Annotated in this window: 40 protein-coding genes and 1 pseudogene; 20 read left to right on the top strand and 21 right to left on the bottom strand. The window is 70.2% G+C overall.

The window, feature by feature from the left end; translation table 11 throughout:
- Window positions 1-152 precede the first annotated feature (152 nt).
- Both G5C60_RS25105 and G5C60_RS25110 read right to left on the bottom strand, forming a co-directional pair.
- Complete coding sequence (locus G5C60_RS25105) at window positions 153-1,409, bottom strand: LmeA family phospholipid-binding protein (protein ID WP_165263101.1); 1,257 nt, start codon at window positions 1,407-1,409, stop codon at window positions 153-155.
- 72 nt (window positions 1,410-1,481) lie between these two features.
- Window positions 1,482-3,296, bottom strand: coding sequence for a bifunctional metallophosphatase/5'-nucleotidase (locus tag G5C60_RS25110; protein ID WP_165263103.1), 1,815 nt, complete (start codon window positions 3,294-3,296; stop codon window positions 1,482-1,484).
- A gap of 270 nt (window positions 3,297-3,566) precedes the next feature.
- Here G5C60_RS25110 and mshD point away from each other — a divergent pair, with 270 nt between their 5' ends.
- A complete protein-coding gene (gene mshD / locus G5C60_RS25115) occupies window positions 3,567-4,493 on the top strand; it encodes a mycothiol synthase (RefSeq protein ID WP_165263105.1) in 927 nt (308 codons plus the stop codon).
- 70 nt (window positions 4,494-4,563) lie between these two features.
- On the opposite strand, the gene G5C60_RS25120 is transcribed toward mshD, so the two are convergent.
- The 9 genes from G5C60_RS25120 to G5C60_RS25160 all read right to left on the bottom strand — a co-directional run bounded on the left by G5C60_RS25120 (window position 4,564) and on the right by G5C60_RS25160 (window position 13,285).
- Window positions 4,564-7,011, bottom strand: a complete 2,448-nt coding sequence (locus G5C60_RS25120) for an FtsX-like permease family protein (RefSeq protein ID WP_165263107.1) — start codon at window positions 7,009-7,011, stop codon at window positions 4,564-4,566.
- Window positions 7,008-7,736, bottom strand: a complete 729-nt coding sequence (locus tag G5C60_RS25125; RefSeq protein WP_165263109.1) for an ABC transporter ATP-binding protein — start codon at window positions 7,734-7,736, stop codon at window positions 7,008-7,010. Before G5C60_RS25125 ends, G5C60_RS25120 begins: the two co-directional genes overlap by 4 nt.
- The gene (locus tag G5C60_RS25130; protein ID WP_165263111.1) at window positions 7,733-8,308 is read right to left on the bottom strand and encodes a PadR family transcriptional regulator; all 576 of its coding nucleotides are present in this window, start codon (window positions 8,306-8,308) and stop codon (window positions 7,733-7,735) included. The genes G5C60_RS25125 and G5C60_RS25130 overlap by 4 nt, the downstream gene beginning before the upstream one ends.
- A gap of 114 nt (window positions 8,309-8,422) precedes the next feature.
- Window positions 8,423-9,112: an ABC transporter gene (locus tag G5C60_RS25135; RefSeq protein ID WP_165263113.1), complete on the bottom strand. Its 690-nt coding sequence runs from the start codon at window positions 9,110-9,112 to the stop codon at window positions 8,423-8,425.
- 26 nt (window positions 9,113-9,138) lie between these two features.
- Entirely contained in the window at window positions 9,139-10,683 is a 1,545-nt protein-coding gene (locus G5C60_RS25140) for an ABC transporter permease (protein WP_165263115.1), read from the bottom strand.
- On the bottom strand, window positions 10,680-11,603 hold the full coding sequence (locus G5C60_RS25145; RefSeq protein ID WP_241267048.1) for an ABC transporter ATP-binding protein: 924 nt from the start codon (window positions 11,601-11,603) through the stop codon (window positions 10,680-10,682). Before G5C60_RS25145 ends, G5C60_RS25140 begins: the two co-directional genes overlap by 4 nt.
- Before the next feature lie 70 nt (window positions 11,604-11,673).
- Window positions 11,674-11,844, bottom strand: coding sequence for a hypothetical protein (locus tag G5C60_RS25150; RefSeq protein WP_165263117.1), 171 nt, complete (start codon window positions 11,842-11,844; stop codon window positions 11,674-11,676).
- Window positions 11,844-12,737: a zf-HC2 domain-containing protein gene (locus G5C60_RS25155; protein ID WP_241267049.1), complete on the bottom strand. Its 894-nt coding sequence runs from the start codon at window positions 12,735-12,737 to the stop codon at window positions 11,844-11,846. The genes G5C60_RS25150 and G5C60_RS25155 overlap by 1 nt, the downstream gene beginning before the upstream one ends.
- Complete coding sequence (locus tag G5C60_RS25160; RefSeq protein ID WP_165263119.1) at window positions 12,734-13,285, bottom strand: sigma-70 family RNA polymerase sigma factor; 552 nt, start codon at window positions 13,283-13,285, stop codon at window positions 12,734-12,736. The genes G5C60_RS25155 and G5C60_RS25160 overlap by 4 nt, the downstream gene beginning before the upstream one ends.
- A gap of 122 nt (window positions 13,286-13,407) precedes the next feature.
- On the opposite strand from G5C60_RS25160, the gene G5C60_RS25165 reads away from it, so the two are divergent.
- The 6 genes from G5C60_RS25165 (at window position 13,408) to G5C60_RS25190 (ending at window position 19,728) form a co-directional block, all read left to right on the top strand.
- The gene (locus G5C60_RS25165; protein ID WP_165263121.1) at window positions 13,408-13,812 is read left to right on the top strand and encodes a GntR family transcriptional regulator; all 405 of its coding nucleotides are present in this window, start codon (window positions 13,408-13,410) and stop codon (window positions 13,810-13,812) included.
- Window positions 13,809-14,726, top strand: coding sequence for an ABC transporter ATP-binding protein (locus G5C60_RS25170; protein ID WP_165263123.1), 918 nt, complete (start codon window positions 13,809-13,811; stop codon window positions 14,724-14,726). Before G5C60_RS25165 ends, G5C60_RS25170 begins: the two co-directional genes overlap by 4 nt.
- The gene (locus G5C60_RS25175; protein ID WP_165263125.1) at window positions 14,723-15,703 is read left to right on the top strand and encodes a hypothetical protein; all 981 of its coding nucleotides are present in this window, start codon (window positions 14,723-14,725) and stop codon (window positions 15,701-15,703) included. Before G5C60_RS25170 ends, G5C60_RS25175 begins: the two co-directional genes overlap by 4 nt.
- A 299-nt stretch (window positions 15,704-16,002) precedes the next feature.
- On the top strand, window positions 16,003-18,228 hold the full coding sequence (locus G5C60_RS25180; RefSeq protein WP_165263127.1) for an RNA degradosome polyphosphate kinase: 2,226 nt from the start codon (window positions 16,003-16,005) through the stop codon (window positions 18,226-18,228).
- Entirely contained in the window at window positions 18,209-19,279 is a 1,071-nt protein-coding gene (locus tag G5C60_RS25185) for a CHAD domain-containing protein (RefSeq protein ID WP_165263129.1), read from the top strand. The genes G5C60_RS25180 and G5C60_RS25185 overlap by 20 nt, the downstream gene beginning before the upstream one ends.
- Before the next feature lie 14 nt (window positions 19,280-19,293).
- Window positions 19,294-19,728 carry an NUDIX domain-containing protein gene (locus tag G5C60_RS25190; protein WP_165263131.1) on the top strand — a complete coding sequence of 145 codons (435 nt, stop codon included), beginning with the start codon at window positions 19,294-19,296 and terminating at the stop codon, window positions 19,726-19,728.
- A gap of 152 nt (window positions 19,729-19,880) precedes the next feature.
- On the opposite strand, the gene G5C60_RS54245 is transcribed toward G5C60_RS25190, so the two are convergent.
- Complete coding sequence (locus G5C60_RS54245) at window positions 19,881-20,081, bottom strand: hypothetical protein (protein ID WP_241267050.1); 201 nt, start codon at window positions 20,079-20,081, stop codon at window positions 19,881-19,883.
- A 92-nt stretch (window positions 20,082-20,173) separates the two neighbouring features.
- Between G5C60_RS54245 and G5C60_RS25195 the strand changes: the two genes are divergently transcribed.
- Both G5C60_RS25195 and G5C60_RS25200 read left to right on the top strand, forming a co-directional pair.
- Window positions 20,174-21,013, top strand: coding sequence for an SCO4651 family lipoprotein (locus G5C60_RS25195; protein WP_165263133.1), 840 nt, complete (start codon window positions 20,174-20,176; stop codon window positions 21,011-21,013).
- Window positions 21,014-21,134: 121 nt separating this feature from the next.
- Complete coding sequence (locus G5C60_RS25200) at window positions 21,135-21,320, top strand: hypothetical protein (RefSeq protein ID WP_165263135.1); 186 nt, start codon at window positions 21,135-21,137, stop codon at window positions 21,318-21,320.
- 350 nt (window positions 21,321-21,670) lie between these two features.
- Here the strand turns inward: G5C60_RS25200 and G5C60_RS25205 are convergent, their stop codons facing one another.
- Window positions 21,671-22,027 carry a metal-sensitive transcriptional regulator gene (locus tag G5C60_RS25205; protein ID WP_165263137.1) on the bottom strand — a complete coding sequence of 119 codons (357 nt, stop codon included), beginning with the start codon at window positions 22,025-22,027 and terminating at the stop codon, window positions 21,671-21,673.
- A gap of 248 nt (window positions 22,028-22,275) precedes the next feature.
- Here G5C60_RS25205 and G5C60_RS25210 point away from each other — a divergent pair, with 248 nt between their 5' ends.
- Window positions 22,276-22,896: a DUF47 family protein gene (locus G5C60_RS25210; protein WP_165263139.1), complete on the top strand. Its 621-nt coding sequence runs from the start codon at window positions 22,276-22,278 to the stop codon at window positions 22,894-22,896.
- Window positions 22,897-22,903: 7 nt separating this feature from the next.
- On the top strand, window positions 22,904-23,902 hold the full coding sequence (locus G5C60_RS25215; RefSeq protein ID WP_165263141.1) for an inorganic phosphate transporter: 999 nt from the start codon (window positions 22,904-22,906) through the stop codon (window positions 23,900-23,902).
- 178 nt (window positions 23,903-24,080) lie between these two features.
- On the opposite strand, the gene pstB is transcribed toward G5C60_RS25215, so the two are convergent.
- From pstB to pstS, 4 genes are all read right to left on the bottom strand, one after another.
- The gene (gene pstB / locus G5C60_RS25220) at window positions 24,081-24,857 is read right to left on the bottom strand and encodes a phosphate ABC transporter ATP-binding protein PstB (RefSeq protein ID WP_165263143.1); all 777 of its coding nucleotides are present in this window, start codon (window positions 24,855-24,857) and stop codon (window positions 24,081-24,083) included.
- A gap of 50 nt (window positions 24,858-24,907) precedes the next feature.
- Window positions 24,908-25,963 carry a phosphate ABC transporter permease PstA gene (pstA, locus tag G5C60_RS25225; RefSeq protein WP_165263145.1) on the bottom strand — a complete coding sequence of 352 codons (1,056 nt, stop codon included), beginning with the start codon at window positions 25,961-25,963 and terminating at the stop codon, window positions 24,908-24,910.
- Window positions 25,960-26,964 (bottom strand): phosphate ABC transporter permease subunit PstC, encoded by a 1,005-nt coding sequence (gene pstC, locus G5C60_RS25230; protein WP_165263147.1) that lies wholly within the window; start codon window positions 26,962-26,964, stop codon window positions 25,960-25,962. Before pstC ends, pstA begins: the two co-directional genes overlap by 4 nt.
- A gap of 105 nt (window positions 26,965-27,069) precedes the next feature.
- Window positions 27,070-28,197: a phosphate ABC transporter substrate-binding protein PstS gene (gene pstS / locus G5C60_RS25235; RefSeq protein WP_165263149.1), complete on the bottom strand. Its 1,128-nt coding sequence runs from the start codon at window positions 28,195-28,197 to the stop codon at window positions 27,070-27,072.
- 461 nt (window positions 28,198-28,658) lie between these two features.
- On the opposite strand from pstS, the gene G5C60_RS25240 reads away from it, so the two are divergent.
- On the top strand, window positions 28,659-30,212 hold the full coding sequence (locus tag G5C60_RS25240) for an FAD-binding oxidoreductase (protein WP_165263151.1): 1,554 nt from the start codon (window positions 28,659-28,661) through the stop codon (window positions 30,210-30,212).
- 111 nt (window positions 30,213-30,323) lie between these two features.
- Here G5C60_RS25240 and G5C60_RS25245 read toward each other — a convergent pair whose 3' ends face one another.
- The gene (locus G5C60_RS25245; RefSeq protein WP_165263153.1) at window positions 30,324-31,049 is read right to left on the bottom strand and encodes a phosphatase PAP2 family protein; all 726 of its coding nucleotides are present in this window, start codon (window positions 31,047-31,049) and stop codon (window positions 30,324-30,326) included.
- Window positions 31,050-31,263: 214 nt separating this feature from the next.
- The gene (locus tag G5C60_RS25250) at window positions 31,264-32,265 is read right to left on the bottom strand and encodes an NlpC/P60 family protein (RefSeq protein ID WP_165263156.1); all 1,002 of its coding nucleotides are present in this window, start codon (window positions 32,263-32,265) and stop codon (window positions 31,264-31,266) included.
- 225 nt (window positions 32,266-32,490) lie between these two features.
- Here G5C60_RS25250 and G5C60_RS25255 point away from each other — a divergent pair, with 225 nt between their 5' ends.
- On the top strand, window positions 32,491-32,766 hold the full coding sequence (locus G5C60_RS25255; RefSeq protein WP_165263158.1) for a DUF397 domain-containing protein: 276 nt from the start codon (window positions 32,491-32,493) through the stop codon (window positions 32,764-32,766).
- A 75-nt stretch (window positions 32,767-32,841) separates the two neighbouring features.
- Here the strand turns inward: G5C60_RS25255 and G5C60_RS25260 are convergent, their stop codons facing one another.
- Both G5C60_RS25260 and G5C60_RS25265 read right to left on the bottom strand, forming a co-directional pair.
- The gene (locus G5C60_RS25260) at window positions 32,842-33,492 is read right to left on the bottom strand and encodes an SRPBCC family protein (protein ID WP_165263160.1); all 651 of its coding nucleotides are present in this window, start codon (window positions 33,490-33,492) and stop codon (window positions 32,842-32,844) included.
- Complete coding sequence (locus tag G5C60_RS25265; RefSeq protein WP_165263162.1) at window positions 33,489-33,878, bottom strand: ArsR/SmtB family transcription factor; 390 nt, start codon at window positions 33,876-33,878, stop codon at window positions 33,489-33,491. The genes G5C60_RS25260 and G5C60_RS25265 overlap by 4 nt, the downstream gene beginning before the upstream one ends.
- Window positions 33,879-34,003: 125 nt before the next feature.
- Between G5C60_RS25265 and G5C60_RS25270 the strand changes: the two genes are divergently transcribed.
- From G5C60_RS25270 to G5C60_RS52280, 7 genes and pseudogenes are all read left to right on the top strand, one after another.
- Window positions 34,004-34,795, top strand: a complete 792-nt coding sequence (locus G5C60_RS25270) for an SGNH/GDSL hydrolase family protein (protein WP_165263174.1) — start codon at window positions 34,004-34,006, stop codon at window positions 34,793-34,795.
- 446 nt (window positions 34,796-35,241) lie between these two features.
- Entirely contained in the window at window positions 35,242-35,550 is a 309-nt protein-coding gene (locus tag G5C60_RS25275; RefSeq protein WP_165263176.1) for a hypothetical protein, read from the top strand.
- A gap of 190 nt (window positions 35,551-35,740) precedes the next feature.
- Window positions 35,741-36,580, top strand: coding sequence for a DUF8175 domain-containg protein (locus G5C60_RS25280; protein WP_165263164.1), 840 nt, complete (start codon window positions 35,741-35,743; stop codon window positions 36,578-36,580).
- The gene (locus G5C60_RS25285; RefSeq protein ID WP_165263166.1) at window positions 36,570-37,904 is read left to right on the top strand and encodes a hypothetical protein; all 1,335 of its coding nucleotides are present in this window, start codon (window positions 36,570-36,572) and stop codon (window positions 37,902-37,904) included. The genes G5C60_RS25280 and G5C60_RS25285 overlap by 11 nt, the downstream gene beginning before the upstream one ends.
- Window positions 37,905-37,927: 23 nt before the next feature.
- Window positions 37,928-39,469, top strand: coding sequence for an SCO6880 family protein (locus tag G5C60_RS25290; protein WP_420907407.1), 1,542 nt, complete (start codon window positions 37,928-37,930; stop codon window positions 39,467-39,469).
- A gap of 6 nt (window positions 39,470-39,475) precedes the next feature.
- Window positions 39,476-40,900 carry an ATP-binding protein gene (locus G5C60_RS25295; protein ID WP_165263170.1) on the top strand — a complete coding sequence of 475 codons (1,425 nt, stop codon included), beginning with the start codon at window positions 39,476-39,478 and terminating at the stop codon, window positions 40,898-40,900.
- 30 nt (window positions 40,901-40,930) lie between these two features.
- Window positions 40,931-41,950: pseudogene (locus G5C60_RS52280) on the top strand (hypothetical protein); the annotation flags it as partial.

Genomic DNA, 41,950 nt, shown 5'->3' on the forward strand with positions numbered 1-41,950 from the left:
CCTCCGCCCGGGCCGGGCGGAGGCACGCCGCTGTGGTGGAGATGCGGTTTGAAGCTGCGGGTTCGTCGTGGCTGGTCGCGCAGTTCCCCGCGCCCCTAAGGGGCCTGCGGCCCCCTCGGGGCGCGTAGCCACCGGGCTTCGGCAAGTCCCCCTCAGCCTCCGATCGACAACCCCTCCCCCGTCACCCGCACCCTGATCCCGTCCTTCTGTACGCGTACGTCCTGCAGTCGTACGTCCCCGTCCGCCGGCTTCGGGAGGCGGAAGCCGAGGGAGAGGCGGTCGACGAGGACCGGGCGGGTGAGTTGGGTGAGGCCGTCGAGGAGGGCCGGGTCGAAGCCGAGGCGCTTCAGGAGCTCGGGGTTGTCCACCGCCACGTCGATGAGGTTGAGGTCCATGGCCTGGCGGGCGAAGTCCGCGGAACCGGTGAGTTCGGCGAGCTTGGTGTCGTCGTTGAGCGCCTCCTGGACCGCCGCGTCCGGTACGCCGAGGCGCTGGACGATCGCGGGGACGGACAGCAGTGCCTTCGCCTTCTTGGTCTCCTTGGCCAGACGCTCGGCGGACTCGGGGGTCAGGTGCAGCCCCTCCGAAGCGCGGCTGCCGGGACGGTAGGTGGCCAGGTCGCCGATGTCCAGGCGCATTCCGCCGATCTCCGTCGAGATCCCGCGGTCCCCGTCACGCTGGATCCGCGCGTCGGCGCGCAGCTTCAGATCGTGCCCGGCGACGGGCAGCGTGCCGCGCGCCCGCACCTCGTCGCTGCCATGACCGGTGAACGTGACCTGGGAGGCGCCGAGTTCACGGTTCAGGTCCGCGAAGGAGAGCAGCACCTCGCCCTGTAACCGGGGAATGCTCGCGCCGCGTACGGACGTGGGGCCGCCCTCGATCCGTACGCCCGTGGCCGTCGCCGACACCTTCGCCAGGGAGACCCGGTCCGCCGCCACGTCCGGCACGGTCACCTTCACGGTGTCGACGCGGCTGTCGGCGAGCTGGGTGAGGAAGGGGAAGCCGCCGATCTCGACCTCGGGCGCGGCGCTCAGATCCAGCTGGTCCTTGAGCTTGTCGGCCGCCGCGTGCTCGGCGTAGAGGAGGGCCCAGCGGTCGGCCAGGGTCAGGAACGCGGCGAGGACGACGATCCCGATCACGGCCTTCAAGGCAAGTGGCAGGCCCGCGAAGCGGTTTCGGCGGCGCCGGGTGCGGGCGCCCCGGCGGTGGTTGGGCGGAGCCCACTCCCCGCCGGCCTCGTCGGAATCCGCGTACTCGTCGTGCTCGTCGTACTCCTTGTTCTCCTCGTGGTTCTCCTCGTGCAGGAACTCCTCCAGCGGCCCGTCGTCCAGGGCGCCGAGCTCGTCGTACGGGTTCGTATAGGGAGGCGTCGCTGCGGGATGCGTCTCTGTGGGGTGGGGGGTACGCATCGGCTCATCTCACCATGCGTACCGACCCCACCCGCAAGCTGTACTGCTAGTAAGGGAGATTCCTCACGGTCGTCACTGCACGACCGTGATCCGGTCCGCCGCCGGCGGCGCAATCGGGTCCGTGGCCGAGGAGTTGGCCGTCAGGTACTTCTCGAAGGCTGCCAGGTCATCGCCGCCGACGAGGTCGTTCGTACCCTGCCCCAGCGTGGTGAAGCCGTCGCCGCCGCCCGCGAGGAAGCTGTTCATCGCGACGCGGTAGGTGGCGGCCGGGTCGATGGCGGTGCCGTTCAGCTCGACCGAGCCGGCCACGACACGGTCCGCGCCCGTCTTCGTCAGGTCCAGGGTGTACGTCAGACCCGACGACACCTGGAGGACCTTCGGCGAGGCCGCGTTGGTGCCGCTGACCTGCTCCTGGAGCACCTTGATGAGCTGGGCGCCCGTGAAGTCCTGCAGATTCACCGTGTTGGCGAACGGCTGCACCGCGAAGCCCTCGGCGTACGTGACGACCCCGTCGCCCTCGCTGCCCTTCGCCGCGTACGTCAGACCCGTACGGATGCCGCCCGGGTTCATCAGCGCGAGATCGGTCTCGGGGTCGAGCTCCTTGCCGTACGCGAGCTGCGCGTCCGCGATCAGGTCACCGAGCGGCGACTCGGAGCCGGTGGCGGGGACGTCGGCCGAGATGTAGCCGATGGGCTTGTTGCCGATCGGAGCCGCGAGGGTGTTCCACTTGCTGATCAGCTCGGTCATGTCGGCGGCCTTGGGGACATCCCGGGTGACCACGTGGTTCGCGGAGTCGACGGCCGTACGCGCGATGTCGCCGGTCCAGCGGTCGTACGTCAGCGTCGTGTCGGTGTAGAGGCGGCCGAAGGACGCGGCCGAGGTGACCGTGCGCGGCTTGCCCGACGGGTCGTTGATCGTGCAGGCGTACGCGGTGTGCGTGTGGCCGGTGACCAGGGCGTCGACCTTCGGCGTGATGTTCTTGGCGATGTCCACGATCGGACCGGAGATGCCGTCGCCCGCGCCCGGGGAGTCGCAGTCGTAGTTGTACGCCGTGGAGGCCGGGAAGCCGCCCTCGTGGATCAGCGCGACGACCGACTTGACGCCCTGCTTCTCCAGCAGCTTGGCGTACTTGTTGATCGTCTCGACCTCGTCCTTGAACTTCAGGCCCTTGACGCCCTCGGCGGAGACGATGCCCGGGGTGTCCTCCAGGGTCACGCCGATGAAGCCGACCTTGACGCCGTTCTGCTTCCACACCCAGTAGGGCTTGAGGATCGGCTTGTTGGACTTCTCGTCGAGGACGTTCGCGGCGAGGTAGGGGAAGTTGGCGCCCTCGAAGGTCTCGCCGTCGTTGTAGCAGCCGTCGGTGGGGTGGCAGCCGCCGTTCTGAAGACGGGCCAGTTCCTTGGCGCCCTCGTCGAACTCGTGGTTGCCGACGCTCGTCACGTCGAGGTCCAGCTTGTTCAGCGCCTCGATGGTGGGCTCGTCGTGGAAGAGCCCGGAGATCAGCGGGGAGGCGCCGACCATGTCGCCGCCGGCCGCGGTGATGGAGTACTTGTTGCCCGTACGGGCCTGCCGCAGATGCGTCGCAAGGTACTCGACACCGCCCGCGTTGATCGTCTCCGTCGTCCCGTCCTCGTGCACCTCGGTGACGCGGCCGGAGGAACCGGACGGCGGCTCCAGGTTGCCGTGCAGGTCGTTGAAGGACAGCAGCTGCACGTCCTGATAGCGGCTCGGCTTCTGGTAACCGGACGTCGTCCCGCTCTTCGTCTCGCCCGCCGCCGCCGGCAGCGCGGCGGCCAGCGCGCCGACGGTGGCGAGACCGGCGGCGGCCGCGAGGAGGCGCTGGGTCCGGCGTCTGCGGCGGTACGGCTGGGGTGTGACTGACATGTGCCCCCCTGTGGGTCGGCTGAGATCTGGGCCCCGTCGCGCCGCAGCCTAGAGTCAACGCGCGTAGCGCGAACAGAGGTTCAGGGTTACGGACTGGTTGCCGTTGGGGGCAATTCGCCATGAAGGGGGCGGCTTGCTACGCCACGGTTCCTGAGGGCCCCGAAGGGGGCGCGGGGAACTACGCGACCAGCCACGACGCACCCGCAGCTTCGGACCGCACGCCCAGCGGAGCTCTTCGCCATGAACGGGACAGCCCTTACTCTCGTAATCATGACGCGCGACGACACCGCCCCACCCCTCCCCACCCGCACCCTCGACATCGTCTCCGAGCTGCGCCCCGAGCAGACCGACTCCGTGCTCGCGCTCCTCGCGGAGGCAGCCCGCGCCGACGGTCGGCAGGCGGTGTCCGAGCAGGGGCGGCTGCAGTTGCGCGGGGGCCCGCGAGTGGGCGTACGGCATCTGCTGCTGACGGTCCAGGGGCAGCTCGTCGGATACGCGCAGCTGGAGGACACCGATCCCGTCGAGGCACCGGCCGCCGAACTGGTCGTACATCCGGGCCATCGCGGGCACGGCCACGGTCGGGCACTCGGCAGCGCGCTGCTCGCGGAGTCCGGCAAGCGGCTGCGGGTCTGGGCACACGGCGGCCACTCCGCCGCGCGGCATCTCGCGCAGGTCCTCGGGCTCACCCTGTTCCGCGAACTGCGCCAGATGCGGCGGCCGTTGACCGACTTCGCCCCGCCCGCGCCGGCGCTCCCCGAGGGCGTCAGCGTCCGCACCTTCGTGCCCGGCGAGGACGACGCGGCCTGGCTCGCCGTGAACGCCGAGGCCTTCGCCCACCACCCCGAACAGGGCGCCCTCACCCAACGCGACCTCGACGACCGCAAGGCCCAGCCGTGGTTCGACCCGGCCGGCTTCTTCCTCGCCTTCCGCGACGACGAACTGATCGGCTTCCACTGGACGAAGGTGCACGCGGAGGAGGGCCTCGGCGAGGTGTACGTCCTGGGCGTACGCCCCGGCGCCCAGGGCGGCGGCCTCGGCAAGGCACTCACCACGATCGGCCTGCGCCACCTGGCGGCCCAGGCCGTGCCGACGGCGATGCTGTACGTCGACGCGGACAACACGGCGGCGGTGACGGTGTATGAGCGGCTGGGCTTCGTGACGTACGAAACGGACCTGATGTACCGCACGGAGTCCTGACCGAACCGACCGCACGCAGTCCTGACCGGACCGACCGCACGGAATCTGACCGCCTGCCCACGGCGGTGAGTCACTCCAGCCGCCGGCGCGTCATCGACCCTGGTTCGCGGCCCGACACCGACCACGCTGTGGCCGCGGCGGCGATGGGAAGGCCGATCAGCGTGAGCGCGAGCGGCACATAGGGGACGTGGCCGAGCCGACTGAGATCATCTGCGAAGGCGGCGAGCAGGATGGCGTACGCCCCGGCCGTCCCGAGCAGAACGCCGGCCAGGGCCAGGAACCCGGCGGTGGCGGCGGTCAGCCCGCGACGGATGGTGGTCGTCGCACCGGTTGCGGTGAGGGTGCGCAGCTCGTCGGCGGCTTCGCCGCGGATGGTGCCGACGGTCATGGCCAGCACCCCGAGCGCCAGCAGGGCGCCTCCGGCCACGGACGCCCAGCGCAGCGTGGCGAGCCCGTCCTGCTGGTCGCGTACCTCGTTGACGAGGCCGTTCTCGATCGCCAGTTCACGGGCGGCGGTGAGCTGCGTCTTGGTGAGGTCGTGAGGTGCCTGGACGAACCAGCCGGCGGTGATCGTGCTCCACCCGTAGCGCCCCAGCGCCGCAGGGGTGAGGAACGCGTCGGGTACGGAGGTATAGGCCGAGCCCCGGTAGTGCTCGGTGCGGGCCACGAGATCGCGCCGCACGGTGTTGAGGAGATCCAGCCGTCCGGCCGCCGGGGTGAACAGGGTTGTGTCGGCGTCCGCCGGCGTGAGCTCGAAGCCGAACCGCCGCGCCGCCTCGGGCGTCGCGACGTAGGCCGCCGAACTGTTCCAGGTGTGCGGCCCGGACTGACGCCCGACTTCCACGGTGGGCTGCCCCGCTGCCGCCTCCGAGTCACCGGCCCCTGTCTGCGGCGACTTCGGGTCGTAGGCCATGACGAGCGGGGTCGCCGAGCCGCCCAGGGCAGCGGTGTACTGGTCGATGGCGCGCTGCACACGCCCCAACTCGGCGGTGCTGAGGCGTGGGACGACGGGCTCGTCCGAGCCGATGCGGACGAGCAGCTGGCTGCCGGCCAGATTGCCCCGCTCGGCCGACACCTGGCTGGCGGCGGCCAGTACGGACACCGCGACCGGGATGCCGATGGCCAGGGTGATCGCGGCGAGCGCGGCACCCGAACGGGCCTGGTAGCGGCCGAGACCGCGCAGCGCCAGCCGGGGGGTGAAGGGCAGCCGGACGGCCGTCGCGGCCAGCAGCCGGACCAGCAACGGGCTGAGCAGCAGCAGCCCCCCCACCACCGCGATGATGCCCAGGCAGATCAGCAGCGCGTTGCTCTGGTGCGCCGCGGCCAGCGAGCCGAGGCCCGCGGCCAGCAGCGCGGCCGCCGCCCACACCGACTGCCGGGCGCGCACCGGCCGGGGCGTACGCGCGGACAGTGCCTGGGCCGCGGGGATCCGGGCAAGCGCCCGGGCAGGCCACCAGGCGGCGGCCGTCGGCGCGAGGACGGCGATGAGAGCCAGCAGGACAACGAGCGTCCAGGGCAGGGCAAGCCGGTCAATGCGGTGGCCGACGGCCTGCTCCATGTGCGGGGCAAGCGGTAGCCAGGCCGCCACCCCGACGAGGGAGCCGACAGCCACGGCACACACCCCGGTCAGCGCACCGTGCGCGAGCAGCACGAGCCGCACGTGCCGGGCGGTGGCACCGATCGAGGCGAGGATCCCCAGCTGCCGCAGCCGGCGCTGCGCCAGGACCGCGAACCCGGCGGCGGCGACCAGCGACACGAGCAGCAGTACAACTGTCGCCAGCGCGAACACCGCGGCGACAGGTGCCCCGTTGAAGGTCCGGTGTTCCTGGACGAACTTGGGGCTGTTGTCGGACTTCCGGTAGTCGGCGAAGACGTCGGCCGGGACGTCTGCCAGCACCACAGCTGTCGTCGCCGCGCGGCCCGCGACCCGATCCTCCGCGGCGGCGGCCAGCGCGAAGATCTCGCCCAGCTTCTGCGGGTTCTCCACCAGGCCGACGACTTCGAGTCGCTGTCCATCGAGCGTGACGTCCGCCCCCGGCCGGGTATGGAAGAGCTCGGCAGCGGACCTGGTGAGGGCGATCTCCGTGCCGTCGCTCGGGTACCGCCCGCCGATCAGACGCAGCATCGGCGTCCCGTAGCGGCCGTGCGGGTCCTGGGCGCGGAGATCGAGGGGCCGTACGGAACCGGGGATGGTGACCTCCCGGTGGCCGATGACCTCGATCGGCTCGAGCTTGCCGCGAGCGGCGGCGATCTGGCCCTGCAGCCGGCTCGTGTCCTCCAGACGTACGCGCTGCTGCGCCGAGCCGAAGGTGCCGGCTGCGGACTCCGGATAGGCGTTCGCGGCGGCGAGGCCGCAGACGGCTGCTGCGACGGCGAAGCCCACGAGGGACACCAGCAGGATCTGCTGTCGCCACTCGCGACGCAGCAGCCGCCAGGCCCAGCGCACCACCGCAAGACGGGCGGGCAGCCCGCCGCCCGGCGGACGGTTCGGGGCGGGTGCGAGGGTCGCGGCGCTCACCGGCCCGGCTCCCCGCCGGTCAGCAGACTCTCAGGACCTTCGGTCGGCGTACTCGTATCGATGACGACGCCGTCCCGTACGAACACCACCCGGTCTGCCCAGGCCGCGAGTTGGGAGTCATGGGTGACCAGCACCGCAGCGGCGCCGTCGCGGCACGCGGACCGGATGAGGCGCATGACGCTCTCGCCGGTGTCGGAGTCGAGGGCGCCGGTGGGCTCGTCGGCGAGCAGCAGCCGCCGGTCGCCGACCAGGGCGCGGGCGATGGCGACGCGCTGCCGCATGCCGCCGGAGAGCTCGTCGGGAAAGCTGCCGGCCCGGTCGGTGAGCCCCAGCTCCGCGAGGGCGCGCATGCCTTCGTGGCGGGCTTGCCTGGCCTTCATGCCGTCGAGTTCCAACGGCATGGTGATGTTCTCGACGGCGGTGAGCCCGGCGAGCAGGTTGAAGTCCTGGAAGACATAACCGAGATGGCGGCGACGCAGCCGGGCCCGGTCGTTGGAACTGAGGTCGGACAGCGCCGTCCCCTCGATGACGACCTCTCCGCTGGTGGGCTCCTCGAGGCTGCCGGCGATGGTGAGCAGGGTTGACTTGCCGGAGCCGCTGGGGCCCATGACGGCGACGAGTTCGCCGGGGGCCACGCTCAGATCGACGTTGTCGAGCGCCTGCACGGCGGCGGTCCCCGTGCCGTAGGTCTTGGAGACCTTACGGATGTCGAGCACGGCGCTCATCGGAGGGCCTCCCGGGGCGGAGGCCGAAGGGTCTCGTCGGCGAGGCGCAGTTCGTCGAGGCTGTGGTGCTTGAGGCGCCCCTCCGCGGCGTCGAGCCACCGGACGACGGACTCGAGCCGGAAGAGCTGGGCGTCGGCGACCAGCAGCAGCGACAAGTCCTGCGGGGCGTCTTCCTTGAGCCGGGTGTACTGGCGCATCTGCGCGACGGTGTGCCGCCGATGGGCCTGGAGGATCTCCGGCACGTCCACGCCGGGCAGCCGCAGCGCGACCAGCACCTTGATCACAAGCTCGTCCCGCGGCGGCGCGTCGGCCCCAGGGGGTGTACGCAGCCAGGTGTCGAGCTCCTGGCTGCCCGGCGGGGTGATCTGGTACTTCTTCTGCGGCCCTTCGGAGGTGTCGGCGGGGTCGGACTCCGCCAGCCCGTCCCGCTCGAGCCGCTGCATGGTCGTGTACACCTGGCCGGTGTTGAGGGGCCAGACGTCCCCGGTCCGGTCCTCGAACTCCTGCCGCAGCTGAAGCCCGTACTTGGGGCCTTCACTGAGCAGGGCCAACAGGGCGTGCCGCACGCTCATGGAACCTCCAAAAAGAGGACTGTCTACTGAGTAGACTACTCAGTAGACAGTACGGCGCGGGGGGATGGATGGCCAGTGCCCGGGGACTACCAGTGCCCGGGGACTAACGGGGGACTAACCGGACCGGGTCCTCGCGGGCGTCAGCCCGCGCAGCCTCCGCGCCCGTACGGGTTCCGTGCAGGCCCCCGCCCCCACCAGGGCCGCGACGGCCAGGAGCCCCGCCCACCGTTCGTGGGCGCTGTTCCAGCGCGGGTCGTCCGGGGTCACGAAGAGCGCCCACTCGTCGGGCAGCAGCAGGGCCGCGACGAGGGCGGTGAGCAGCAGTCCGGCCGACACCGCGGCTCCCTGCCGCGTCGCGTCGGTGCACCGCACGGCCATGGTCGCCGCGGCGAGCGCGAACACGGCGGTGGCGGTCGCCTCCAGGGTGACGGCGCCGACCGGGGGCCGCGCCTCCTGCGGTACGAGGAGCAGCGCGGCCGTCCAGCACAGCGCGGCGAACGGGGCCACGAGGACCACCCGCAGTCCGGCGCGCACCGGGCGCCGGGTCGGCACGACCGACGTGGTGTGCCGGGCCGGGTCGTCCAGCAGGAACGCCAGACCGAGAGCGAAGGCGAGCGCGGCACCCCGCAGCAGGTGGAGGGAGAGCAACGGGTCGGGTTCGCCGGACAGCATCCGCGGAGTGCCGGCCAACAGGAGCCCCAGGGCGCCACCGGCCGTGAGCGCGCCCCACGGGAGCGTGCGCCACACCGGCGGAACGAGGGCGACGGGGGGAAGGAGGGCCCGCCCGCCCGCGGCTGCTCCCACTCCTCGTACTCCTGCTCCTCGTACTCCTACTCCTCGCACGAGCCACCGTCCGCTTCCGCCCCGGCCGCTCCCTTGTCCGCGGCCGGCACATCCAGCAGCTCCGCCACCCGTGCCGTCGACGTCTTCGGGGACGTGAGTTCCGTCCAGTGGGCCTTCACCTTGGCGATGACGCCGTAGCGGGGCTTCTGGAGCAATTCCCGTACGATCCTGGTCTGTTCGGCACTCATGGACAGGGGTTCCGTGGGCGCCAGCACAGTGGCGGAGCCGGAGACGCTGTCGCCGAGGCGGACGTTGCGGAACGCGGTCATCGGGTCGGGATCCGCGCCCAGCGCCAGCCACATGACCGTCACCATGCGGGCGTCGCACAGGACACTGCCGGCCTTCTCGTCGCCCGCCACCAGCACGGACGCGACGCCGACCGCGAACTCGGGGACCCGGTTGCCGCCCCAGTCCGTGCCCACGGTGACCTGTCCGCGTGTGGCGGACGGGGGGAGCGTGGAGTCGGTCTCCGGCCCGTAGCGGGCCTCGATGCGCTGCCGTACGGTCAGCCGCTCACCCCCGGCGGCACCGCCCGCGAGGTTCTGGACGCGGTCGGCCACCGCGGCCCAGTCGGCGGTGCGGCCCGTCCACTCGGGGAAGGCGCAGTACGTCGACCTGTCGTGCCTGACGCACGTCTGGACCTTCTCCGGGCTGACCGACGCCCGTTCGCGGGCCGCGGTCGTCGCGGACGGAGTGCCCCCGGACTGGGCGACCGCACCCAGCAGCGTCAGGGCGAGCGCCCCGCCGAGAACCGTCCCGACGACAGCCGTACGCCTGCCGCTGACCAGCACCGCGAGGACGGCCGCGGACAGGCCGAGCCCGACGAGATACACGACGTGCCAGAAGGCGGGGCGGCCCAGCAGGTCGGAGGGGAACGGAGTGGCGTCGGTCTGGGTGACGACCGGGGCCAGCCAGGTCGCCCAGCCGCCCCCGGACGCCGTCGGCACGACGACCTGGGTGAAGAGCAGGAGGACCATGATGACCGCTGCGGCGAAGGAGGAGCGGACCAGGCGGGCGAGCAGTACGCCGGACACGCCGAACAGCAGGACCGTCAGCGGCCCCACGGCCAGTTCGGCGGGCGAACCGTGCCCCACCGCGCCGGGCTTGAGCGCCGCCCAGGTGAACTGGGCGACGACACACACCGCGGTGAACAGGACCGCCGGGATCAGGGACAGCAGATGGGCGAGCGTGCGTCGCCACGGCTCGACGACCAGCACGTCGAAGTGGCGGTCCGTGTCACGCCGGTGGGAGCGCAGGACGGCACGGTTGACGCACAGCAGGACCGCGACGCCCACCAGCATCGGGAGGGACTGCGTGGCCCGGTCGACGTTCTGCAGCACCGGGTAGTCGTCCCCGCCCGATGTGGACTGCCACACGATCCAGCCGACGTACAGGATCGCGACGCCGACGAAGGAGGTGTTCAGGCGCAGCTCGCGCGCCTCGAACCGGGCGAGGGCGAACACGGCCGCCCAGGGGCGTGGCGGGTGCGCCGGCTCGACGGCCCGGGTGGGTGTCTCGAGTACGGTGCTCATGCCGCCGCCACCTCCGCGCCCGCCGCACCGTCCGTGCCCTCGCCGCCCTCGCCACTCGCACCGCTCTCGCCGTCGAGGGTGAGCAAGTAGCCGTCCTCCAGGGTGGGTTCGACGAGTTCGGCGCCCTGGGGCGGGTCACCGACGTTGCGGAAGGAGCCCGTGCCGGTACGCCAGCCGGCCCGCGCGGCGGGGTCACGTTCCGTGCTGCTCCACACCCGGCCCGCCGCCCGAGCGGTCAGCTCGGCCGGGGTGCCGTCGAAGCGGACGCGGCCCCGGGCCATCACGATCACGCGGTGGCAGAGCATCGCGACGTCCTCGGTCTGGTGGGTGGACAGGAGCACCGTCCGCCCCTCCCCCGCCTGCGCGATCAACTCCCGGAACCGCATGCGCTGTTCGGGGTCGAGACCGACGGTCGGTTCGTCGAGGACCAGGAAGCCGGGGTCGCCGACGAGCGCGGCGGCCAGCGCGACCCGCTGGCGCATGCCGCCGGAGAGCTTCTTGATGCGCTTGTTCCGTACGTCGGACAGGTCGACGGCCTCCAGCACGCGCCGTACCTCCCGGTGCCGGGCACCGCGGTCCCACAGCTCCTTGAGAATCGCCACGTAGTCGACGAACTCGAAGGCCGAGAAATCCGGGTGGAAACCCGGCGTCTGCGGCAGATACCCGAGCGCACGCCGGACGTCCAGCCGCCCGGCCGTCGTCCCCGGGTCGTGCCCGAGCACCGTGAAGGCGCCCCGGTCGGGCGGCACGGCGGTGGCCAGCACCCGCAACAGGGTCGTCTTTCCGGCCCCGTTGGGGCCCAGCAGTCCGGTCACGCCCTCCGTCAGCCGCAGGGAGACGTCGTCGAGGGCGGCGGTACCTCCGTAGCGGAGGGTCAGCCCGGCGGCGGAGACCGTGGGGGCCGTACGTGGGGCGGTCATGCGGGACTCCCGTGGAAGAGGACGAAGACGATCGGAACGAAGGAGAAGAGCGCGAAGAGGACGTACTCCCTCACCCGTCGCTCCCGTCGCTGCCGGAGGATCCCCGGCTCCTGCTGGATCCCTTGACGAAGAGGGCGACGAGATGGAGCAGCCAGACGACGATCGAGGCGGCCCCGAGCGCCCCGGCTTTGAGCAGCACGACCCACCTGCGGGAAGAAGAGTTCGAAGCAGCAGTGGACATCACGCAATACCTCCGTCTGTGAAGCCCCCGAACGGCACATGCGCGGACGAGGAGTCGAATCGGTCTCGTACGAGATAGAGCAGCCCGGCGGCGAGGACGGCGACCGCGGCGGCGACGCCCTGCCCGGCCGCCGTGAACGGCGCGAGCGTCGCGTCGGGCGCGGTCGTCGCGTGCGTCACCAGCAGCAGCGTGATCCAGGTCCCGCCGACCAGGGCGGGCGCGAGGACGGGGCCGAGGCGGGCCGTCAGCGCGAGCCCCGTCGCGGTGAGGGCGAGCGCGGGCAGCAGCCAGGTCAGCGCGCGCAGCCCGTACGCGGGCAGGGCGAGGGTCGCGAGCCCGTTGAGGAGGAGCCCGACGCTCAGCACGGCGACCGTACGGATCATCAGCAGCCGGAATCCGTGCAGCGGCGAGACGACGGCCATCTCGTACGTCGGGTCGAGCGAGGGCCCGTACGACAGGGCGACCCCCGCGAGCGGGAGCAGCGGCGCGAGCGCCAGGAACAGCGTCGGCGAGGAGCCGGACTGTGCCGAGTAGGCCGCTCCGACCGTCATCAGGAGCACCGCGGCGATCGCCAGCAGCCAGGAGCGGCGCAGCACGGGCGTGGCCGTCAGCAGCCGGGCCGTGTGGTCGGCGACACCGATCCGCGTCAGCAGCGACTCCACCAGGCCCGGCCGCGGCGCGTCCAGCTCGGCATCTAGCCGCTCCCACCCCGCGTCAAGGGCCACCGGATCGACGACGTCGGCCAGCGCCGCCCGGCACCGCGCGCATGCGGCGAGGTGCGTGTCGGCGGACCAGAGCCGGGGCGCGGTCAGCTCGCCCCGCGCGTACGCCCGGAGGTCGTCCTCCGGCACATGCCAGGTCGTATCCGTGCCGCTCATGTCCGTGCCGCTCATGCCAGCGCCTCCCGCAACTGCTTCCGGGCCCTGAGGGCCCGTGTCTTGACCGTGCCGGGCGGAATGCCGAGCAGGACGGCCGCTTCCCGGGTGGTGAGCCCGTCGATGACCGTCGCCTGGAGGACCGCGCGGAGCTCGGGCGAGAGCCGGGTCAGAGCCCCGGCGAGGTCCCCGTGCTCGACTCCCGCGAGCACGCGTTCCTCCGCCGAGGCCTCGTCCCGGTGCCGCAGCCGCGCGAGCGTCTGCCGCAGCCGGCCACGCGCCCCGTCGCCGCGCAGGGCGTCGATGAGCCGGCGCGAGCCGATCCGCCACAGCCAGCCCGCGGCATCTCCGGCGGGGCCCTCCTCGCGGTAGCGGGCGCTGCCCCGCCACACCGCGAGAAACGTCTCCTGTACGACGTCGTCCACGATCCCGGCGTCGGCGCAGCGGCCGCGCAGCCGCGCGGTCAGCCAGGGCGCGTACCGCCGGTACAGCTCTTCGAAGGCACGCCGGTCCCCGTCCGCCGCGATGGCCCGCAGCAGCTCCCCGTCGCTTCTCGTTTCCCTCACGCCCCTTCATCGGACGAGCCCTGCCGATCGGTTCACGGGATCGGGCTTTATTCGGCGCTTGACTTCTCAGGCAGTTTTACACCACCCTTTCACTACTCAATTAGTGAAAGGGTGGTTGCCCAGTGGTCGAATACCGCATCGACCGGCGCAGCGGCGTCGCCACCTACGTGCAGATCGTCCAGCAGACCAAGCACGCACTCCGTCTGGGCCTGCTCGAACCGGGCGACAAGCTCCCCACGGCCCGCGAGGTCGTGGAAGCCACCGCGATCAATCCGAACACCGTCCTGAAGGCCTACCGCGAGCTGGAGCGCGAAGGGCTGGTCGAGGCCAGACGCGGCCTCGGCACCTTCGTGCAGCGCTCGCTGAGCACCACTGGGGCCGACTCCCCCCTCCGGGCCGAGCTGACCGAGTGGGCATCTCGTGCCCGCGCGGCGGGCCTCGGCCGGGAGGACGTGGCCGCGCTCTTCACCTCCGTACTCGACGACCAGTTCGAGCTCGACGAACACTCCAAGGGGGACCAAGAATGACCGACACCGCCATCGAGGCGGCCGGGCTCGGCATGCGGTACGGGCGCAAAAAGGGGAACGTCCTCGCGGACTGCTCCTTCCGGCTCCCGCAGGGCCGGATCTGCGCACTCGTCGGCCCGAACGGCGCCGGCAAGTCCACCCTCCTCGACATCGCCACGGGACTGCTCCGGCCCACTGCGGGCACGGTCACGGTCCTGGGCGGTACGCCCGCCGCCGCCCGCTCCCGCGTCGCCTACGTCGCCCAGGACAAGCCCCTGCACCCGCAGCTCACCATCGCCGCCACACTCCGGCTCGGCGCCGAGTTCAACAGCGGCGGACGCTGGAACCAGGAGGCCGCCGAGCGGATCGCGTACGGCACCGGCGGCCTGGAGCCGAAGGCCAGGGTCCGCTCGCTCTCCGGCGGCCAGCGCACCCGCGTCGCCCTCGCCCTCGCCCTCGGCAAGCGGCCCGAACTGCTGCTCCTGGACGAGCCGATGGCCGACCTCGACCCGCTCGCCCGGCACCAGCTCACCGGCGCCCTGATGGCGGAGGCCCTGGAGAACGGCACCACCATCGTGATGTCGTCCCACGTCGTCGCCGAGCTGGAGGGCTCCTGCGACTACCTGCTGCTGCTCCAGGACGGCCGCGTACGCCTCGGCGGCGAGAGCGACGACCTGCTCTCCGCGCACGCCCTGCTCACGGGCACGGCCGCCGACTTCGCCCCGCACACGGTGATCGAACGACGCGCCACCGGACGCGGCCACACCGCGCTGGTACGCCCCGAGGGCCCGACCGATCCGGCCTGGCAGCGCGACCAGCCCACCCTGGAGGAACTGATCCTCGCCCACCTGCGCAGCCCCGAGGCACCGGCGCTGCTGACCCCGGCCGCCACCGCCACCGCCGCGGGCACCGACCGTCAGGAGGCGGCCGTATGAGCACCCTGACCGTCAAAGGCGCTGTCAAGGGCCTCCCGTGGACCGTGCTGCGCCTTCACCGGACGGCGCTGATCACCTGGGGCGCCGGGCTGTTCGCCGTCGCGGTGGCCCTGGTCTGGATGTACGCCATCGGGGACGAGGCCCGCTTCGGGGCGGACGGCTGCTCGATGCCGCCGGACACGGGGCTGCCGTCCTGCCTGGATGTGGCCGCGAGGACCGCCGACTGGAACTTCAGCGAGACCTACAGCAATGTCATCGGCCTCGTCAGCACCGCCGTGTCGTACCTGATGTTCCCGGTCGCCGCCTGGGCGGGCGGCGCGCTGATCGGACGCGAGCTGGAGAACGGCACCGCACGGCTGGCCTGGACGCAGTCCGTCACGCCCGTGCGCTGGCTCGCCGCCAAGCTCGCCGTACCGGCGCTGCTGCTGACCGCCGGCACCACCGCGGCGGTGCTGCTGAACGTCTGGGCCCGGCAGGACAACAATCCCAACCTGGTCGGCGACTGGTACACCCCGGACGTCTTCGTCTCCACCGGCCCGACAGCCGTCACCTACGCTCTGGCGGGCCTGGCCCTCGGCGCGCTCGCCGGACTGCTCACCCGCCGGGCCCTGCCCGCCGCAGGCTTCGGCTTCGCCGCCACGCTGGGCCTCTACAACGTCCTGCAGCGCTACCGCGAAGACCTGTGGCCCACCGTGACCAGGACGGGCAAACCCTACGAGCTGCCGCGCTCCGCCTTCCAGGTGGAGGACGGGGCACGGCTCACCTCCGGCGCCAGGACCAACAGCCAGCCCTGCGGCGAGTCGATGTCGCCCGGCTCCGACTGCGTTCCGGACGCCGACTTCGCCGGGTACTACTCCACCTACCACCCCAAGTCCCACTTCTGGCCGCTCCAGTTCGTCGACGCCGGCATCGCGCTGGCCGTCGCCGCCCTCGCCACCGCCGCCGCCTTCTGGCTCCTCCGCCGCCGGGCCGCCTGATCCCACCCGCCACTCCTGGCCGGGTACGCCCCTTGCGGGGGGTAGGGCGTACCCGGCTCCCGGGCGTGTAGACGCCCGGGAGCCGCCCCCCGGCATCCCGCACGTCATGTCGCCGTAACCATCGATTCAGACGGGCTTGCGACGCTCGGCGAATGAACCCCTCCGTACCCGAGCCTTCGCCTCCACCGGAGAACGAGCCCTCGCCCGTGCAGGAGAACAGGAGCCTCCAGTTCGTCGCCGCGCTGCCGCCCGCTCCTTCTGACGCGCCGGTTTCCGTTCCGGCGCGGAACAATGGGTTCATGACCCAGCACGACATCCAGGTCCAGCACGCTCAGCCGTCCGTCGGCTCCATCGCCGCGCACCGCCCGCACACCGTGGCGGCCGTGGTGTCCGACCTGGAGCCGGACATCGACGCCGACCTCGACGCGTACGAGGAGACCGACGGCGTCCAGCTCCCACAGAACCGTTTCCTGGACCGGGAGCGCAGCTGGCTCGCGTTCAACGAGCGCGTCCTGGAACTCGCCGAGGACCCGAGCACACCCCTCCTGGAGCGGGCGAACTTCCTCGCGATCTTCGCCAGCAACCTGGACGAGTTCTTCATGGTCCGCGTGGCCGGCCTGAAGCGCCGTATCGCGACCGGCGTCGCGACCCGCTCGGCCTCCGGTCTGCAGCCGCAGCAAGTGCTGGAGATGATCTGGGCCCGCTCCCGCGAGCTCATGGCCCGGCACGCCGCCTGCTACCAGGAGGACGTGGCTCCGGCGCTCGCGGAGGAGGGCATCCACCTGGTCCGCTGGAACGAGCTGACGGAGAAGGAGCAGGCCCGCCTCTTCACGCTCTTCCGGCACCAGATCTTCCCGGTCCTGACGCCTCTCGCGGTCGACCCGGCGCACCCCTTCCCGTACATCTCGGGCCTGTCCCTGAACCTCGCGGTCGTGGTCCGCAACCCGATCTCCGGCCACCGCCACTTCGCCCGCGTCAAGGTCCCGCCGCTGCTGTCCCGCTTCCTGGAGGCCTCCCCCGGCCGCTACGTCCCGCTGGAGGACGTGATCTCGGCCCCGGCCCACCTGGAGGAGCTCTTCCCGGGCATGGAGGTCCTGGAGCACCACATGTTCCGGGTCACCCGCAACGAGGACCTGGAGGTCGAGGAGGACGACGCCGAGAACCTGCTCCAGGCCCTGGAGAAGGAGCTCATGCGGCGCCGCTTCGGACCGCCGGTGCGCCTGGAGGTCGAGGAGTCCATCGACCCGTACGTCCTCAACCTCCTCAGGCGCGAGCTGAAGGTCTCCGAGGCCGAGGTGTACCCGCTGCCGGGCCCCCTGGACCTCACCGGCCTCTTCGGCATCAGCCGCCTCGACCGGCCCGAGCTGAAGTTCCCGAAGTTCGTCGCGGGCACCCACCGCGACCTCGCCGAGGTCGAGTCGGCGTCGGCGCCCGACATCTTCGCCGCCCTGCGGGAGCACGATGTCCTGCTGCACCACCCGTACGACTCCTTCTCCACCTCCGTGCAGGCCTTCCTGGAGCAGGCGGCGATGGACCCGGACGTCCTCGCCATCAAGCAGACCCTGTACCGGACGTCGGGCGACTCGCCGATAGTCGACGCTCTCATCGACGCCGCCGAGTCCGGCAAGCAGGTTCTCGTCCTCGTCGAGATCAAGGCGCGCTTCGACGAGCAGGCCAACATCAAGTGGGCCCGCAAGCTGGAGGAGGCGGGCTGCCACGTCGTGTACGGCCTCGTCGGCCTCAAGACGCACTGCAAGCTGTCCCTCGTGGTCCGCCAGGAAGGCGAGACGCTCGCCCGGTACTCCCATGTGGGCACGGGCAACTACCACCCGAAGACGGCCCGCCTGTACGAGGACCTCGGCCTGCTGACGGCCGATCCCCAGGTCGGCGCGGACCTCTCCGACCTCTTCAACCGGCTCTCCGGCTACTCCCGCCGCGAGACGTACCGCCGCCTCCTGGTCGCCCCCAAGTCCCTGCGCGACGGACTGATCGCACGGATCAACAAGGAGGCGCAGCACCACCGCGCCGGACGTCCCGCGCACGTCCGCATCAAGGTCAACTCGATGGTGGACGAGGCGATCATCGACGCCCTCTACCGCGCCTCCCAGGCGGGCGTGCCGGTGGACGTGTGGGTGCGCGGCATCTGCGCGGTACGCCCGGGCGTGCCGGGTCTGTCGGAGAACATACGGGTACGTTCCGTTCTCGGCCGCTTCCTCGAACACTCCCGTGTCTTCGCCTTCGGCAACGGCGGCGAGCCCGAGGTGTGGTTCGGCAGCGCCGACATGATGCACCGCAACCTCGACCGCCGGATAGAGGCCCTGGTCCGGGTCAAGGACCCGGCGCACCGGGCGACCCTCAACCGGCTCCTCGAGACCGGCATGTCCGACACGACCTCCTCCTGGCACCTCGGCTCCGACGGCGAGTGGACCCGCCACGCGACCGACGGCGACGGCCAGCCGCTGCGCAACGTCCAGGAGACGCTCATAGACGCCCGGAGGCGCCGGCGTGGCACAGCAACACCTTGACCCTGCGGACCCCAAAGCCGGGCCCGTGGCCGGCGACTCCCTGGCGGCCTACCTCCAGACCCAGGCCACGGAGTTCCTCCGCGCGCTGCGGCAGCACCGCGAGACCGGCGGCGCGACGTCGAACGGCACGGAGGACACCGTCGACGCGGCCCGCGCGCTGCGCCGCTCGGCCCGCCGCATCAGCGGCACACTCCACACGTTCCGGCCCCTCCTCGACACGGACTGGTCGGAGGGCATGCGCCCCGAACTGGCCTGGCTGTCGGGCACGTTGGCCCGGGAACACGCGTACGCGGCACGCCTGGAACGGCTGATGGGGGCACTGCACCGGCTGTCGGGCTCGTCGGCGTTTCCCGCACAGGGGTCCGCGGCTGTGGGCACGGCGGCAACCGGGGCCTCCGGCCCGCCCAAAGGACCCACGCCGGAAAAGAGCAACCTCACCGTAGGCGCCGCCAAAGCAGGCGCCCTCCTGGAACGCCAGCTCACCCTCGCCCGCACCCGGTCGCACTCGGCGGCGCTCCAGGCACTGGGCTCCTCCCGCTTCCACGCGGTCGCGGACAGCGTCGCCGTCCTGGCCAGCGAGGTCCCGCTGACCCAGGCCGCCACGACCGCCGACCTCAAACCGCTGGCGGCCGCCGCGGAGGACCGCCTCACCGACGCCATCTCCGGACTGCCCCTGGTCAGCGCGGGCCACCCGTACAACGCGGAGGCCCTCGTCCACGGCCTCTCCGCGGACACGGCCCCGCAGCCCCAGGACGCCCCCTGGCACCAGGTCCGCCTCCTGCTGCGCCTGCACCGCTACGCCCGGGAGGTCCTGTACGGCGCCGACGCCCCCGTCGACGTATGCATGCTGAGCGCGGGTCAGGCCCTGGACCGGCACCGCGACGCGGCGGAGGCGGCGTCGGCGGCGGCCTCGGCGGCCCGTACCCCGCGGATCGCCCCGGCGACGGCGTACGCGCTCGGGGTGCTCCACGCGGACCAGCGACACGAAGTGGAAGCGGCCCGGTTCGCGTTCCAGCGGGCCTGGTCGAGGGAGACAGTCGGCACGCCGTGACTGATGGAGGCCCTGTGCACGACACGACGAACGGCAACCTCGTGCTCGCGGCGGGCTGCGTCCTGTGGCGCCGCTCGCCCGTCGCCGGCGAACTGGAGATCTGCCTGGTCCACAGGCCGAAGTACGACGACTGGTCGCATCCGAAGGGCAAGTTGAAGCGCGGCGAGGACCCGCTCGCGGGCGCGATGCGGGAGGTCGAGGAGGAGACCGGCTTCGGCTGCGTACCCGGTCCCCGGCTGTCCACGGTGCGCTACCTGGCCAACGGCCGCCCCAAGCAGGTCAGTTACTGGGCGGCCGAGGCGACCGAGGGCCACTTCACCCCCAACCGCGAGGTGGACCGCGTCCGCTGGCTCCCTCCGGCCGCGGCCCGCGACCGCCTCACCCAGCCCCGTGACCAGGCGCTGGTGGACGAGCTGCTGGCCGTGGCGCTCCGCTCGGAACGCCATTGAACTGCGGGCGGCCGTGCGAAAACTGCGGGTCCGTCGTGGCTGGTCGCTCCCCCACTCTCGGCTTCGCTCGAGCGGGGGGACCCCCATCGCGGCGGAGCCGCAAATTGATACAGCCCCGCGCCCCTATAGGGGCGCGACACTGGGCCCGGAGCTCAATGGGCGGCCGTATGCCCCTCCGCGTCCCGCCTCGCCAGACTTCGCGCGCGCCGCGCCGGACCCCGCCAGCCACAGCTGCAGCGGGCCGTGCAGAAACGGCCTTGATCGACGGTTGTCGTGCGGTGTTCCGGAGGGTCGCCCTCGTCCTGCTGCGCCACGCCAACCACGGTACCGACTCTGAGTAAACGCTTACCCATGGCTCGCCGTGGCGTGACGACCCCCCTGACCCGTCGTTAAGCGGAACGACAGGAGGCGCTCAAGAACGGCCCGGCTTGGGGGTAGGCAGGCGATGGTGGAGCGGCAGCACAGGCGGAAGGGCGGAGCGGCCGTCCTGGCCTCCGCGGCGGCGGGGCTGATGGTCTGCGCCACCGGATGCTCGGGCAGCGGAGCCGCCGCCGAGGACGCGCGCGCCGCCACCGCCCCGGTCGGGGTACTGCGGCAGGCCTCCACGAGCCTGGTGCGCGCGGGCAGTTCCAAAGCGCATACGTCGATGGAGATGGCCACCGGCGGCACCCGCGTGACCATCCGCGGCGAGGGCGTCTACGACTACCGGCGGCAGGTCGGCCGCCTGAAGGTGCGCCTCCCGCAGGACCCGGCCGGCACCCCCGGGCACCGCCCGATCACCGAACTCCTTGCGCCGGGCGCCCTCTACATGAAGAACCGCGGAGCCGGAGTGCCCCCCGACAAGTGGGTTCGCGTCGACACGGCCACGCTCTCCGACGGGAACCTCGTCACCGGCGGCGCCACCGATCCGCTCGCCGCCGCCGAACTGCTGCGGGGCACGCGTAAGGCGACGTACATCGGGAAGACGACGGTCGCCGGCACTCCCGTACGGCACTATCGCGGCACCGCCGACCTCGGCAAGGCGGCCGAGCGGGCCTCCGAGGGCAACCGCGGCCCCCTCCGGGCGGCGGCGAAAGGGTTCGCCACGGCCGACGTCCCGTTCGACGCCTACCTCGACGAACAGGGGCGCATCAGGAAGCTCCGGCACCGGTTCAGCTTTGTGAACGGGCAGCAGGGGGGTACGGTCGCGGTCGCCTCGACGATGCTGCTGTACGACTTCGGGGCCCCCGTCGACGTACGGCTGCCGGACGCCGAGGACATCTTCGCGGGGAAGATCGCCGAGTAGGGAAACCGTGGCCCGGGCCCGGTCAGCCGGAATCTACGGGGCCGGAAATGGTCCGTTGGTGCCATGCGCCGTGCGTAGGCCGCTCCCTACTCTAGGAAGTCGGTGACGGCAGGAAGAGGTGATGCACGTGGCTCCGGCAGGCGGTACGGCGGTTCAGGACCACGTGGCCCTCGCCGAGATCGAGCTGTGCGGCGATTTGATCATCGCAGCCTCGGCCATCGACGGGGACCGGCTGAGCCCGGACCGGATCGACGAGGTTCTGGGCGTATGGGAAGAACGCCCCCACGGGGACGAGCAGCCCCGCTAGACGCGCACGCCCGCGCCCCTTTTAGGGGCGCGGGACTGCATCAATTTGCGGCTCCGCCGCGTGGGCGCGACAAGCCCCACCGCCCCGCAGACAACACACCGACCTTTCCGCGCCCCTTCAGGGGCGCGGGGCTGCATCAATTTGCGGCTCCGCCGCGCGGGCGCGACAAGCCCCCACCGACCGGCAGACAACAACGCACCGCCCTTTGCGGTTCCACCCCCGGGGACGAGCCGCCCCCATAGACGCGCGCGCCCGCGCCCCTGTCAGGGGCGCGGGGAACTGCGCGACAAGCCCCCACCGGCCGGCAGACAACGACGGCACCGGCCGATTACGGCTCCACCCCCGGAGGGTCACGTGCGCAGCAACCGCCCGATCGCCTTCGTAGCCTCTTCCACCTTGGCATCGATCTCCGTGCCGCCCTTGAGGGCCGCGTCCGCGACGCAGTGGCGGAGGTGCTCCTCGAGAAGCTGGAGGGCGAAGGACTGGAGCGCCTTCGTGGAGGCGGAGACCTGCGTGAGTATGTCGATGCAGTAGACGTCCTCGTCGACCATCCGCTGCAGCCCCCGGATCTGGCCCTCGATCCGGCGCAGACGCTTGAGGTGTTCGTCCTTTTCCTTGTGGTACCCGTGGATCCCGCGGTCGTGATCGGTCACCACGTCCGGCACGCCCGCGGAGGGCGCACCGGCGCCGGCCTCGGTGGTCGTCATCGCGTCCTCCTGCTCGTCGGACCGGCGAACCTGCCTGGTTCGCCGGTTACATATACCCCTGCTGGGTATATGGTAACGAATTTTGCTGGGTATAGGGCCCTTGGCCGATCCCCCCGGCCGTTCACCCGATGGACCCCGTGCTGAGCACTTTGCCTGATGGGCGACACTGGACGACGGCCCCTTAGCCATGGCCTGATGATGCGCCTAGCATCAGCCTGACCGAAACCAAAGCAATCCGAGGACCCCACGTGCGATTTCGTCTGACCCCCAGGGAGACGAGCTTCTACGACATGTTCGCCGCATCCGCGGACAACATCGTCACGGGCTCCAAGCTCCTGATGGAACTGCTCGGGGCCGACGCCCCCGGCCGGACCGAGATCGCAGAGCGTATGCGGGCCGCGGAACACGCGGGTGACGACGCCACACACGCGATCTTCCACCAGCTGAACTCCTCGTTCATCACGCCGTTCGACCGTGAGGACATCTACAAGCTCGCGTCCTCCCTCGACGACATCATGGACTTCATGGAGGAAGCCGTCGACCTGGTCGTCCTCTACAACGTGGAGGAACTGCCGAAGGGCGTCGAGCAGCAGATCGAGGTCCTGGCGCGGGCGGCCGAGCTGACGGCGGAAGCCATGCCGAACCTTCGCACCATGGACAATCTCACCGAGTACTGGATCGAGGTCAACCGCCTCGAGAACCAGGCCGACCAGATCCACCGCAAGCTGCTCGCGCACCTCTTCAACGGCAAGTACGAGGCGATCGAGGTGCTGAAGCTCAAGCAGATCGTGGATGTGCTGGAGGAGGCGGCGGACGCGTTCGAGCACGTGGCGAACACGGTGGAGACCATCTCCGTCAAGGAGTCCTGACCTCTCCATGGACACCTTCGCTCTGGTCGTGACCATCGGGGTCGCGCTCTTCTTCACGTACACGAACGGCTTCCACGACTCGGCGAACGCGATCGCGACGTCCGTGTCGACGCGCGCCCTGACGCCGAAGGCCGCGCTCGCGATGGCAGCGGTCATGAACCTGGCAGGTGCCTTCCTGGGCAGCGGGGTCGCCAAGACCGTCAGCGAGGGCCTGATCTCCACGCCGGAGGGCTCGAAGGGGATGGGGATTCTCTTCGCGGCGCTGATCGGCGCGATCACGTGGAACCTCATCACCTGGTACTACGGCCTTCCCTCCTCCTCTTCTCACGCCCTCTTCGGCGGCATGGTCGGGGCGGCTCTCGCCGGCGGTACGACCGTGTACTGGTCCGGTGTGCTCGAGAAGATCGTCATCCCGATGTTCATCTCGCCGCTGGTCGGTCTGGGCGTCGGCTACCTGGTGATGACCGCGATCATGTGGATCTTCCGCCGCTCGAACCCCCACAAGGCGAAGCGCGGTTTCCGTATAGCGCAGACGGTGTCGGCGGCCGGGATGGCCCTCGGGCACGGCCTCCAGGACGCCCAGAAGACGATGGGCATCGTGGTGATGGCGCTGGTCATCGCCGATGTCGAGGACTACGGCGACCCGATCCCGGTCTGGGTGAAGATCGCCTGCGCGGTCATGCTGTCGCTGGGCACGTACGCGGGCGGCTGGCGCATCATGCGCACCCTCGGCCGCAAGATCATCGAACTCGATCCGCCTCAGGGCTTCGCCGCGGAGACGACCGGGGCGTCGATCATGTTCGTCACGGCCTTCCTCTTCAAGGCGCCCATCTCCACGACCCACATCATCACGTCGGCGATCATGGGCGTGGGCGCGACGAAGCGGGTGAACGCCGTGCGCTGGGGTGTCGCCAAGAACATCATCCTCGGCTGGTTCATCACGATGCCGGCGGCGGCGGCGGTGGCGGCGGTCAGCTTCTGGGTTGTGAACCTGGCGTTTCTGTAGGGGCGTTTCTGTAGGGGCGTTTCTGTGAGGGCCTTTCTGTAAGGGTTCCTCGCCCCGCCGCCGGGAGCGAGAACAACGACGGGCCCACCCCCGGGAGCCGGGGGCGGGCCCTATCGGCCTCGCGGTGGCACCGCCATGCAGCACCGCGAGGGGTCTTGGCCGGCCGAAGCCGGTCGGATCAGCCGAAGCGACCCGAGATGTAGTCCTCCGTCGCCTGGACCGACGGGTTGGAGAAGATCCGCTCCGTGTCGTCGATCTCGATGAGCTTGCCGGGCTGGCCGACCGCCGAGAGGTTGAAGAAGGCGGTGCGGTCGGAGACACGGGCCGCCTGCTGCATGTTGTGCGTCACGATGACGATCGTGAAGCGCTCCTTCAGCTCACCGATCAGGTCCTCGATCGCGAGCGTCGAGATCGGGTCGAGGGCGGAGCAGGGCTCGTCCATCAGCAGCACCTGCGGCTCGACCGCGATCGCCCGCGCGATGCAGAGGCGCTGCTGCTGACCACCCGACAGGCCCGAACCGGGCTTGTTCAGGCGGTCCTTGACCTCGTTCCAGAGGTTCGCGCCCTTGAGGGACTTCTCGACGACCTCCGCCAGCTCGGCCTTCTTGTAGGAGCCGTTGAGCCTCAGACCGGCCGCCACGTTGTCGAAGATCGACATCGTGGGGAAGGGGTTGGGCCGCTGGAAGACCATGCCGATCGTGCTGCGTACGGCAACGGGGTCGACCCCGGACCCGTACAGGTCCTCGTCGTCGAGCAGCACCTTGCCCTCGACGCGGCCACCAGGGGTGACCTCGTGCATACGGTTCAGGGTGCGCAGGAACGTCGACTTGCCGCAGCCGGACGGGCCGATGAAGGCCGTCACGGAGCGGGGCTCGACGGTCATGGAGATGTCTTCGATCGCCTTGTGGGCGCTGTAGTAGGCGGTCAGACCGCTTACGTCGATTCGCTTGGCCATGGGATCACTGCTTCTTTCGGGAGTTCCAGTCCGGTCGCTGTATGGCCGCGTCAGCGACCAGCCTTCGGGGCCTTCCAGCGGGCGATGCCGCGAGCCGCGAGGTTGAGGATCATCACGATGGCGATCAGCACGAGCGAGGCCGCCCAGGCACGGTCGTACGCCGCGGCCTCGCCCGCGCCGTACTGCTGGTAGATGTAGAGCGGCAGCGCCTGCTGCGCGCCCTCGAACGGGTTCGTGTTGATGAACTTGGCGCCGAACACCAGCAGCAGGATGGGCGCGGTCTCACCGGCGATACGGGCTACCGCCAGCATGATGCCGGTCGTGATGCCGCCGATGGAGGTCGGCACGACCACCTTGATGATGGTGCGCCACTTGGGGACGCCCAGCGCGAGGGAGGCCTCGCGCAGCTCGTTCGGCACGAGCTTGAGCATCTCTTCGGTGGAGCGGACCACGACCGGCATCATCAGGATGGCCAGCGCGAGCGATCCGGCGAAGCCGAAGGGCTGCATCTCGAACATCAGCATGATGCTGAGGATGAACAGACCCGCGACGATCGACGGGATACCCGTCATGACGTCGACGAAGAAGGTGACGGACTTGGCGAGCTTGCCGCGCCCGTACTCGACCAGGTAGATCGCGGTGAGCACACCGATCGGCGCACCGATCAGGGTGGCGAGGCCGACCTGCTGCGCGGTGCCGATGATGGCGTGGTTGATACCGCCGCCCACCTCGGTGTCCGTGACCACACCCATCGAGTGGGTGAGGAAGTAGACGTCGAGGACCTTCACACCGCGCGAGATGGTCGTCCAGACCAGGGAGACCAGCGGGATGACGGCGAGCAGGAAGGCCACCCAGACCAGGGAGGTCGCGACGCGGTCCTTGGCCTGCCGCTTGCCCTCGACCTTCGTGGAGACGACGTACGTACCGAGGACGAAGAGGATCGAGGCGATCAGGCCCCACTGGACCTTGCTGTGCAGGCCGGCCGCCAGGCCGATGCCGACGGCGAGGGCGAGGGAGCCCGCTGCGGTCGCCCATGCGAACCACTTGGGGAGGCTGGCGCCGCGCAGGGTGCTGGGGCGCTTGTCGGTGACGACTGCGTGGCTCATGCGTTGGCCCCCGAGTACTCCTTGCGGCGGGCGATGATCGCGCGGGCCGCACCGTTGACCAGCAGGGTGATGACGAACAGGACCAGACCGGAGGCGATGAGCGCGTCACGGCCGAACTGCGTCGCCTCGCTGAACTTGCTGGCGATATTCTGGGCGAAGGTGCCGCCGCCCGGGTCGAGCAGGCTGGTGTGGATCAGGAAGTCCGACGACAGCACGGTGGCGACGGCCATCGTCTCGCCGAGCGCACGACCGAGGCCGAGCATCGAGGCGGAGATCACGCCGGAGCGGCCGAAGGGCAGGACAGCCATGCGGATGACCTCCCAGCGGGTGGCACCGAGGGCGAGAGCCGCCTCCTCGATCATCTGCGGGGCCTGGCGGAAGACCTCACGGCTCACGTTCGTGACGATCGGCAGGATCATGATCGCGAGCAGGATGCCGACGGTGAGCATCGTGCGGGGGGCGCCGCCCTGCCACTCGAAGATGCCGGTCCAGCCGAGGTATTCGTCCAGCCAGCTGTAGAGGCCGACCAGGTGCGGTACGAGGACGAGGGCGCCCCACAGGCCGTACACGATGGACGGCACCGCGGCGAGCAGGTCGATCACGTACGCGATGGGGCCGCTGAGGCGGCGCGGGGCGTAGTGCGTGAGGAAGAGCGCGATAGCGACCGCGATCGGCACCGCGATGACCATGGCGATGACCGAGGAGACCACCGTGCCGAAGGCCAGGACGGCGATGCCGAAGACCGGCGGGTCGGCGGAGGTGTTCCAGTCGAAGGTGGTGAGGAAGTTGCCCTCGTCCTTGCTGATCGCGAGTGCGGCGCGATAGGTGAGGAAGCCCGCGATGGCGGCCATGATCACCAGCAGGAAGATGCCCGAACCGCGGGTGAGACCGAGGAAGATCCGGTCTCCGGGGCGGGTGGCGCCGCGGGCCGCTCGCTTCTGTTCGGCCGCGGAAGGCTTGGGGGTGGGGGGAGGCGCTGTGTCTTGTGTAGATATACCCATCGGGTTCTCCGGTCTGCGGAGCCACCCCATGCTGAGCGGCTCCTGGCGGCGGTGCACCGGAAAGTGCGGCCCGGCCCGTCACAACGGGGCCGGGCCGCACTCAGGTCAGCTCAGACCCTCGACGGTCGTACGGACCTTGGCGATGATCTCCGGGGGGATCGGCGCGTAGTCGTTCTCGGCGAGGATCTTCTGGCCGTCCTCGCTCGCCATGTAGCGCAGGAACGCCTTGGTGGCGGGCAGGGTGTCGGCCTTGTTGCCCTTGTCGCAGACGATCTCGTACGTGACCAGGACCATCGGGTAGGCACCATCGGCCTTGGTCTCGTAGTTCAGCTTGAGCGCGTAGTCGTTGCCCGTGCCGACGACCTTGGCTTCGGCGATGGCCTTGGTGGCGTTGTCGATGGTGGCCTCGACCGGCGCGGCCGCGCCCGTGTCGAGGTCAACCGTGTTCATGCCCTCCTTGGCGTACGACAGCTCCATGTAGCCGATGGCGCCCTCGGTCTGCTTCACCTGCGCGGAGACACCGGACGACTGCGGAGCGGACTGGCCGCCCTTGGCCTCCCAGGCCTTACCGCCCTCGTACTTGCCCCAGACGTCGGGGGCCGCTGCCTTGAGGTACTTGGTGAAGTTGTCCGTGGTGCCGGACTCGTCCGAGCGGTGGAAGGCCTGGATCTTGGTGGCCGGCAGCTTGGCGTCGGGGTTCAGCTTCGCGATCGCCGGGTCGTTCCACGTGGTGATCTGGCTGTCGAAGATCTTGGCCAGCGTGTCCGCGTCCAGGACCAGGTTGTCGACCCCGGAGAGCTTGTAACCGACGGCGATCGGGCCACCGACCATCGGGAGGTTGATGCCCTGGCCGCCCTCGCACTGCTTCTTGGAGGCGGTCACTTCCTCGGGCTTCAGCGCGGAGTCGGAACCCGCGAAGGCGACCTGACCCTGGGTGAACGCCGTGACGCCGGCACCCGAGCCGCCGGCCTTGTAGTTGATCTCCACGCCGCAGGCGGGCGAGAACTGCTTGATCCAGGCGTCCATCGCGTTCTTCTGCGCGGACGAACCATCGGCGAGCAGCTGCCCCTTGGCGTCATCACACTTGATGTTGCTCTCCGCGGCGGTGCTGTCGCCGCTTCCGGTGTCGCCGCCGGTATCGTCCGAGCCGCACGCCGTCAGGGCCAGGGCGCTGGAGACGGCGACAGCACCGAGGGAAAGGGCGCGAAGCCGGTTCTTGCGCTGAAGCTTCACTTTCGGGAGTTCCTTCCAGGAGCCGCCTCACGGGCGGCGTGCGAAGTCATGGTGCAGCTCCTCGTCCGCAGGAGACTGCCGTCGTACTGCCGATACGTATCGTCATTGCCACCATGTACAGCGACATAACGCACGTACCACCGATATCCAGGGATACGTGAGCGTTCTTCCGTTCGCACCACGCACCGCGTAAGGCTGAAATTAGGCAGAACAGGTGAAGCCGCCGATGGCCGTGAGTGAACGGAAGGTGAACCCCTGCCGTCAGTGCGGTGAGGTCACGGAATGCTCACGGGGAGAACACGTGAGGGTTCCGACACCTCCGCGCCTCGCGGCAACGTCCGGGTAACCCCGGCCGGGTCAAGGGAACCCTCTGCGCCGGCGGCTGGAACCCTCCGCAGCGCGGATGGAACCCTCTACAGGACAGACCCGTCTCGTTCCACGTGAACCAACGGGAGGCGCACATGCGACGGCGTACGTTCGTAGGCGGAGGCACCGCGGCCCTGGCCACCGCGGTCACCGCCGCGTGCAGCGGCGACGGGTCCGAGCCGCGGTCCACCGAGGGGGCGCGCACGTCAAGTACGCCAATCACGACGACGAGCGGGTCGGCCGCGGCCGACCTGTCGGCCCTCGCCAAGGACCTGGACGGCAGCCTCGTCCGTTCGGGCGACGGCGACTGGGCGGCGGCCCGCCAGCTCTACAACACCCGCTTCGACTCGCTGAAGCCCTCGGCCGTCGTATACGTCGCGCACGCCGCCGACATCCGTACGACCCTCACCTACGCCCGAGCCCGCGACGTCAAGATCGCCATCCGCAACGGCGGCCACTCCTACGCCGGCTGGTCCTCGGGCAACGGGCGCCTCATCGTCGACGTATCGAAAATCGCCAAGGTCCGCGCCTCGGGCAGCGAGGCGGTCGTCGGCGCGGGCGCCAAGCTGATCGACGTCTACCGCGCGCTCGCCGCGAAGGGCGTCACGATCCCCGCGGGATCGTGCCCGACGGTCGGCGTCTCGGGCCTCACGCTGGGCGGCGGCCACGGCGTGGTCTCGCGTGCGTACGGCCTGACCTGCGACAGCCTCACACAGGCCACCCTGGTCACCGCCGACGGCAAGCAGCTCACCGCCGACTCCGGCGAGAACAAGGACCTCTTCTGGGCCCTGCGCGGCGCGGGCAACGGCAACTTCGGCGTGGTCACCGAGCTCCGCTTCCGGACCCACCCGGCGCCCCAGGCCGTAACGGCGAACCTGTCCTGGCCCTGGTCCAAGGCCGCCGCCGTCTTCGCGGCCTGGCAGGAATGGGGCCCGGACCAGCCCGACGCAATCTGGTCATCGGCGCACCTCGCGAACGCGACCGGCGGCACCCCCACCATCTCGATCGCCGCCTTCTCCCTCGGCACCTACGGCGAGCTCCAGAACGCGGTGGACCGGCTGGCGGACACGATCGGCGCCCCGGCCCGCAGCGTCTCACTCAAGCGCCGCTCGTACGAGGAGTCGATGGAGGTGTACGCGGGCTGCTCCGCCTTCTCCTCCGACGCCCAGTGCCATCTGCCCGGCACGACTCCCGGCCGCTCCCCCGAGGGCGCGCTGGGCCGCGAGACGTACGCGGGCCGCTCGGACTTCTTCGACCGCTCGATCTCGGCCGCGGGCATCCAGACGCTGCTGCGCCAGATGGAGTCGGTACGGGGCGGCGCGGGCAGCTTCATGCTCACGGCCCTCGGCGGCGAGATCAACCGCGTGGCCCCCACATCGACGGCCTTCGTCCACCGCCGCTCCCGCATGCTGGCCCAGTACATCGCGTCCTGGCGCGCGGGAACCTCCGGCACGACGTCCCAGTCATGGCTCAGCGAAGCCCATACGGCAATGAAACGCCACGCTTCGGGCGCGGCATACCAGAACTACACGGACCCGACACTCAAGGACTGGCGCACGGCGTACTACGGCCCGGCAGCGAACCGCCTGACGAAGCTGAAGAGACGGTACGACCCGGACGGATCGTTCACGTACCCACAGGCGCTGTGACGGTGCTGTACCGCGCCCCTGAGGAGGCCGCAGGCCCCTTAGGGGCGCGGGGAACTGCGCGACCAGCCACAACCGACCCGCAGATTCCGAACCGCACTCCCAGCGGAGCGCTTACGCCGCGAGGTCCCGCTGCTCCGCATCGGCGGCCTCGGCGTCGGCGTCGGCCTCGGCCCGAGTCTCGGGAATCACCTGTTCTCTCCCGTCAGGAGAAGCACTTCGAGCCCGGACCACCCACCCCACACGAGCCGACCGCTCGACAGCCCGCGTCACCGGCGTCAACAGCGCCATGGCGAGCGGCGAGAGCAGCAGTACGACGGCCGTCCCCAGGGCGAACCCGCCGATGACGTCCGTCGGATAGTGCACGCCCATGTACACCCGGCAGAACCCCTCAAGGAGCGCAAGCCCGATCCCCGCGAGCCCGAACTTCCGGTGAGCGACGAACAGCCCGACACCGATCGCCATGGTGAGCGTCGCGTGATCGCTCACGAACGAGTAGTCGTTCTTGCCGCCGATGAGGAGCTCGATCCCCTGGTGATCACGGAAGGGCCGGGGTCGCTCCACAAAGCCCCGTATCGGCACGTTCACCAGCACGGCGACGCCCGCCGCGAGCGGCGCCCACACCAGCGCGGCCAGGGAGGGAGCGGCGTCCTCGCCACCCCGCCGCCGCACGGTCCACCAGCACCACAGCACCAGCAGCACCATGGCGAGCAGGATCCCCCACTCACCCACGAATTCCATGATCTGGTCGAACCAGCGGGGGGCGTCCTTGGCGAGCCCGTTGATGTCGTAGAGCAGGTCGACGTCGGGGTTCGCCCCGGATTCGGCGAGTCCAGCCATGGTGCAGCGGCCCCTTCGTCGTCATCTTCCGGGCACACCTCACCGATGCGCCCCGCCATCAACCCCCGTGGTCGGCTACGTCAAAGGAACGCACGGTCCCCTTCTCTACGTTCCACACTCCACCGAATGATCACGCAGACGTTATCGAAGAGAGACTCGTTCCCGCAGCTCAGGCGGCGACTGTAACAGGCAGTAACGAAAGGATCTGGCCAGTTCACACCGGAGTGGGCAATGCTTTCGCGCCATCTTCGGTGACCCGTGTCGCCCCGAAGTAGTCGGGCGTATCGATCGGATCGAACCGGATCACGGCACCCGGCCGCGGCGCGTCGATCATGTACCCGCCGCCCACATAGATCCCCACATGCCGGATGGCCCGCGAGTTGGTGAGGTCGTCGGAGAAGAACACCAGATCGCCCGGCAGCAACTCGTCCCGTTTGGGGTGCGGCCCGGCGTTGTACTGGTCGTTCGCGACCCGCGGCAACTCGATCCCCACCCTCTCGTACGCCGCCTTCGTCAGCCCCGAGCAGTCGAATCGTCCACCCTGGTCAGCGGTACCGTTCCCACCCCACAGATACGGCGTCCCGAGCTTCGTCTGCGCGTACTCGATCGCCGCGGCCGCCTGCTGAGAGGGCTGCACCCGGCCGACCGGCGCGGCGAAGCTGTCCTGCAGCGTGGTGATCGTCTTCACGTAGTTCTGCGTCTCCTGGTACGGCGGCACGCCCCCGTACTTGATGACGGCATACGCCCCCGCGTTGTACGCGGCGAGCATGTTCTTCGTCGGGTCGCCGGGCGCGTCCTTCACGTACGAGGCGAGCTTGCAGTCGTACGAAGCGGCCGACGGAATCGCGTCATTCGGATCCCATACGTCGCGGTCGCCGTCCCCGTCGCCATCGACTCCGTGCGTGGCCCAGGTCCCCGGGATGAACTGAGCTATGCCCTGAGCGGCGGCCGGACTCTGCGCCTTGGGATTGAACCCGCTCTCCTGGTACAACTGCGCGGCCAGCAGCGCCGGATTGATGGCGCCGCACAGATTGCCCCACTTCTGCACCAGCGTCTGATACGCCGCCGGCACGGCCCCCTTGGCCAGCCCGACGGCGCCCTTCCCCACCCCGTTGGCAAGGTTTCCGGCGGTCATGTAGACCCCGACGACAAGCAGCAGGACGAAGCTGAGCCCCGCGCCCGCGAGGCCGATCCCCACGACCCACGCCTTACGCACCGTCAACCGCCCCTCGCCGCACGGTAGTCCTAGTCCGCCGAGCGTCAGTGTAGAGGGGGGCGGGGGCCGACGGAATGATCAACAGACCACCGGCCGGCACTACGACGCGGCAGTCCTCCCGGCGCGCGGCGAGGTGTAGGAATGGTCCGTCTCACCGAAAACAGCGACCCCACAGAAGCGATACTCGGGACCACCTCCACACCCTCGAGCGCAAGGAAACCAACCGTGGCCGACATCCCCCCGAACCTGGACTGGGTCCGGGCCGCCCCCGAAGACGCGACGGGCCCCGGCCCCTGGATCGAGATCGCCTTCGGCGAGGGAGACGACGGAGAAGCCCCCGTCTACATCCGCGAAACGAACGACCCGGACAACGTCGTCACGACCAACCGCCGCAAGTGGGACGCCTTCGTACTCGGTGTACAGGCAGGCGAGTTCGACCACTTTGTGGAAGGCGTGGAGGGCACGGAGGGCACGGACGGCGCGGAAGACAGCGCATCGTAGGTCGAGAATCCGGAGGACACTCAGGTCGGATCCGCGGACCTGAATCCGGTGGACAGCGTGCAACCGTGACCGGTGTCAGGACTCCGGCGGCGCCTCCGCCCCCGTGTACGCCGCGGTCGTGGCGTCCGCCGCCGCGCGAGCCGTCACCGGGTCCTCGCCGGAGGCGACGTTCGCCCCGTACCAGGCTTCGCTGCTGAGGGAGACGAAGCGCTTGCCCTCGTCGGACATGATCCAGGCCTCCGCCGCCTCGTGATCCACGGCCCGACCGGAGGACAGATGCAGATACAGGCCCATGACCATCAGGTCCCAGCCGACGCCGACCGCACCGGGCCCGTACTCCGGCCACTTCGTGTCGTCGTCGACATGCGCGATGTGGTCGACCTCGAAGCGCGTCTTCCCGTCCGCCTCCGGCGTGAGCCGCAGCTCGATCCAGCTGACGCTCTGTTCCCACTCCCACGTGGCGGCGAAGCCCTTGGGCGGGTCGCAGCGCTCGATCGTGCCGTGCGCGTTGCCGTGCAGCTGGTACTGGCCGCCCAGGGTCAGGTCGCCGGAGACGGGCATGAGCCAGCGCGGGATGCGCTCGGCGTTGGTACACGCGTCCCAGACGTCCTCGATGTCGGAGTCGTACGTCTGACTGATGGTCACGACGCGCGCCTCGCCGGCCTTGAACGTGCGCTTGCCGACCTGGCGCCGTACGGCATTGATCTGCTGGGTGACGTCGATCATGGCTTGCTCCTTGGAGGAGGTACTTGGTCTCCCACGTCCCCGTCCCGGTCGGCTTCGCGAAGGCGGCGCTCGCGCTTGCCCCGGGCGAGTTCGGTGGTCAGGGCCTCGAGAGGCGGGGTCCAGAACCGCCGGAAACGGTCCAGCCACGCGTCGATGTCGCGGAGCGGGTCCGAGTTCACCGCGTAGAGGCGGCGGGTGCCCTCCGGCCGTACGGTGGCGAACCCGTTCTCCCGCAGCACCTTGAGGTGTTGCGAGACGCCGGGCTGCGATATCCCGAACTCCGCCCGGATGACCTCGCTGACCTCCCCGGAACTCATCTCCCCGTCGGCGAGGAGCTCGAGAATCCGGCGGCGCACGGGGTCTCCGAGCACATCGAACGCGTGCATACGAGCAATGTATCATCGCTCACTTATATAAGCGCCAGCTGACTTGGAGAGCTGGGATCTCGCTCCCGAGCGAACGGGAAACATTGACGTCCCCGCCGGCCCGGCCCCAGGCTCGGCGCATGACCATGACCATGCACCCGTACAAGCGATACGTGGCCATCGGCGACAGCCAGACCGAGGGCATCGGCGACGGCGACGAGGTGCACGGCTACCGGGGCTGGGCGGACCGGCTCGCGGAGATCCTGGCGGAAGGGCAACCGGACCTCACGTACGCCAATCTCGCCGTACGCGGGAAGGTGACCGCGCAGATCAGGGCCGAGCAGCTCGAACCGGCCCTCGCGCTGAAGCCGGACCTCGTGACCGTCATGGCGGGCATGAACGACCTGATGCGCCCCGGCTTGGACACCGAGCAGGTCATGGGGGACATCGAGGAGATGTTCGCGCGGCTCACCGAGTCGGGTGCCCGGGTGGCCACCTCGACGTTCCCCAACCTGGGGAAGATCTCACCGCTCGCACGCCGCGCGCTGCCGCGTGTCATCGATCTCAACGCCCGCCTGCGCGCCGCCGCGGAACGTCATGGCGTCGCCGTCATGGACGTGTTCGCGCATCCCGTCACGACCGACCCGCGGCTGTGGAGCCAGGACCGCATCCACGCCGGACCGCTCGGCCACGCCCGGATCGCCTCGGGCATGGCCCACACCCTCGGCCTGCCGGGCCACGAGGACTGGTCCGCCCCGCTGCCTCCGCTCGCCCCTGTCCCCTACCTGCGCACCTTGAGCACCGATGTGGTCTGGGCCGCGGGATTCCTGGGCCCCTGGGTCTGGCGGCGGCTCCGGGGCCGTTCCTCGGGAGACGGGCGTACGGCCAAACGCCCCGAGCTGGCCCCGTGGAAGGCCGGGACGGAGTCCCGCCCCTGACACCCCGACAGCTCCCCCGCCTCCACCCCGAGATAGCCTTCGCGAAGGCGGAACGGGTGGCGTCTACTTACCAGCAGACGGAACGACCCGGAGCGCATCGGCCCGACGCACCGGCGCACATGGGACGCGGGCGGGCCCATGGAACGGGCGGAGTAGTCGGCCGTCGCGTAGAAGGGGTCAACGACGGAACCACACGACAGGTTCCGGTACACCTTCATTGCCCGGCGTGACCTGCCGTGATACACAGAGTGACCGTACGTCTACTTGCATACCGTCCCACCGCCCACAGGGGTTCCCGAGGGCCGGCGGCAAGCCGTGCGTACAAAACCCGCCAACCAATGGCGCCAAGTCGACATACGACAGCGTCTTTGTCGGCGACAATGAGGCCTGACCTCTGCGCAGAGTGGCAGGGGATGCGGAACTACCCACTAGGGGCGGTGACTTACATGTTCCTTGCAGCCGAAAAGGGCGACATCAACACCATTATCGGCGGGATTGCCCCGGACTGGGGCCCCTTCGGCAGCCTGGGCACCGAGGCAAGGGTGATGATCGAGGTCGTGATGGCGGTCGCCATCCTGCTCTGCCTCGGCATCGCGATCTGGGGCGCGGCGAAGCAGCGTATCGGCGCGACCGCCCTGCGCGACACCTTCAGTGCCGAACAAGGCAAAGGTCTCATCGTCGCGGGCCTCACCGGAGTCTTCATCATCGGCTCACTCGGCACGCTCTTCACCATCGTGTACGGCATGGCCGTGTAGCCCGCCGGTCCGGCGCCCCCCTCAGACCCGGCCGGGTGCGCCCGGTTCCCTCTACTCACCCGTCCGTCGTGCCCACCGGCTGAGGTTGCGTTTCCCTGATGTCGAGTCACCACACCGCGCCCGCGCGGGAACCAGCGCGGCTACCGTCGTACTACGCGGTTCAGCACGAGGTTGAGGGGACGTACGCGACATGAGTCTCGGTGACGAGCACGGTTCGCGCGGCGACGACGGCGGATACGGGGGCTCCGGCCAGACCCGTACGCGGCTCCCCGACGGCACCGGCGACGTCTACGGCGGCGCGCGCCGCACCGGCCGCTCCTCCTCCCGCAGCCTCGTCACGGTGGTGGGGGTGGTGGTGCTCCTGATCGCGGCCATCGCCTTCGCGAACCGTGGTGGCGGTGATTCCGAATCGGAGGGCGGGGGCAGCGAGAGAACCGAGGCGGCGCCTACGGCTGCCTCCGGCGCGCGGCCGGTGCAGTCGGAGGCCGGGGGGATTCCCTCGGGATTCGCGCATGACCGGCAGGGGGTGGAGTCGGCGGCGGCGAACTACTCCGTGGCGCTGGTCTCGTCCGACATCCTCAAGCCCGCCCGGCGGAGCGAAATCGTCCGCCAGGTCTTCGTCGCCGACAAGGTGTCCGAGCTGGAGGACAAGCTCGACAAGACGTACGACAAAGCCTTCCTCGACAAGGTCGGCCTGGACAAGGACGGAAACGCGCCGAAGGGAAGCACCTACGTCTCCCGCACGATGCCGGTCGGCACCAAGGTCACGAGCTATTCGGACAGCGCGGCCACCGTCCAGGTCTGGTGCGCCGGCGTGTTCGGGATGGCGGCCGACAACTCGACCAGCCCGGTCACCAGCGACTGGTTCACCATGACCCTCCAGATGCGCTGGGCCGACGGTGACTGGAAGGTCGACACCTTCACGCAGAAGGAAGGTCCCGCGCCGGTCAACGGCGACAACACGGTCTCGACGTCCGAAGAGATCTCGAAGGCCGTCGAGGAGTACGGAGGGTTCACGTATGCCCGGTAGCCCACATCGTGTGCTCAAGGTCACGGCAGCCCTCACAGCCGTACAGACCGCCGTCGTCCTGCTGGCCACGCGGGCCGCCGCGGCCCCCACGCCCACGCCGACGCCGTCCGACGACAACTGCGGCCTCCTCTCGGGCCAGGCCAAGAGAATCTGCGAGAGCGACTCCGGCGAAGGGGACAGCCCCGGCGGCACCGCCCCCTCCGTCACCGACACCCTCGACCCCCTCTCCTCCCTGGCCAAGGGCTGCGCCGACGCCGCCTCCTGGACCGTCGACAAGCTCAGCGAAGCAGTCAAAGAGACGGCGAACGTCGACTTCACGAACGCCAAGTTCCTCCAGCAGTACGCCGTGGTCTTCGCGGCGTCGACGATCCTCACCCTCCTCCTCTGGCTGCTGGCGGTCGCCAAGCGGGCCGTACGAGGCGTCCCCCTCACCACGGCCATCTCCGAGGCGATCGGCTTCCTCTGGCTCACGGTCCTCGCGTCAGCGTTCACACCCCTGATCCTCTACACCGTCGTCTCGGCGACCGACGGCGTCTCAGAAGTCCTGGCCCAGGCGACCGGCAACCAGACGGATACCTTCTTCGGCAACTTCTCCGGCGCCCTGGAGAAGGGCGAGGACATCGGCGGCGGACCGATCATGCTGATCGTCGTCTCCCTCGTGTCCATCCTCGCCGCGGGCGTCCTGTGGCTGGAACTGGTCATCCGCGCCGCCCTCCTCTACGTCGGCGCGCTGCTCGGAACAGTCGTGTACGCGGGCCTCGTCGACAAGAACCTGTGGGGCCACGTCCGCCGCTGGGCGGGCATCATGATCGCGGTGATCCTGGTCAAACCGGTGATCGTGATAGTGCTCGGCCTTGCGGGCGCGCTGTCCGCCGAGGACGGTCCGGACGCCTTCTCCGCCGTCGTCTCCGGCCTCTCCATCATCCTGCTGGCCATCTTCGCGAGCGCGATGATCTACCGCTTCGTACCGGGCTTCGGCGACGAGATCGCAAACTCCCGCAACAACCGCATCATGCAGGGCGCCGAGGGCAAGGCCGCGGCCGTCATCAGCTCCCCCGCCAGCCTCGTCGCCCAGGGCATCAAGACGCACAGCACCCGGGCCGACAGCAACGGCGGCGGCAACAGCGGCGGCGGCTCCCGGCCCGCCAACCCCGCCTCCGGCGGCGTGGCCGCCCACAGCACGCGCCCGTCCTCCAACGGAGGTGGCGGAGGCGGATCCGTCCCGGCCGCACCCCCACCGCGCAACAGCCCGGTCAACACCCCCCACGCCGGCAACACCCGCAACAGCAGCAGTACCAACCGCCCGGGAGGTGAAGGGCGTTGACGACCGACTCCCATGCGGCCCACGTGTCCCATCCGGTCACGCCCCGCCGTACATATCTGATCGGCCGCGCCCGGCCGAACGCGATCGTCGGCAAGAACCGCGAATCCGGCGAGATCGCGCTGATCATCGTGGGCGCGTTCCTCGGCATGATGTGCGGCCTGCTCGTCCCCGTGCTGTCCCTGCGCATCGTCCTGCTGGTGGGCTTCCCCATGCTGGCGCTCGCCGCGGTCTACGTCCCGTACAAGCGGCGCACCTTCTACAAGTGGTACGAGATCAACCGCAGTTACAAGCGCACGCTCCGTCAGGGGACCACGTACCGCAGCAACGCCATGGAGGCCGGGACACACATCGACGGGCGGGAGATCGAGGTCGGACCGCCGCCCGGCATCGGACGCATCAACTGGCTGGCCGCGCCCTTCGGACCCGACGAGATCGCCGTCCTCCTGCACGCCGACCGGCGCACGGTCACGGCCGCGATCGAGATCGAGGGCCCGGGCGTCGGCCTGCGCGACTCCGAGGACCAGGAAGCCCTCGTCGACCGCTTCGGCACGCTCCTCAAGCACGTGGCGAACGGCGACGGCTTCGTCACCCGCCTCCAGATGCTCGCCCGTACCCTCCCCGCCGACCCGGACGCCCACGCCAAGGACGTCGTCGTACGAGGCGACGAGCGCGCCCCCGGCTGGCTGCAGAAGTCGTACGACCAGCTCCAGTCCATGGTGTCCACCAGCAGCGAACAGCACCGCGCGTACCTGGTGGCCTGCATGCACTACTCGCGCGAGCTTGCCGCCGAGGGACACGCGATGGCCCGCGCCGCCCGGCCCCAGGGCGGCAAGAAGCTGGACAAGGACGCGGGACTCGCCGTCGTCATGGCGCGTGAGCTGACGGACATCTGCTCACGGCTCCAGGAAGCCGACATCCGCGTACGCCAGCCACTCGGACAGGGCCGCCTGGCCTCCCTCGTCCATTCCATGTACGACCCGGACCACCCCATCGACCACATCCAGGCGATGACGAAACGGAACGCCTGGCCGGCGGAGCTGGACGCCATGGAGCCGACGTACCTCCAGGCGAAGACCCGCGAGTCCTCCACCCGAGCGCCCTGGTGCCACGCCACGGCCTGGGTGAAGGAATGGCCGATGACCCCGGTCGGCGTCAACTTCCTCGCCCCGCTCCTCGTCCACACCCCCGACGTCATCCGAACCGTGGCCGTCACGATGGACCTCGAACCCACCGAGATCGCCATCGAGCGGATGCTGACCGAGAAGACGAACGACGAGGCGGAGGCCAGCCGCCAGGCCAAGATGAACCGGACCGTCGACCCGCGCGACATCGCCTCACACACCCGCCTCGACCAGCGCGGCGAGGATCTCGCGAGCGGCGCGGCCGGCGTCAACCTCGTCGGCTACATCACCGTCTCGTCCCGCTCCCCCGAGGCACTCGCCCGCGACAAGCGGACGATCCGCGCCTCGGCCGGCAAGTCGTATCTGAAACTCGAGTGGTGCGACCGCGAGCACCACCGCGCCTTCGTCAACACACTCCCGTTCGCGACCGGCATCCGGAGGTAGGACTCTATGCGGGATCCGCTGTCCATCCTCACGGAAGCCTTCACGTCGTTCCTGTTCGGGAAGGTCGAGACGACCCGGCTGCCCGTGCGCACGTCGACGGGACAGGCCCAGGCGGTCTATCTCCCGACCGCCGCACCCGGCCTCGGCGACTCCGGCGTCATCATCGGCCGCGAGGTGTACTCCGGGAAGGGCTACATCTACGACCCCTTCCAGTTGTACGGGCAGCAGTTGCCGGCCCCGCACTGGCTGGTACTCGGCGAGTCGGGAAACGGCAAGTCGGCCTTGGAGAAGACGTACGTGCTCCGGCAACTGCGCTTCCGCGACCGGCAGGTCGTCGTGCTCGACGCGCAGGGCGAGGACGGGGTCGGCGAATGGAACCTCATCGCCCAGGAGCTGGGCATAACTCCCGTCCGGCTCGACCCGACGGCGGCCCTGGACATGGGGATCCGCCTGAACCCGCTCGACCCGGCGATCACGACGACGGGTCAGCTGGCCCTTCTCCGGACGATCATCGAGGTCGCGATGGGCCACGGCCTCGACGAGCGCTCGGGCTTCGCGCTGAAGGTCGCGCACGCGTACGTGACCGAGACGATCGTCGACCGCCAGCCCGTCCTGACCGACATCGTGGAGCAACTGCGCCACCCCGAGCCGGAGTCGGCGGAGGCGATGAACGTCGCCATAGACGACGTACGGGCCTGGGGCCTGGACGTGGCGCTGGTCCTGGACCGCCTGGTGGACGGTGACCTCAGGGGCATGTTCGACGGCCCGACGACGGTCGGCATCGATCTCGACGCCCCGCTGATCGTCTTCGACCTGTCCCACATCGACCGCAACTCCATCGCCATGCCGATCCTGATGGCCATCGTCGGCGTGTGGCTGGAGCACACGTGGATCCGCCCCGACCGGAAGAAGCGCATCTTCCTCGTCGAGGAGGCCTGGCACATCATCAACAGCCCCTTCGTGGCCCAGCTCTTCCAGCGCCTGCTGAAGTTCGGCCGACGACTGGGCCTGTCGTTCGTGGCGGTCGTCCACCACTTGTCGGACGTGGTCGACGGGGCGGCGGCGAAGGAGGCCGCGGCAATCCTGAAGATGGCCTCGACCCGAACGATCTACGCCCAGAAGGCGGACGAGGCGAGAGCGACGGGACGTGTGCTCGGCCTGCCCAGATGGGCGGTGGAGATCATTCCGTCGCTGTCCCCCGGTATCGCGGTGTGGGACGTCAACGGCAACGTCCAGGTCGTCAAACACCTGGTCACCGAGACGGAACGCCCCCTCGTCTTCACCGACCGCGCCATGACCGAGTCGTCCACACCCGACCTGTCGGACGACGCGCTGCGGGCCGCGGAGCTGGAGGCGGAGGAGCGCGCGGCGGCGTTCATGGAGCAACACCTGAGCGATCTCGACGACTCGTCCGAGTCCACGGTGGCGTGAGAGCGGTGGGGTGAAAGCGGTGGGGGCGAGATGAGACCGGAAGAGCGGCGCCGGGACCGCGGACGGGACGAAGGGGGCATCCCCGACGGCCTGTTGATCGGGGTCCTCGCCTTTCTGCTGGGCATGACCCTGCTGGTGTGGTCGGCGACAGGCCTCGCAGGCCTCTTCGACCACGGCTCCTGGCCCACCAAGGTCACCTTCGGCCGTACGCCCCTTGCAATGCGCCACCTGATCCAGCACCCGCACGACGTCGCGGGCGCCTGGCCGGAAACCCCGGAGAGCCAGCTCTCGGGGTACGGCCTGTTCTGGGGCCTGTTCATCGGCCAGCTGATGGTGTTGCTGGTACTGACGGTATTCGTCATGGGCACGGTCGCCAGATGGCGAGCGGGAAGGACCCACCGAAAGGCAACGGCATTCGGGACGGAGGTTCTGCCGGGGGGTGCGGCTGCTTCGCGAGGCCGACCTGGGACGAACTCGGGCCTGACGCCAGAGGCTGACACGGGCACGGACATCGGCTCCGGCTCCGGCGCCGGAATCGGCTCGGGCTTCCCGCCCGGGGGCGCGGCCGACTCACGGGGCGGGCTTGGAGGTGCGAACGGCTCAGGGGGTCCGACCGCCGGGGTCGGTCCGAGCTTCCCACCGGGAGGCGCGGCCGGCTCGGGAAACCCGGCCGGGACCGGTACGGGGCTTCCGCACGCGACCGGCTCGGAGGTTGCGCCTGGCGTCGGCTCCGGCCCAGGATTCCCACCGGGAGGCACGACCGGCTCGGGAAACCCGGCCGGGACTGGCACGGGGCTTCCGCACGCGACCGGCTCGGAGGTTGCGCCTGGCGTCGGCTCCAGCCCAGGTCTCCCGCATGGAGGCACGGCCGACTCAGGCCTCCGGCCCACGGCCAACTCCGGCTCTGGCACCGCCTCCGGCTCCGGCCTGCCGCCCGCGACTGACTCCGACCCCAACCTCCACCGTATGGCCACCTCGCACCCGGCCAATCCGTCGGCGGCTTCTCCATACGCAGCCGGTCCACACACGGCTCCCCACACCCCGCCCCCT

Source organism: Streptomyces scabichelini (assembly GCF_011045015.1).
Lineage (GTDB): Bacteria > Actinomycetota > Actinomycetes > Streptomycetales > Streptomycetaceae > Streptomyces > Streptomyces scabichelini.

What these genes read in the sequence shown, in the direction of transcription:
- G5C60_RS25180 (WP_165263127.1), top strand. Translation starts at nt 16,003, where the DNA reads ATGACCCAGCACGACATCCAGGTCCAGCACGCTCAGCCGTCCGTCGGC.
- G5C60_RS25280 (WP_165263164.1), top strand. Translation starts at nt 35,741, where the DNA reads ATGAGTCTCGGTGACGAGCACGGTTCGCGCGGCGACGACGGCGGATAC.
- G5C60_RS25245 (WP_165263153.1), bottom strand. Translation starts at nt 31,049, where the DNA reads ATGGCTGGACTCGCCGAATCCGGGGCGAACCCCGACGTCGACCTGCTC.
- G5C60_RS25175 (WP_165263125.1), top strand. Translation starts at nt 14,723, where the DNA reads ATGAGCACCCTGACCGTCAAAGGCGCTGTCAAGGGCCTCCCGTGGACC.
- pstB (WP_165263143.1), bottom strand. Translation starts at nt 24,857, where the DNA reads ATGGCCAAGCGAATCGACGTAAGCGGTCTGACCGCCTACTACAGCGCC.
- G5C60_RS25105 (WP_165263101.1), bottom strand. Translation starts at nt 1,409, where the DNA reads ATGCGTACCCCCCACCCCACAGAGACGCATCCCGCAGCGACGCCTCCC.
- G5C60_RS25170 (WP_165263123.1), top strand. Translation starts at nt 13,809, where the DNA reads ATGACCGACACCGCCATCGAGGCGGCCGGGCTCGGCATGCGGTACGGG.
- G5C60_RS25275 (WP_165263176.1), top strand. Translation starts at nt 35,242, where the DNA reads ATGTTCCTTGCAGCCGAAAAGGGCGACATCAACACCATTATCGGCGGG.
- G5C60_RS25260 (WP_165263160.1), bottom strand. Translation starts at nt 33,492, where the DNA reads ATGATCGACGTCACCCAGCAGATCAATGCCGTACGGCGCCAGGTCGGC.
- G5C60_RS25130 (WP_165263111.1), bottom strand. Translation starts at nt 8,308, where the DNA reads ATGAGCGTGCGGCACGCCCTGTTGGCCCTGCTCAGTGAAGGCCCCAAG.
- G5C60_RS25240 (WP_165263151.1), top strand. Translation starts at nt 28,659, where the DNA reads ATGCGACGGCGTACGTTCGTAGGCGGAGGCACCGCGGCCCTGGCCACC.
- G5C60_RS25215 (WP_165263141.1), top strand. Translation starts at nt 22,904, where the DNA reads ATGGACACCTTCGCTCTGGTCGTGACCATCGGGGTCGCGCTCTTCTTC.
- G5C60_RS25150 (WP_165263117.1), bottom strand. Translation starts at nt 11,844, where the DNA reads ATGTCCACTGCTGCTTCGAACTCTTCTTCCCGCAGGTGGGTCGTGCTG.
- G5C60_RS25270 (WP_165263174.1), top strand. Translation starts at nt 34,004, where the DNA reads ATGACCATGCACCCGTACAAGCGATACGTGGCCATCGGCGACAGCCAG.
- G5C60_RS25125 (WP_165263109.1), bottom strand. Translation starts at nt 7,736, where the DNA reads ATGAGCGCCGTGCTCGACATCCGTAAGGTCTCCAAGACCTACGGCACG.
- G5C60_RS25155 (WP_241267049.1), bottom strand. Translation starts at nt 12,737, where the DNA reads ATGAGCGGCACGGACATGAGCGGCACGGATACGACCTGGCATGTGCCG.
- G5C60_RS25195 (WP_165263133.1), top strand. Translation starts at nt 20,174, where the DNA reads ATGGTGGAGCGGCAGCACAGGCGGAAGGGCGGAGCGGCCGTCCTGGCC.
- G5C60_RS25200 (WP_165263135.1), top strand. Translation starts at nt 21,135, where the DNA reads ATGCACGTGGCTCCGGCAGGCGGTACGGCGGTTCAGGACCACGTGGCC.
- G5C60_RS25285 (WP_165263166.1), top strand. Translation starts at nt 36,570, where the DNA reads ATGCCCGGTAGCCCACATCGTGTGCTCAAGGTCACGGCAGCCCTCACA.
- pstC (WP_165263147.1), bottom strand. Translation starts at nt 26,964, where the DNA reads ATGGGTATATCTACACAAGACACAGCGCCTCCCCCCACCCCCAAGCCT.
- G5C60_RS25145 (WP_241267048.1), bottom strand. Translation starts at nt 11,603, where the DNA reads ATGACCGCCCCACGTACGGCCCCCACGGTCTCCGCCGCCGGGCTGACC.
- mshD (WP_165263105.1), top strand. Translation starts at nt 3,567, where the DNA reads ATGACGCGCGACGACACCGCCCCACCCCTCCCCACCCGCACCCTCGAC.
- G5C60_RS25205 (WP_165263137.1), bottom strand. Translation starts at nt 22,027, where the DNA reads ATGACGACCACCGAGGCCGGCGCCGGTGCGCCCTCCGCGGGCGTGCCG.
- G5C60_RS25140 (WP_165263115.1), bottom strand. Translation starts at nt 10,683, where the DNA reads ATGAGCACCGTACTCGAGACACCCACCCGGGCCGTCGAGCCGGCGCAC.
- G5C60_RS25265 (WP_165263162.1), bottom strand. Translation starts at nt 33,878, where the DNA reads ATGCACGCGTTCGATGTGCTCGGAGACCCCGTGCGCCGCCGGATTCTC.
- G5C60_RS25110 (WP_165263103.1), bottom strand. Translation starts at nt 3,296, where the DNA reads ATGTCAGTCACACCCCAGCCGTACCGCCGCAGACGCCGGACCCAGCGC.
- G5C60_RS25295 (WP_165263170.1), top strand. Translation starts at nt 39,476, where the DNA reads ATGCGGGATCCGCTGTCCATCCTCACGGAAGCCTTCACGTCGTTCCTG.
- G5C60_RS54245 (WP_241267050.1), bottom strand. Translation starts at nt 20,081, where the DNA reads ATGGGTAAGCGTTTACTCAGAGTCGGTACCGTGGTTGGCGTGGCGCAG.
- pstA (WP_165263145.1), bottom strand. Translation starts at nt 25,963, where the DNA reads ATGAGCCACGCAGTCGTCACCGACAAGCGCCCCAGCACCCTGCGCGGC.